The following is a 55,923-nucleotide window of genomic DNA, read 5'->3' as shown; positions in this document are numbered from 1 at the left end:
CTACGACCACCGGATCATCCAGGGCGCGCAGTCCGGCGAGTTCCTCAAGGTCATGCACGAGCTGCTGCTCGGCGAGCACGGGTTCTACGACCAGATCTTCACGGCGCTGCGGATCCCGTACGAGCCGGTCCGCTGGGTGCGCGACGTCGCCCGGACCAGCGAAGGACAGATCGACAAGGCGGCCCGGGTCGTCGAGCTCATCCACGCCTACCGGGTCCGCGGCCACCTGATGGCCGACACCGACCCGCTGGAGTTCCGCATCCGCCGCCACCCGGACCTCGACGTGCTCGAGCACGGGCTGACGCTGTGGGACCTGGACCGGGTCTTCCCCGTCGGCGGCTTCGCCGGCAAGCAGAAGATGAAGCTGCGGGCCGTCCTCGGCGTCCTGCGCGACTCCTACTGCCGCCGCGTCGGCGTCGAGTACATGCACATCATGGACCCGGAGGAGCGGCGCTGGGTCGCCGAGCGGGTCGAGAAGCCGTACGAGAAGCCCGACACCGCCGAGCAGAAGCACATCCTCAACCGCCTCAACGCCGCCGAGGCGTTCGAGACGTTCCTGCAGACGAAGTACGTCGGCCAGCGCCGCTTCTCCCTCGAGGGTGGCGAGTCGCTGATCCCGCTGCTCGACGAGATCCTGCAGAACTCGGCCGAGGGCGGCCTCGACGAGGTCGTCATCGGCATGGCGCACCGCGGCCGCCTCAACGTCCTGGCCAACATCGTCGGCAAGCCCTACGAGAAGATCTTCTCCGAGTTCGAGGGGCACCTGGACCTGAAGTCGGCGCACGGCTCCGGCGACGTCAAGTACCACCTGGGCATGACCGGCAAGTTCACCCACCCCGACGGCGAGCACGCCACGACCGTCTCCGTGGTGGCGAACCCGTCGCACCTGGAGGCCGTCAACCCGGTCCTCGAAGGCATCGTGCGAGCCAAGCAGGACTCGATCGACCTCAAGCTCGAGGGCTACACGGTCCTGCCGCTGCTGATCCACGGCGACGCCGCGTTCGCCGGCCAGGGCGTGGTCGCCGAGACGCTCAACCTGTCGCAGCTGCGCGGCTACCGCACCGGCGGCACCGTCCACGTCGTCGTCAACAACCAGGTCGGCTTCACCACCGCGCCGGAGTACTCGCGCTCCTCGCTGTACTCCACCGACGTCGCCCGCATGATCCAGGCGCCGATCTTCCACGTGAACGGCGACGACCCGGAGGCCGTGGTCCGCGTCGCGCGGCTCGCCTTCGAGTACCGCCAGGCGTTCAACAAGGACGTCGTCATCGACCTGGTCTGCTACCGGCGCCGCGGGCACAACGAGGGCGACGACCCGTCGATGACCAACCCGCTGATGTACGCGATCATCGACCAGAAGCGCTCGGTGCGGAAGATCTACACCGAGGAGCTCATCGGCCGCGGCGACATCCCGATCACCGAGGCCGAGGCCCTGCTCAAGGACTACCACGAGCAGCTGGAGACGGTGTTCAAGGCGACCCGCGACGCGTCCTCCAACCCGGCGTCGCGCCTCACCCGCCTGCGCGAGCCCGAGCCGGAGCCGGTGGTCGAGACCGCGATCGACGTCTCGGTCCTGCACGCGATCGGCGAGGCGCACGTCAAGCTCCCCGACGGCTTCACCCCGCACAAGCGTGTCCAGCAGCTGCTGGACCGCCGCGCGAAGATGGCCGCCGCCGGCGACATCGACTGGGGCTTCGGCGAGGTCATCGCGTTCGGCTCGCTGGTCAACCAGGGCGTCACCGTCCGGCTCTCCGGCCAGGACTCCCGCCGCGGCACCTTCGTGCAGCGGCACGCCGCGATCGTCGACGCGGAGACCGGCGCCGACTACATGCCGATGTCCGCCCTCATCAAGGACAGCGCGAAGCTCTTCGTCTACGACTCCCTGCTGTCGGAGTTCGCCGCGATGGGCTTCGAGTACGGCTACTCCGTCGAGAACCCCGACGCCCTCGTCATGTGGGAGGCGCAGTTCGGCGACTTCGTCAACGGCGCCCAGTCCATCGTGGACGAGTTCATCTCCTCCGGCGAGGTCAAGTGGGGCCAGCGCACCGCCGTGACGCTGCTCCTGCCGCACTCGCACGAGGGTCAGGGCCCCGACCACACGTCGGGCCGGCTGGAGCGGTACCTGCAGCTGTGCGCCGAGGACAACATGCGGGTCGCGGTGCCGACCACCCCGGCGAACCACTTCCACCTGCTGCGCCGCCAGGCGCTGTCGCCGAAGAAGAAGCCGCTCGTCGTCTTCACGCCCAAGTCGCTGCTGCGGCACCGGCTGTGCGTGTCGCCGGTCGAGGACTTCACCACCGGCACCTTCGCCACCGTCCTCGGCGACCCCGGCATCAAGGGCTCGGCCCTGAACGCGGCCGGCGTCAAGCGCGTCCTGCTCTGCTCCGGCAAGGTCTTCTACGACCTGCTGCAGGCCCGCACCGAGCGCGACATCACCGACACCGCCATCATCCGGGTCGAGCAGCTCTACCCGATGCCGGTGGAGGAGCTGCGCGCGGCGCTGGCGCAGTTCCCCAACGCGGAGGACTTCGCCTGGGTCCAGGAGGAGCCGGCCAACCAGGGCGCCTGGTCGTTCATCGCCCTCAACCTCCTGGAGCACCTCCAGGGCGTCGGCCTGCGCCGCATCTCCCGCCCCGCCGCCGCCGCTCCCGCGGTCGGCTCCACCAAGCTCCACGACGCCGAACAGCAGGCCCTCATCGAGGCCGCGCTGCCGAAGCGCTGACCTTCTGTCGTTTCGTCTCGTTCCGTCGTCTCGTCTCGTTCCGTTCCGGGGAGGGCTCGCGCCCTCCCCGGTTCCATTGGAGGTGCCCATGTACTTCACCGACCGCGGTATCGAGGAGCTCGCCCAGCGCCGGGGCGAGGAGGAGGTCACCCTCGAATGGCTCGCCGAACGCCTGCGTGACTTCGTCGACCAGAACCCCGAGTTCGAGACGCCGATCGAACGCCTCGCCGTCTACCTGGCCCGCCTGGACGACGACGAGGACTGACCGCCCCTCTCCACTTTCTCCGCCAGGCTCGGGCGGCTTCGTTCAGCGCATTTCGATGGACGAATCCGATTTATCCGGAATGTGACCCTCCGGTGCCGTCGCCGGCCGGGCGGGTGCGACTGCCGGCGATTCGCGATTTCGTTCCGACGAGCCGCATGGGCGCATCTCCCGTCGCCTGGCTGTCGTTGACCGTGCGGGCGCTGGTCGTACACCTGCCGCGGTGACCACAACGGTCGGCTGCGGCGGCCAGAGATGACGGACATTTCCGAATTGTCGGGGCAAGGGGTCGCTGCAATTCAGCGTGGCTGCGGGCCGCATCCGCCAATTGGGTCGATCGAGGACAACTTGGTGTAGTCCGGCAAGACAATCAGTTGTCCCCAGTCGGGTGATCCCCGCGTAGTGCATGGTCCACTTACATTCTGTACGTGCCCCGAAGTCGCAACCGATCCGCAACCGTGTCGCTCCTGGCCGCCGCCCTGCTCCTTCTGGGCGGCGCTTTTTCGGCCTCTGAGGCCGAGGAGCAGCCCTTGACCGCGGCCGCCGGTGCTCAGGCGGCGCGGATCAGCGGCTATGCGGTCGGCGTGCGGCACTTCAACTTCGCCCGGGGCAAGGACCGGCCGCTCCCCACGACCGTGTGGTACCCGACGCGGGGCTCGGCCCAGCGGACCAGGGGGCAGGTCCAGGGCGGCGCCGAGCCACTGTCCGGGAAGCTGCCGCTGATCCTCTGGAGCCACGGCTTCTACAGCAATCCGCAGATGCAGGAGGGCATGACCAAGTTCCTGGCGGAGGCCGGGTACGTGGTCGTCGCTCCGGCGTATCCATTCACGAAGAAGGACACGCCGAAGTTCAACAAGCTCGATGTGCCGAACCAGTCGCTGGACGCGTCGTTCGTCATCACGCAGATGCTGCAGCCGGACAACCCGATGGCCGACAGCATCGACCCCGAGCGGATGGCGGCGATCGGGCACTCCGGCGGCGGGACGACGACCGACGGGCTGTTCACGGTGCACCGCGACCCGCGCCTGAAGGCCGGGGTCATCTTCGCGGGCCGTCCTGCCGGGAAGTACCAGGGCAGCCCGGTGCCGCTGCTGTTCATACACGGCGACAAGGACCCCGTCGTGGCGTATGAGCAGGGGCGCACGTCGTACGGCGCGGACCCGTGGCCGAAGGCGTTCCTGACAATCATCGGCGGCGAGCACGGCGCCGGCACCAACGACCCCGAGCGCGGGCACCACCAGGCGATGGCGACGGTGCTGAACTTCCTCGCCTGGACCCTCGACGGCGACGACACCGCCCGGCTCACGCTGGACGACGACGCCAGGCTCGACGGAGTGACCCGGTTCGAATCGGTGGGAATCTACAGCAGCGCGAGCACCACGACGACGATCGCAACGACCGCGACGACAGCGCCGGCCACGACGAGGCCGACCTTGGAGCCGGTCGCGGCGGGCTGAGCCGTCTCGGTGTTGTCCACCCATGCCTGGAATGCCTGAGTGTTCTGACTTGGGTCAACGCGCTCATCGGGCATGGCCGCCAGAATACCGATGACCTGCCCCGCGGGCAGTAGCCGAACGTGTCGGATTGTGGCACTCTCCGTCGATGACCGAACAGCGGCAGCGATCGTTGACGCCCACCGACGGGCCGCTGCTACCGGGCGATCGTGGAGACGATGCTGAACACGGGAACCACCGACGGCCAGGCCCCGTTGCTGCTCGCCTTCAATGCCCCGACAGCACTCCCCCTGAACGACGCCCTCGCCCTCTGCACCGACCACAGCGGCGCCCCCACTGCTCACCCTGCCCACTCCGCTGACGGCTCTGGCAGCCCTACCCAAGACACCGACACTCCCGCCCACAACCTCCGGCGGCGCCGCCCACCCCGCCCACTCCACTGACGGCTCCGGCAGCCCTGCTCGATACTCTGGCGCTCCTGCCCACAACTCCAGCAGCCCTCTTCACAGGTCCGGCACCCGCGCCCACAACTCCGGCGGCCCTGCTCAGCACTCCGACGGCTCGGGTGGCTCCGTTCGGTGGCGCCGCCGACTCCGTCGGCGGTTTGGCCCCGGGTAGCTCCGATGACGGTTCCTCCAGCCCCGGCCGCTCCAGCCGCGGCTTCGCAGGCTCCACCCCTTCCAGCGGCGGCTTCATCGGCTCCGGCCCCGGCAGCGCCTCCTGCCGTTCCAGCGGCAGCTTTTGTCAGCTCCGGCCGTTCTCGCGGTGGCGTCGCCAGCTGCGGCTCGGGGCAAGGCGGCCATGTCGGCAACTGGCGATCGTCGTTTCTGCGCGCCGTACACCCGCGATGCCCTCATCAAAGACCGGCCTGATCGTCGAGACCGCCTGCACGTGAAGCCGCTTCGAGGCACTGCACACGGCCGAGATCACCACCACGCAAGCTCGCCTCGCCATCGGCCCGATCGTCGAAACCGCGTACACGTGAAGCCACTTCGAGGCACTGCACACAGCCGAGATCACCACCACGCAAGCTCGCCTCGCCATCGGCCCGACCGTCGAAACCGCGTACACGTGAAGCCGCTTCGAGGCACTGCACACAGCCGAGATCGCCGCCGCGCAAGCTCGCCTCGCCATCGGCCTGATCGTCGAAACCGCGTACACGTGAAGCCGCTTCGAGGCACTGCACACGGCCGAGATCGCCGCCGCGCCGGCTCGCGTCGCCGTGGTCACCTGCCGGATCACTCACGCGCACTCCGACGGCCCGGCGCCGCACTTCACCGTCATCACGCCGGCCCGGCGCGGCGCCGATGTCATGCTCTGGGACGAGGTCGAGGCCACCGTCAGCCCCGGCCATCACCCAGCGCCGGCGACACCATCACCCACCATCACGCGGTCGGCCGGGACCACCTGCCGTGGCTCGATCGGGTGCGCGAGCCGGCAGATGCCGACGGTGTCGCCCGACCCGCCCTTCACCGACGTGCTGCGGGCCACGAAGCGCACGCTAGACCCCCGCGGGATCCTCAACCCGGGCGCGCTGCTGCCCAGTTAATCGCCGGACTCCCTCGCCCAGTCCGATGAGCAGCAGCCCGAGCAGGAAGAACGCCACGGTGAAGCCGAGCGCCGAGATCGTCACGCCGCCGTAACCGAGCTCATTCGCGTCGACGAACGGGTATGGATACTTGTCGACGATCGCCCCGCGTACCAGCGCAAAACCCAGATACGCCAGGGGATAGCCGAGCCAGACGGCCGCATACCACCAGCGGACCGGCTCCCTGTCGACGAACAGCCAGGTGACCGCGGCGAGGATCGGCGTCACCGTGTGCAGCAGCAGGTTGTGCGGTGCGTGCGCCCCGGAATCCACCACGTGGAACGGGCTGGACGGATTCGCCAGCAACGAGTGATACACCGTGCCGGTGATGCAGCTGTACAGCGTCGCCGCCCCACGCACCCACCCCGGCACCGGGCGCAGCGCCGCCAGGGCCGACACCACCGCGATGATCACGCTGCTCTGCACGGTGAAGTAGACGAACACTCCCCCGTCGCCGTTTGTGTAGTCGAGCAGCAGGACGATCCCGGTCAATGCACTCACCGCGGTGAGCACCCGGAAGACGACGGACATGCGCCGCAACCTAGCCGGAAATCGCCCGCCGGGCCAGCCTTGATCCTGGGGTCCGCCTCGTACGGTGGATGCCATGCGCCGTCTCGTCGTGGCCCTGCTGACCGCTGGCCTCGCCGGCCTCGCTGCCCCCGGCCTCGCTGGCTGCACCGGCCAGCCGGCGCCGGCCAAGTGGGTCACGCCGTCGCCTTCCCCGGCCGCGACCGTCGCCCCACAACTCGCCCAGGTCACGCCGCTACCTCCCCTCCCCGTGCCCCAGAGCGCACTCGACGTGTCGCGCCAGGAGGTGACCTACCACCGCGAAGGCCGCGTCCTGCGCACCGTCATCTGGATGCCCTCGACCACTTCCCGCGTGCCGGCGGTCGTGTTCAGCCATGGCCTCAACGGCACCCCCGAGGCCTTCACTCCCCTGCTCACCGCGTGGGCGTCGGCCGGCTTCGCGGTGATCGCCCCCGCGTATCCCAACACGACCCGCAGCGCCCCCCGCCTGGACGTCTACGACGTGCTCAACCAGCCTGCCGACGCCAGCTTCGTGCTGAGCCAGGTCCTCGCCGGCCCACTCGGCAAACGCATCGACAGCACCCGCCTTGCCGCCGCCGGCCACTCCGCCGGCGCCATCACCACCGTCGGCCTCTTCACCGCGGGCCGCGACGCCCGCCTCCACGCCGGCATCATCCTGGCCGGCAGTGGCCTGGGCGTGGGCACCGCCTTCACCGGCACCCCGGCCTCTCTGCTCTTCGTCCACGGCGACGCCGACCCCTTGGTCTCCTACGCCTCGGGCAAGGCCACCTACGACGTGGTCCCCTGGTCGAAGGCCATGCTGACCGTCCCCGGCGGCAACCACAACGACCCCTACCTCCGCCCGGACGTCACCTCCTTCACCGAGGTCCGCTCGCTGACCCTGGCTTTCCTGCGCCTCGAGCTCTACGGAGACCCCACCGCCCGCCGCCAACTCCCGCAAGGTCCCTCCTTCGACGATCGCCTGTGATCGTGAGACGCTATGGGCATATGCTAGCATAGGAATAGAGGCGGCGACGTCGGCTCTTGCCGGGGGGAGGCAGGCAGTGCCACGACCATATTTCTCGCTGGAGGCCCCTGACGCCGGCCGCTGCACCACCGGCCAGATCGACTGGCGCGCACGTTTGGCGGCCCAGGCCGCGGAGCACGGCCGCCGTCGGGAGGAGCGGCAGCGAGCCAAGGCGGAGTTCGCCCAGGCCCGCAGACACGGCCTGGCCACCCGTCACGCGACAAAGCTGACCCGCCTGCACAACGCCCGCGTCCTGGCCGGCCTCCGCCCCACCCCGTCGGGTGCCGCGGCAGCCGAGTCGCCGCCGACAGGTCCTGCCGTCCCGCCACATGCACCGCCACCAGCGCGGCCCGCCGTCCCGACACCCCGTCCCGCGTTGGAGGCCGTACTGCCCGGGAGCGCGCGCAGGGCGTCACGCTCGGACGCCCCACCTCGTCCACGGCCAACCGCTCCGCCGCCACCACAGTCCGTCCACACGACAGCAACGCCACCACCGCCACCGACCGGAAGAAGGGCGGCGCCGCCGCCACCGTCGGTCCGCAGGAATGCGACGCCGCCGCCACAGTCCGCCCTCAGCGGAGCAACACCGCCACCGCTACCCACCCGAAGGAATGCGACGCCGCCACCGTCCGCACGCAGGGAAGCAACCCCGCCACCGCAACCCACCCGAAGGAATGCGGCGGCGCCGCCACCGTCCGCACGCAGGGAAGCAACGCCGCCACCGGTCGCGGTGTCAGTGTCCAGTGGCTCGACGATTCGCCCGGCATCGCCGACCGCCCCACCGTCCGGGCCACCGGTCGCCCTCCCGCCGCCGCGGCGCTCTGGTACGACGACCCGTCGAGAACCGCAAGCCACTCCAGCACCTCAAACGTCCGCATCGCCATCGCCGTCGCCCACCCGTCGGGGCGCCGCCCGGCCAGCAGCACGTCCGGCCGCACCACACCGACCACACCGACCACGCCGGCCACCTGCACCGGTGCCACCGAAGCGCAGCTGCCGTGTGGCCTGCCCGGGCCTGCCCTGCCCGGCCTGCCCGGGCCTGCCCTGCCCGGGCCTTGCCGGGCCGCCGCTCGGTCAATTCGCAAGGCCCGGCCCCATGTCGCCAGTCGGCAACGTCATCGCGGGGGGGGGGCGAGGCCGGCAACTGCGCACCCGCTTTGGCTCCGGTCCGCTATCGGGCACCGCCCGGGACGACCAATTCACGATCAACACCCGCGACTACAACGTGTCCCACGAGCACGGCTGCCGGCCCGCCGCCGTACGCCTTTCGCTGTGGTGCCACCGTCGACACCGCGGGCCAGGTTCAGCGCAGACCACGGTCCGGCACGCCACGGCCCGGCGCGGGCAACGTCCAGTGCGGGTCACGTCCAGCACCAGCCAGGTCCGACAGGGGCAGGTCGGCGCGGGTCAGGGGCTGCGTCGGACAGGTTCGGCGCGGGCTGGGGCTGGCGAGGGGGACGGGTCGAGCTTTGAGGGTGCCCAAGGTCGTGGCTGTCGAGAGACGGGGTGCTGGGAGATGGGGCACCGAGAGAGGCGTCGCGACAGAGCCCGTCGCGACAGAGCCGTCCCGAGAGAGCCCGTTGCGAGAGAGGCGTCGCGACAGAGCCGCCGCGAGAGAGCCCGTTGCGAGAGAGGCGTCGCGACAGAGCCGCCGCGAGAGAGCCCGTTGCGAGAAAGCCCGTCGCGAGAGGCGTCGCGAGAGAGCCCATTGCGAGAAAGCCCGTCGCGAGAAAGGCGTCGAGGTCTGGCTGTGGGCCCAGGGGGATGACGGGGTGGGGAGGTCCTCAGCAGCACCGGATGGCGGGTGGCTGGGTGGGAGGGGCCGGCCGCTCAGAGGGTGCTGGACGGGCGTGCCTGGTGTGGAGGCCGGGCACGCCCGAGCTGCGGCGGGTTGAAGGGGTCAGGTGGTGTGGTCGAGGACGATCTTGCCGAAGACGTTGCCAGAGTGGAGCTTCTCGAAGGCGGTGCGGGCTTCGGAGAAGGGGATGATCGAGTCGATCACGGGGCGGACGCCGGTCTTGGCGAGGAGGGTCATCAGCGCGGCGAGTTCTTCCGGGGTGCCCATGCTGGTGCCCAGGATCTCCAGCTGCAGGGCGAACATGCGGCGGAGGTTGACCTTCGGGAGGTGGCCGCTGGTGGCGCCGGAGACGACGATGCGGGCGCCGGGTTTGGCGCACTTCATCGAATGGTCGAAGGTGGCCTCGCCGACGGTTTCGATGATGACGTCCACGCGTTCGGGGAGGCGGGCTCCCGAGTCGAAGGCGGTGGCGCCCAGGGAAGTGGCTCGCTCGCGCTTCTCGGCGTCGCGGGAGGTGGCGTAGACGCGGGCGCCCAGGGCCTTGGCGAGCAGGATCGCCGCAGTGGCGACGCCGCCGCCGGCGCCCTGGACCAGGACGGCCTGGTCGGGCTCCACGCGGCCCTTGGTGGTGAGCATCCGGTACGCGGTCAGCCACGCCGTCGGCAGGCAGGCCGCCTCGGCGAAGGTGAGCTCCGCCGGCTTGGGCACGAGGTTGTACGCGGGGACGGTGACCTGCTCCGCGACGGTGCCCTGGTAGTACTCCGAGAGGATCGAGACCTCGCCCGACGGGGTGAAGACCACCGGGTACACGACGACCTCGGCACCGTCGGGGCCGATGCCGGCGGCGTCGCAGCCGAGGATCATCGGCAGCTGCTCGGCGCGGAGGCCGACGCCGCGCAGCGACCACAGGTCGTGGTGGTTGAGGGCGCTGGCGCGCACGTCCACCACGGCCCAGCCGTCGCCCGGGGCAGGCGCCGGGGCCTCGCCGACCGTGAGGCCGGCGAGGGGGTCGGCGTCGTTGAAACTGGACGCGAAAGCTGCACGCATGACGGCTATCTCAACACACCGTCGGCGCGGGCGGCGGCGGCGACCGCGGCGGCCACGGCCGGCGCGACACGCGGGTCCAGGGCGCTGGGCACGATCGCGTCCGTGGTCAGCTCCTCAACGGCCAGCACCGAGGCGATGGCGGAGGCCGCGGCGACCTTCATGCCGTCGGTGATCCTGGTCGCGCCGGCGTCCAGGGCACCGCGGAAGATGCCGGGGAACGCGAGGACGTTGTTGATCTGGTTGGGGAAGTCGCTGCGCCCGGTGGCGACGACCGCCGCGTAGCGCGCGGCGACCGACGGGTGCACCTCGGGCGTCGGGTTCGCGAGGGCGAAGATCGCTCCTCCGGGGGACATGCCGGCCAGCGCCGCCTCGCCGATGGTGCCACCGGAGACGCCGATGAGGACGTCGGCACCACGGAGCGCGTTGACGATGTCACCGGTGATCCCGCCGGCGTTGGTACGAGCGGCGAGCGCCGACTTCTCCGGGTTCAGATCGGTGCGCCCGGTGTGCAGGCAGCCCCGGGAGTCGAGCACGACGATCTCGCCGGCGTCGGCGCCGCCGCTGATGAGCATCTTGGTGACGGCGACGCCCGCCGCGCCGGCGCCGCTGACGACGATGCGCAGGTCGCGCAGGTCGCGGCCGAGGACGCGGGCGGCGTTGCGCAGCGCGGCGAGCACGACGATCGCGGTGCCGTGCTGGTCGTCGTGGAAGACGGGGATCGGCAGGGTCGCTTCCAGGCGGCGCTCGATCTCGAAGCACCGCGGCGCGGAGATGTCCTCGAGGTTGATGCCGCCGAACGACGGTGCGAGGGCGGTGACGATCGCGACGATCTCGTCGGGGTCCTGGGTGTCCAGGCAGATCGGCACCGCGTCCACCCCGCCGAACTGCTTGAAGAGGACGGCCTTGCCCTCCATGACCGGCATCGCGGCGCGCGGGCCGATGTTGCCCAGTCCGAGCACCGCCGAGCCGTCGGTGACCACGGCGACGGCCCGGCCGACCCAGGTCAGCTCGTGGACGAGCGCCTCGTCGGCGGCGATGGCCTCACAGACCTGGGCGACGCCCGGCGTGTACGCCAGGGCGAGATCTTCACGGGTCGCGAGCGGGACGCTGGACTGGACGGACATCTTGCCGCCCTGGTGCAGGTCGAAAACCGGCCCCTCGAGGGCCTGATTGGTCACGGGTGCAGACACGGGGGCTCCTTTGCCACGTCTGACAATGCTGGTGTTTCCGCGCAAGCGCATGGGTGGTGAAAGCGCTCAGGATGCGATTCAGCGGGGGTGACCCGGTATCCGCATCACCTTACGCTGCGACGCGCCGTAGCCGCACCGGTTGTGGCCACCAGCGAAATGTCACACGTCCGATGACGTCGGCCGGCCCGTACACCTCGGAATCATCGGATCCGAAGGGGTTGTCGCCGGTCAGCCACCATCCGCCGGCCTCCGCCCGGGCCACGCGCTTCACCACCAGGAGGCCTGGCCGGCTGCGGAAAGACCCGACGACGACGTCGCCGGGCCGCGCGGTGCCGACGCGGCGAACGAGAATCCGATCGCCTTGGCGCAGCGTCGGCGCCATCGACGGGCCGTGCACCAGAGCTGTGAACCACGGTAGCCGCATGAAATCCCCGAGTTTGGACAGGAGTAGGGTCACCAACTGAGGATCATCGCAAATCACCCTGGAGGGTTCGATGCGACTGTCGCGGCTATTCACCCCGCGCACCGTAGTGAGCGCCCACTGCGACCTGCCGTGTGGTGTCTACGACCCGGCGCAGGCCCGTATTGAGGCCGAGTCCGTCAAAGCAATCAGTGAGAAGTACCAGGCCAACAGCGACCCCGAGTTTCGGACCCGGGCGCTGCTGATCAAGGAGCAGCGTGCCGAGCTGGTCAAGCACCACCTGTGGGTGCTGTGGACCGACTACTTCAAGCCGCCGCACTTCGAGAAGTACCCGCAGCTGCACGGCCTCTTCAACGAGGCGACGAAGCTCGCGGGCGCGTCCGGCGCGAAGGGCTCGGTCGACCCGGCCGTCGCCGAGCAGCTGCTGGCGAAGATCGACGAGATCGCGAAGATCTTCTGGGAGACGAAGCAGGCCTGACCTGCGGTCAGACCGGAGGCCCCCCACACCGCCACGGCGGGGTGGGGGGCGTTCTTTATCGGAGGAGCATCGATGAGCGTGGAAATTCGTGCGGCGACGGACGAGGACGTGCCGGCGATCGTCGGGATGGTGTATGAGCTCGCGGAGTTCGAGAAGGCCCTCGAGGAGTGCCACCTGACGGAGGAGCAGCTGCGGGCGGCGCTCTTCGCTCCGGCACCGGCGGTGTTCTGCCACGTCGCCCAGGCCGGCGGCGAGACGGTGGGGATGGCGCTGTGGTTCCGGACGTACTCCACGTGGGAGGGCGTGCACGGCATCTACCTGGAGGATCTGTACGTGCGGCCGGGCGCACGCGGTACCGGAGCCGGGAAAGCCCTGGTGGCGAAGCTGGCGCAGATCTGTGTGGAGTCCGGGTACCCCCGGCTGGAGTGGGCGGTGCTCGACTGGAACCCGGCCCGCGGCTTCTACGACGCGCTCGGCGCGCGGCACAAGTCGGACTGGCTGCCCTACCGGCTCACCGGGGACGCACTCGCCGCGACGGCGCGAGCGGCGACGTCGTAGAGTCGCGGGCAAGGGGGTTCATCGCGTGACTCAGGTCGTTTCGAAGAGGTCAGGCTCCGACGCCGACGACGTCGTGCTGCTCGCCGTGCCGGCGTCGCCCGCCTACCTGGGGGTGTTGCGCACCGCGACGGCGGGTCTCGCGGCGCGCCTGCAGTTCACGCTCGACGAGATCGAAGACCTCCGGATCGCCGTCGATGAGGCGTGCGCGATGCTGCTGGCGGTGGCGAGCGAGACGCCGCAGCTCGGCGACACGGTCGAGCTGGCCTGCCGGTTCACGGTCACCGCGGACGCGCTGACGGTCGAGACGTCGGTGCCGCTCGGGTCGCCGACGGAGCGGCTGCCCGGGGGCGAGTCCTTCGCGTGGCAGGTGCTCAGCGCGCTCGCCGATGAGGTGTCGGCGGCGGTCGACGGCCTCCAGGCGAGAATCCGCCTGACCAAGCGCCGCCCGAAATAGGCGCCGCACAATAGGCCGAAACGCAATAAGCCGAAACAAGCGCCGACGCGGAAACCGCAGCACCGCGCCCACGGCGGCGACGTGCGCCTCGACATCCGCGACCGGCCGGCGATCTACACAGGGCGTTCCTTCAGAGCGGCGACGCCCGGGACCGGGGTGCGGGCGTGCTCCGGCGGGAGCTCCGACGGCCTGACGTGGTCGATGTGCCCGCGGGCGATCTCCATCGCGAGGTCGATGTCCTGCTCGCGGATCGCCGCCAGCAGCGCTCGATGATCCCGGTCGATGATCCGCCACATCGGCAACGGGGCGTTGTGGGCGGCGGCCTTGCGGTCGCTCACGGTGTACAGCGGACGCACCATCAGGCAGAGCAGGGTGTTGCCCGACGCGGCGGCGACGGCCAGGTGGAACGCACCGTGCATGGCGATGCGCTCGTCCAGCGTCGCGGTCTCGGGGTCGAACATCGCGGCCTCGAGGTCGCGCAGGTGGCACGGCTCGCGGCGGGCGGCGGCGAGGCCGGCGGCCGGGACCTCGAGCATCCGGCGGACCTCGAGGAAGTCGTCGCCCTTGACCGCGCCGCTGGCCAGCAGCAGCCCCACGCCGTCGGTGAGGGACTCGCCGAGCGTGCGGGCGTCGGGCTCGGCGACGAAGCTGCCGCCGTTGACACCGCGGGTGGTGACGATCAGGTGCTGGCTGCTCAGCAGGCGGAGCGCCTCGCGGACGGTGGACCGGCTCAGGCCGGACTGCTCACAGAGCTGCGGCTCCGTCGGCAGCCTGGCACCGGGCAGGAGCTGGCCGGACATGATCTCGAGGCGGAGCCGGTCGGCGAGGACCTGATAGGCGGGTGCGACCGTCACGACATCCGAGCGTAGGTCACCGCGGCCGTCGGCGGGACGAGCAACGCTCCAGGTCGTACGTTCAGCGGATGCCCAGCGCGATCCGCGTCGACGGGGCGAACAGCAGGATCGCCCCGGCGAGACCGAGGGCGAAGAGCGGCGCGCCGATGTAGGGCTGGCCGTGCGTGAGCATCGTCCAGCCGATCGGCATCTGCAGCATCTGCGTGACGATCCCCGGGCCGCGGGCCCACCGCTGACGGCGGTGCAGCGCGACGGCGATCCCCAGGAACAGCAGGGTCATGAGCGCCAGGTAGCCGGTGAAGGACAGCGCCGTGGCGAGGAACGTCGCGTTGCTGGTCACGTCCAGATACACGATCACCAGCGTGAGCAGGGCAAGCCCGATGCCCTCCGCGAACAGCAGCCGCACCGCCCACCGCAGGGTCGCCGGCTCCCGCTCCGACGCCACCGTGCCGCTTCGCTGGCCGCTCACGCTGCCGCCTCCGGCGTCAGCGCAAGCCAACCCTGCAATCCCCGCTCGCGACCCGAGCCGCTTCGCTGGCCGCTCACGCCGCCGCCTCCGGCGTCAGCGCAAGCCAACCCTGCAATCCCCGCTCGCGACCCGAGCCGCTTCGCTGGCCGCTCACCTGGCATTCCCCTCAGCCGACCCCGTCCCGTGCACCTCACCTTAGCGCGCGGGAGAGCGGGTACAGTGCCGCCCATGCGAGCCCTCCTGGTCGTCAACCCGAACGCGACGACCACCACCGAACGCGGCCGGGACATCCTGGTGCGTGCGCTGCGCAGCCAGGTCGACCTGGAGGTGGCATACACGCAGCGCAAAGGTCACGGCGTGGAGCTGGCGCGCGACGCCGCCCGGGAGCGCTTCGACCTCGTCGTGACGCTCGGCGGCGACGGCACGGTCAACGAGGCGGTCAACGGTTTGATGACGTTCGACGCCGGCCCGGCCGCCGGACGCGCGCAGGAGCGCCCGGCGCTCGCGGTCGTGCCGGGTGGCTCCACGAACGTCTTCGCGAGGGCGCTCGGCCTGCCGAGCGACTGGGCCGAGGGCACCGGCGCGATCCTGGAGGCGCTGCGGGACCGGCGGGAGCGGATCGTCGGCCTCGGCCGCGCCGACGACCGGTATTTCACGTTCTGCGCCGGCATGGGCCTTGACGCGGAGGTCGTGCGGCGCGTTGACCAGGCCAGACACCGGGGTTCGACGTCGACGCCGTGGCTGTATTTCCGGTCGATCGCGCAGCAGTACGCGACGACGAACCGCCGGGTGCCGCTCCTCACGCTCGAGCTCCCGGGCGAACCGGCCCGGTCCGGGCTAACGTGGATGTTGGTGCAGAACACTGCACCGTGGACATACATCGGCGAGCGGCCGGTGGATCCGAATCCGCGTGCCTCGTTCGACACGGGGCTCGACGTGTTGGGCCTGGTGCAGATGCAGGTCGGGAGCACGGTCCGGACGATGGCGCAGCTGGCTCGCGGCGCCGACCCGAAGGGCAAGCAGGTGCTGCGGATGCATGATCTCGCCGGGTTCACGCTCACCGCCGCCAAACCGATCGCTTTCCAGGTCGACGGGGAGTACCTCGGGGAGTGCGACAAGTTGGATTTCGCGTCCGTACCGGGAGCGTTACGCGTAGTGTGTTGAGTCACTCCCGGCGGTCGTCCACCGAAGGGGGAGAAAGTTGCAGAGAGTCGCGACAGGGACACCGCGGCCGCATCTCCGAAACCCCTCCGATCGTTGACCGAACCGTACTATATTGGTAACTGACTGTTGCGATTCAGGGTCACTAAACGCAATAAAATCGGACAAACAGTGCGTGAGCTTGCTCACCGACTTGGATTTTCTTGGTTTGGACCCCTTGACATCGCGGTAGTTCGTGAAAGCATTCACAAGCGAAACGAACACTGAGCGTTGCCCGCACACGCGTTACGGATCTTCAGGCTCCGCCTAGCCGAGACGTTACGCGAGATGCACATAGGGAATCACTAACAACGATCCGCGAAAACAACAAGGAGTGTTGCCGCCATGTCGGACTGGCGCCACCATGCCCTCTGCCGCGACGAGGACCCGGAGCTGTTCTTCCCCATCGGAACTTCGGGCCCGGCGTTGCTGCAGGTCGAGCAGGCGAAGGCGGTCTGCCAGCGCTGCTCCGTGACCAGCGACTGCCTGCAGTGGGCACTCGATTCCGGTCAGGACGCAGGCGTCTGGGGCGGAATGAGCGAAGACGAGCGTCGTTTGATGAAGCGTCGCGGCGGCCTGCGGGTCCGCGCTCACTCCGCATAGCCCAATGCCATAACCGCACCGAAGACGAAAACCGCCCCGGCCGCCCGGCCGGGGCGTTTCGCGTTCACTGAAGCTCAGTCGAACAGTTCCTCGAAGAAGCTGTCGCGGTGGTGCTTCTTCCGCTTCTTGTGATGGCCGTAATGACCGTGGTGGCCGTGCCCGTGCTGCTGCGGATAATGGCCGTACGCCGGCTGACCATGACCCGGCTGACCGTAGGGCTGCTGACCGTAAGGCTGCTGACCGTAGGGCTGCTGACCGTAGGCGGGCGGCGGCGGGTAGGCCTGCGTCGCCCCGGGCGGCGGATAGCCCGGCCCGCCGGGCGGGACACCGGGAACCCCAGGAACCCCGGGCATCCCGGGAGCACGCCCGCCGCGCCAGGCGTTCTCCGCATCGACGAGCTTCTCCAGCTCCCCGCGGTCGAGGAAGATACCCCGGCACTCCAGGCACTGGTCCACCGTGACACCGCTGCGCTCGTACTGCCGCATCTCACCGCGGCACTTCGGGCATGTCATCTGCATACGTCCAAGGTAGCCGTCCGCCACCGTGGGAGCTCTCAGGCGGCGAGATCCACCGTCTCCGGGGACACCCGGCCGATCCTGGCCACCACCAGGCGGGCCAGGTCCAGGGCCCGGCCGAGCGGCGGCGCGGCCGGCTCCAGCGCGCCCGCGGACACGGCGGAGGCGACGGCGGCCTCGTGCAGCTTGCCGGGGGCCAGGAAGTACGAGGAGATCGCGATCCGCGAGCAGCCCTGCGATCGCAGCGCCGACACCGCGACCGCGCCGGTGACAGGCGACCCGGAGGCGAACGCCGCACGGCACGGCAGCCCGAGCGACCGCCCGAGCTCGGCGGCGGCCAGGTCGACGGTGTGTCTGGCCAGGTCGTCGCGGGTACCGGCGGCGATCATGACAACCCCGTCGGCATCGACGGCGGGCAGTTGCCGACGCAGGGCGGCGATGAGGTGCGGCTCCAGAAGACCGCCCACAGGGCCGAGCACGTCGGTCACGCGCACCCGCATCGTCAGGCCGGCGGCGTACGCCCGCTCGATCACGCCCGGCAGGTCGACCCGGCCGTGAAACGCCGAGGTCAGCAGCAGCGGTACGACAGCCGCCGAACGATGACCGAGGCGCTGCATGTCGAACAGCACCGTGTCCGGACGGGGTCCCGCATGATCGAGGAACGACGTCCGCACGTCCAGCCCGGGGCGCTGGGCCGCGACCGCGCGGGCGAGGGCTCTCGTCGAGGCCGCCGCCCGCGGGTCGGAGGACCCGTGCGCCACCAGTAGAACAGCTGTTACCGGCTCCCCCGGCTTCGCCGGCGGTTCCGAGGGGGGCTGCGCCACTCCACACCCCCCATGCTTCGCACCACGAACCTTCACCCTGCGTGGAGACCGCACTCGGTCTTGTCGAACATCGGCCAGCGCCCGCCGCGCGGGTCGCCGCCGGGAGGGGTCCGCCGGGTGCACGGCCAGCAGCCGACGGAGGCGTACCCCTGCCGCATGAGGGCGTTCACCGGGACGTTGTAGCGGGAGATGTACGCGTCGACGTCGGCCTGCGTCCACTGCGCCAGCGGCGAGACCTTGAACTTGCCGCGGGCCTGCTCGAAGCTCACGATCGGCGTGTTGGCGCGGCTCGGCGACTCGTCGCGGCGCAGGCCGGCGGCCCACGCGTCGTAGTCCTCGAGGGCCCGCTCCAGCGGCTCGATCTTGCGCAGGAAGCAGCACTCGTCGGGGTCGCGGGCGTAGAGCCGCGGCCCGAACTCGGCGTCCTGCTCGGCGACGGTCTGCCGCGGGCGGATCGAGCGGACCGTCACCGGGAGGGTCCGCTGGACGACCTCGCGGACGCGGAGCGTCTCGGCGAAGTGCAGGCCGGTGTCGAGGAAGATGACCGGCACGCCGGGCACGACCTTCGAGACGACGTGGGCGAGCACGGCGTCGGCGAACGAGCTGGTCACACAGAAGCGGTCGCCGAACTCGGCGGCGGCCCACTCCACGATCTTGTCGGCGGTCTTGCCCTCGAGCTGGGCCGACGCCTCCTTGGCCAGGGCGATGGACTCTTCACGGGTACGTGCAACGGCTGTGCTCATCGCTTCGCCTCCAACATTCGTGCCGCCAGCCCCAGGAATTTCAGTGAGAAGACCCGCGCGCAGCTGCGGCACTCCCATGCGCCGTGCGTGTCCTCGTGTGGCCGTAGGTCCTCGTCCCCGCAGTACGGGCAGTACAGCGGAGCCATCCGCTCGCTCATGTCACCGGCTCGCTTCGCTCACCGGCGCCACGAGGCTCCGAGTCGCCCTGCAACACAATTCGCCCGCTCCGCTCGCTCATCGGAGTTCCTCCTCCGGAGCCCGCATGACCCAGTGGGCGAACGACTCGCCGGACTCGCGACCGGCGAGGTAGTGGCCGGCGACCCGCTCGACGTACGCGGGCAGGGCGGCGGCGGTGGTCTTCAGGCCGCGGAGCTTGCGCCCGAAGCCGGCGTTCTGCCCGGCCGCCATGCCCAGGCCACCGCCGAGGTGGACCTGGAAGCCCTCGACCATGTCGCCGGTGGCCTCGTCGCGCACGAGCATGCCCTTGAGGCCGATGTCGGCCACCTGCGTGCGGGCGCAGGCGTTGGGGCAGCCGTTGAGGTGGATGGAGATGTCGGCGTCGAGCTCGGCGACCTTGGCCTCCAGGTACTCCACCAGCTCGGCGGCGCGGGCCTTCGTCTCGACGATCGCCAGCTTGCAGAACTCGATGCCGGTGCACGCCATCGTGCTGCGCCGCCAGGTGGACGGGCGGGCCTCCAGCCCGGCCTCGCGCAGGCCCAGCACGACCGCCTCGGTGTCGGCCTCGGCGATGTCGAGGACGATGATCTTCTGGTACGGGGTGAGCCGCACCCGGTCGCTGCCGTGCCGCTCGGCGAGGTCGGCTACCTTGGCGAGCTGGGTGCCGGAGCTGCGGCCCGCGATGGGCGCGGCGCCGACGAAGTACTTGCCGTCCCACTGCTTGTGCACGCCGATGTGGTCGATCGGCTTCTCCGGCAGTTCCGGCGACGGACCGTCGATCAGCGGGCGCTTGAGGTACTCGGTCTCCAGCACCTCGCGGAACTTCGCCGCGCCCCAGTCGGCGACGAGGAACTTCAGCCGGGCGCGGCTGCGCAGGCGGCGGTAGCCGTAGTCGCGGAAGATCTGGATGACGCCGTGCCACACGTCGACGACCTCGTGCAGCGGCACCCACACGCCGAGGCGCACCGCCAGCATCGGGTTCGTCGACAGGCCGCCGCCGACCCACAGGTCGAAGCCGGGGCCGTGCTCGGGGTGGATCACGCCGACGAAGGAGACGTCGTTCGCCTCGTACGGGGTGTCCGCCAGCCACGAGATCGAGGTCTTGAACTTGCGCGGCAGGTTGGACAGCGTCGGGTCGCCGACGTACTTCTCGGTGATCTCCTTGATCGCCTCGGTCGGGTCGAGCACCTCGCTCTCTGCGACGCCGGCGATCGGGCTGCCGAGCACCACGCGCGGGGTGTCGCCGCAGGCCTCGGTCGTGGACAGGCCGACGGCCTCGAGCTCCCGCCAGATCTGCGGGACGTCCTCGACGCGGATCCAGTGCAGCTGGATGTTCTGCCGGTCGGTGATGTCGGCGGTGTCGCGGGCGAAGCGGGTGGCGATCGACGCGATGGTGCGCAGCTGGGCGAGGCTCAGCTGGCCGCCGTCGCTGCGGATGCGCAGCATGAAGTACTTGTCGTCGAGCTCCTCGGGCTCGAGGATCGCGGTCCGGCCGCCGTCGATGCCGGGCTTGCGCTGCGTGTACAGCCCGAACCAGCGGAACCGGCCGCGCAGGTCGGCCGGGTCGATCGAGTCGAAGCCGCGGTGCGCGTAGATGTTCTCGATACGGGCCCGGACGTTGAGCGGGTTGTCGTCCTTCTTGCTGCGCTCGTTGGGGTTGAGCGGCTCCCGGTGACCGAGCGCCCACTGCCCCTCGCCGCGAGGGCGCCCACCGGCTCCGGCCCGTCCGCGAGCGGGACGAGGAGCGGGTGCGGCGTTTTCTGCCGGGACGGTGTTCACCGTCATGTCGGCGTCCTCTCAGGGTTGAGAGCACGCGAGCCTGCGCCGGCCTATCGCGAAAGATGCGCGATGGATGACGTCGATGTCATGGAAAATCCGGCGCGAGTCGCGCGCCCGAAAGAAAGAATTAGCGGGCGGCGTTCAGCAAGCCGGACACATGGCGCTGCGCACGCGACCGTAGTCGACGTGTCGGCGGCTGACGAGCCGCAGAGAAGCAGCGTGCATAGGGTGCAGTCTTCCACGTCGACCGGTCCTTACGCCACGTCGGCGTGAGGGTTGTCTCAAACTCACGTAACCAGGAAGCAACAAAAATACGACTCAGCCGATAGGAATAGCAGCCCGGAAACACCTGAACCGTGACGTGCTCACGCGATGGGTCCCACAGTGCGGTAGGTTTCAGCGTTTCGCCAGCGGGACGACCATGACCGCCTCCGTGCCGCCGCCGGCCCGGGTGCGCAGCTCGATCGTGCCGCGCAGCTCCCCCGTCGCGAGCGTCCGCACGATCTGCAGCCCGAGCCGCTCGCTGCTGTCCAGGTCGAACCCGTCGGGCAGCCCCCGGCCGTTGTCGGCGACGGTGACGTGCAGCTGCTTGCGGAAGCGGTGCACGGAGACGACGACCTCCGGATCGTGCTCGCCGCCGTGGGCGGCTTCACCGGTCTGGCCGTCGCGCGGCTCGAACGCGTGCTCCACGGCGTTCTGCAGCAGCTCGTTGAGGACCATGACGAGCGGCGTGGCGATCTCCGCGGGCAGCACGCCGAAGTCGCCGTCCCGGCGCAGCGCCACGGTGAAGTCGGAGGCGGCCACCTCGACGGCCGCGGCCGCGACCCGGTCCACGATCCCGTCGAACTCGACCGCCTCGTCCGCGGTGTCCGACGCCGACATCGAAAGGGTCTCGTGCACCAGGGCGATGGAGGCGACCCTTCGCACCGACTCCTCCAGCGCGTGCCGGGCGGCCGGGACCCCCACCCGGCGGGCCTGCAGCCGCAGCAGCGCGGCGACGGTCTGCAGGTTGTTCTTGACCCGGTGGTGGATCTCCCGGATCGTCGCGTCCTTCGTCATGAGCTGCCGGTCGCGGCGGCGGACCTCGGTGATGTCGCGGACCAGGACGAGCGCCCCGATCGGCACGCCCGCCGGCATCAGCGGCAGCGCCCGCATGAGCACGGTCGCACCGCGCGCCTCCAGCTCCTTGCGGGCGGGCGCGTCGCCGCGCAGCGCCGAGTGGACCCGGTCCGTGGCGTCCTTGCCCTCGAGGGGGTCGTCGACGAGCCGGCCGGTGATCTCGGCGAGGCTCTCGCCGACGAGGTGCGCGGCGAGCCCGAGCCGCCGGTACGCCGACTGTGCGTTGGGGCTGGCATAGGTGACCTTGCCGGACGCGTCGAGCCGGACCAGGCCGTCGCCGATGCGCGGGGCGCTGGTGGTCTCGCCCGGGTGCCGCGGCGGCGGGAACGTGCCGTCGGCGATCATCTGCGCCAGGTCGTCTGCGGTGGTCAGGTAGTTGAGCTCCAGCTGCGCCGGGGTCCGGGCGGTGCTGAGGTTGGTGTCACGGCCGACGACGGCGATGACCTGCGTCTCGTCCCGGCGGCGGACGGGGATCGCCTCGTGGCGGGCGGGCATGTCGCCGTACCAGACGGGATCCCCCTCCCGCCAGATCCTGCCCTGCGACCGGACGATCGCGAGGTGCGCCACCTCGGGCCCGCCGGCGACCCGCCCGACCTGGTCGTCCTGATAGGCGGTCGGGGCGGTCGTCGGCCGCACCTGCGCGACGCACAGGAACTCGCCGCGGTCCGCGATCGGCACCCACATGAGCAGGTCGGCGAAGGACAGGTCGGACACGATCTGCCAGTCGCCGGCGAGGCGGTGCAGGTGCTCGATGTCCTCGGGCGCGAGAGAGGTGTGCTCCTCGACGAGGTCACGCAGGGTCGACACGACTACAGACTATGGTGGGCCGGTGCGTCGCCTGTTGCCTGCCCTCGGACTCGTGCTCACCCTCGGCGGCTGCGGATGGGTGGGCCGCGCCGACGAGACCAGCAAGCCCGACGGCTTCCAGCTGCACGGCTACGTGAGCGTGGCGGGCGCGGCGACCGGCATCCCGGGCACCCCGTGCCTGGCCCCGGCGCCGGACATCACCTCCGGCGCGACGGTGAAGGTGGCCGATCAGGACGGCAAAGTGGTGGCCGTGACGACGTTGGCGGCAGGTGTACTGGCAGCGACCGGCGGAGCGTACCGCTGCAACTTCTCCTTCGAGCTGCTGAACCTGTCCGGGAGCCGGCCGACCTACCAGATCCTGGTCGGTGACCGGCCCCCGGTGGCGTTCGAGACGCGGGCGCTGCGCGAAGGCCGCCCCGCCGTCGTCGATGTCGCCGTTACAGCGTCGCCGTCACCTTCTTGAGGCCGCGCGGCGCGTCGGGGTTCTCACCCCGGTGCAGGGCGAGAGACAGGGCGAGGCGCTGCAGCGGCAGGATGTCCAGCAGCGGCGCGTAGCGCTCGTCGACCTCGGGGGTCGGCACCCAGCCGGCCGCGCCGTCGACCTTCGACGGGCCGAACACGACCACGTCGGCGCGGCGCTCGCCGAGCCGGCCGACGACGTCCCGCATCGACGCGCCGGCGGGCCCACCGCCGACGACGGCGAGGACCGGCACGTCGGGGTCGGCCATCGCGAGGGGGCCGTGCAGCAGGTCGGCGCCGGAGAACGCGAGACCGGCCACGTAGGACGTCTCCATCAGCTTGAGCGCGGTCTCGCGCGCCGTCGGGTACGCGTAGCCGCGGCCCGTGGTCACGATCCGGTCCGCGAACCGGTAGCGGGCGGCGAGGTCGGCGGCGGTGTCGTCGGCGAGGACGCGCTCCGCGTGGCCGGGCAGCTCGCGCAGCGCGGCGAGCTCCTCGGCGGGCAGCGAGCCGCCGCCCTTGATGCTCTCGACCAGCATGAGCAGCGCGAGCAGCTCCGCGGTGTAGGTCTTGGTCGCGGCGACCGCGACCTCGTGCCCGGCGACGACGTCGACGTGCAGCTCGGCGACCTGGGCCAGGGGCGACTCGGCGTTGTTGGTGACGGCGAGGGTGTGCGCGCCCTGCTCGCCGGCGACCCGCAGCACCTCGCGCAGGTCGGGCGAGCCGCCGCTCTGGCTGACCCCGACGACGAGCGTGTCGCGCAGGTCGGGGCGGGCGCCGTAGAGCGTCATCGCCGACGGCGAGGCGAGGCCGACGGGGATGCCGAGGCGGATCTCGGTGAGGTACGCCGCGTACAGCGCGGCATGGTCCGACGTACCACGCGCCGTGAAGATCACGTTGCGCGGCTGCCACTGCGCGATCCGCTCGGCGACGGCGGCGATGGCGCCCGCCTGCTCGTCGACGAGCCTCGCGAACACGGCCGGCTGCTCGGCGATGTCCGCCTGCATCCCGGCACCGGGCTGCTCGGTCACGGCTACTCCTCTATGAACTGGCGTCTGATGCGCGTTACTGCTCAAAGTTTGGCAGCTTCGCGCACCAGACGCCAGTTTTTGGCGCAAGTTCGCGCATGGTGTGCGCGAAACTACCCCTCCCGCGCAACCAATGTGCTCTCCGCCTGCTCGCCGGCCGCTTCGGGGCCGCCGCGCAGCGCCACCTCGCGGATGAACACCGCGAGCAGCGGCACGAGCACCGTCGCGGCGATCGCCCAGAGGAACACGCTGGACGTCGCGCCGGCGATCGCGTCGACCACCGCGGTGCGCACCTCGGCCGAAAGCTTGCCGAGCGTCGCCGGCCCGATCGAGGCGCCGCCGCCACCGCCGCCGGCGAGCCGGTCCGCCGCCTGGTCGCCGACCTTCTCCGCGAGCAGGTCGTGCAGCCGGTGGTTGAAGATCGCGCCGAACGCCGCCACGCCGAACGCGCCGCCGATCGAGCGGGCGAACGTCGAGGTGCTGCTCGCGACGCCGATGTCCTTGAGCTCCACGCTGTTCTGCGCGATGAGCATCGAGGTCTGCATCAGGAAGCCCATACCCAGGCCGAGGACCGCCATGTAGATCGCCGACTCGGTCTTCGAGGTGTCCGCGGCCAGCCGCGACAGCAGCACCATCGCCACGATCATGACGAGCCCGCCGATCACGGGGAAGATCCGGTACCGGCCGGTCTTGGTGATCAACTGGCCGGCCACCAGCGAGGTCACCAGCAGGCCGCCCATCATGGGCAGCAGGAGCAGGCCGGAGTTGGTCGCCGACGCGCCCTGCACGATCTGCTGGTACAGCGGCAGGAACGTGATCGCGCCGAACATCGCGAACCCGACCAGGAAGCCGATGCCCGAGACCAGGCTGAAGTTGCGGTTGCGGAAGATGGCCAGGGGCAGGATCGGCTCCGGGTGGCGCCGCTCGACGACCACGAACGCGGCGAGCGACACCCCGGCCAGGGCGGCGAGCCCGGCGATCTGCGCGGAGCCCCACGCGTACTGGTTGCCGCCCCACGTGGTGATCAGGACCAGCGCGGTGACGCCGGCCGAGAGCAGCGCCGCGCCGAGCCAGTCGATGCGGTGCTCGGTGCGCTTCTTCGGCATGTCGAGCTTCAGGGCGAGCAGCACCAGGGCCGCGCCACCGAGCGGCAGGTTGACGAAGAACGCCCAGCGCCAGTCGGCGTGGTCGGTGATGAAGCCGCCGACGAGCGGCCCGCCGACCATCGCGATCGCCATGACCGCGGCGAACTGCCCCTGGTACTTGCCACGCTCCCGCGGTGACACGAGCTCACCGAGGACGGCCATCGCCCCGACCATGAGACCACCGGCGCCGAGGCCCTGGAACGCGCGGAAGCCGATCAGCTGCGCCATGTCCTGGGAGAAGCCGCACAGCACCGAGCCGAGCAGGAACAGCACGATCGAGGTCAGGAAGACCGTCTTCCGCCCGTACAGGTCGCCGAGCTTGCCCCAGATCGGCGTGGACACCGTCGAGCCGAGGACGTACGCGGTGACGACCCACGAGAGGTGGTCGACGCCGCCCAGGTCACCGACGATGCGGGGCATCGCGGTGCCGACGATCACGTTGTCGAGCATCGCCAGGAGCATCGCCATGAGCAGTCCCGGCAGGACGACCCTGAGGCGCTTGTCAGACATCGTGGCACACCTTACTTGTCGGCCGGCTAGTTGACTTACTAGCCGTACGGTAAGTTGGTACTAGCCGCTCGTCAAGTGAGTTCACGTAGGATGGTCCCGATGGAGCAGAACCAGCAGGCAGCAGCGCGGGTCGTGCGGGGGCGCAACCGGATCCGGACCGACGACGCCGAGACCGAGGACGTGCGCGCGCACATCCAGCGGGTGGCCCTGGAGATGTTCATCGAGGACGGCTACGACAAGACGTCGCTACGGGAGATCGCGGAGAAGCTCGGCGTCACCAAGGCCGCGCTCTACTACCACTTCCCGACCAAGGACGACATCGTCCGGAGCCTCATCGAGCAGCGCATCGCCGCCGTCGACGCGCTGATGGAGTGGGCGGAGGCGCAGCCGCGCACGGAGGAGACCCGGCTCGAGTTCGTCCGGCGCTACTCGGTGCTGCACGACGTCGCCAAGCACGAGCACGTGATCCGCTTCTTCGAGCGCAACCAGACGCTCATCAACACGCTGGCGGCCGGCAAGCTCATGAAGGACCAGATGGAGCGGGTCTTCGGCTTCCTGATGGAGCCCGGCGAGTCCACCGTCCAGCAGCTGCGCCGCGCGATGGCGATCTTCACCATCCACGCGGGCCACTTCGTGCTCCGCAGGCGCGATGACCTCAGCCCCCAGGACCGCCGCGACGCGACCCTGGTGGTCGCCGAGGACCTGATGCGCCTGGCGGCCGCCGGCGAGTGACCCGCCCCGCGGGGCTCAGGTCGCGGTGGTCGGCAGCTTCAGGCGCAGGCCGAGCAGGGTGACGCCCTCGACCGGCGTCCAGTCCAGCGCCGGCTCCCGGACGAAGCCGAAAGTGTCGTAGAGCGCCAGCGCGGCGCTGTTGCGGTCCCGCGTGCAGATCACCATCGACCCGCAGCCGAGGACGGTCGCGCGGTCGACGCAGGCGCGGACCAGCGCCCGCGCCACCCCGCGCCGCTGCGCCGCCGGGTCGACGGCCAGCATCCTGAACTCGGCCTCGCCCGGCCGCGACAGCTCCGCATACCGGGTGCCGGGCAGCACGAACGCGACCGCGCCCAGCAGTACGTCACCATCGACGGCGACCAGGACCTCGCAGTGCGCCGCCCGGGTCGCCACGTCCGCGAGCACATCCGCGTAGCCGTGCTCGTCGTCCAGCTGGCCGTCGGCGCGGTACGCCTCCACCGTCAGCCGCGCGACGCCGGCGTAGTCCTCCGGGTCCGCCCGCCGGACCACGGGCGTCCGCTGTGTCACCCGATCACGGCGATGAGATCGCCCTCCTGCACCACGTCGCCCTCGTTGACGGCGATCTGGCTGACCGTGCCCTCAGACTCGGCGACGACGGGGATCTCCATCTTCATCGACTCCAGGATCACGAGGGTGTCGCCCTCATTGACCTCGGCACCGACCTCGGTGGTGATCTTCCAGACGTTGGCCACCATCTCGGCGCGGATCTCGTCGGACATCCCGGTCTCCTTTGACGTCGGATTGCGAACCGCAGCATATCCGCGCGAAACCCGGTCGCGCTCGGCTGTACGGCGAACGCATCATGGCCCCGTGGAATCGACCATCACGGTGACCCCGGCGGAACTGCCCGGCGTGCTGCTGCACGTCGCGGTGGTGCGGCCCGTCTTCGTGTGGGGGCAGCCCGGCATCGGCAAGAGCTCCCTGGTGAAGGAGTTCGCGGCAGCCCTCGGGCTGGACTGCGTCACCCTCATCGGCACGCAGCTGGCGCCCGAGGACCTCATCGGGGTGCCCGAGCTGCGCGACGGCCGCAGCCGCTTCGCGCCGCCGGAGTCGATCGCCCGCGACGAGCCCTACTGCCTCTTCCTCGACGAGCTCAACTCCGCCTCGCCCGAGGTGCAGAAGGCCTTCTACTCCCTCATCCTCGACCGGCGGATCGGCTCGTACGAGCTGCCCGCCGGATCGATCGTGATCGGTGCCGGCAACCGGGCCTCCGACAACGCACTCGCCCGTCCGATGGCGTCCGCGCTGCTCAACCGGCTCATCCACGTACACCTGCGGGCAAGCGCCGACGACTGGCTGCTGTGGGCGGTCGGCGCCGGCCTGCACAGCTGGGTGACCGACTACCTCACCCAGCGGCCCGACCACCTCTGGTCCAAGCCACCGAAGACCGAGGAGCCGTTCTCGACCCCGCGCTCCTGGCACATGCTCTCCGACGCGCTGCTCTCCTTCGGTTCGCTGGAGGATGACGATCTGCTGCGGGTCCTCACCGCCGGCACGCTGACGCCCTCGCACGCGTCGGCGTTCTGCGCGTACGTCAAGACCGTCCGCCATCGCTACGGCCTGGACGCCATCGTCCGCGGCGACGCGTCCTGGCCCCGCGACCCGACCGACCGTGACCTGCTGTACTTCTTCGCCGAGGCGTTCCGGGCCCGGCTCGTGAAGGACCTGCCGGCCAGCCGCGAGCACGCCTCGCCGTCGGTGCGCCGCTTCTCGGTGCGGGCCAAGGGCCTGCTGGTCGAGCTGGCCGAGATCTCCCTGGAGTGCGCGCAGCTCGTCATCGCCGCCGACGAGTCCGGAATGCCGGCGCTGCCCGCCTGGTTCCTGGTCGAGGTGACCCGCGACCTGCCGCGGCTCGTCGCCGCCCGGGCATGAGCGCCGCACGCGGCGCCTCCAGGAAGGTCGACCGGCGGCTGGAGGCGGCCCAGAACGCCTGGTCCGCGGTGTCCGGCAACGCCATGTTCCGCGCGCTCGCCAGCGACCCGACCGGCACCGACCCGCGGGCGCTGCGGATGCGCTGGGCGGAGGACGCGCAGCTGATCCGCGACCGCGGCCACGCCCGCGTGTACGCCGACGGCACGGTGATCGCCAACAAGCACTCGCCGCTGGAGCCCGACGAGTGGATCTGGGTGTTCGCGCACTGCGCGCTGCACCTCGGCTTCGGCCACCTCTCCCCCACCGTCACTTCGGTTCCCGGCACCGCCTCGGTTACCGGCGCCGCTTCGGTTCCCGGCACCGCCTCGCTTTCCGGCACCGCCTCGGTTACCGGCGCCGCTTCGGTTTTCGACGCCGCTTCGGTCTTCGGCGGCGCTTCGCCTGCCGATGCTGCGCTTGCCGTCGCGCGGTGCGTGGTCGTGGCCCGGTTCCAGGCGGAGCTGCGGCTCGGCCGCCCGCCTGTGCTGCTGCCGCCGCTGCCGACCGCCTTCGAGGAGCAGCTCGCCGAGCGCTGGCGGATCTCCGGTATCCCCGACGGCCTGTCCGGCTGCTCCGCCGGCGGCGCCGGCCCCGACCTCGTGCCGTCCGCGCCCGTCACGACCGCCGCCATGTCGTGGCCGGACCGCTTCGCCCTGGGCCTCGGCCAGGCTGCGGCCGAGGCCGTCGACGAGGCGGGGGCACTGCGATCGGACTCCGGCCGCAAGACCGACGAGGCGTGGGAGGTCGCCCGCCGCTGGTTCGTGTCGTCGTACCCGCTGCTGGCCGGACTCGCTGCGGGCTTCACCATCGTCAGCGACGTCGCCGTGGCCCGCGACCTGTCGATCAGCGTCGCCGCCGTCGACCCGTCCGCCGCCGAGATCTACGTCAACCCGCTCGCGCCGCTCACCGCGGAGGAGCGCCGCTTCGTCATCGCGCACGAGATGCTGCACGCCGCCCTGCGCCACGGCGACCGGATCGCGCACCGCGACCCGTACCTGTGGAACGTCGCCACCGACTACGTCATCAACGGCTGGCTCGTCGAGATGGCCGTCGGCGACCTGCCCGAAGGCGCCCTGTACGACCCGCGCTTCAAGGACGCCGGCGCCGAGGAGGTGTACGACCTCATCGCCACCGACCTGCGCCGCCTGCGCCGCCTCGGCACGTTGCGGGGCCGCGGCCTGGGCGACATCCTCTGCGACGCCCGCCGCCCCCACCGCGGCACCGAGCTCGACGAGTACTACCGCCGCGCCCTCGCGACCGGCCTGGCCTTCCACGAGTCCAACGGCCGCGGCTTCCTGCCGTCCGGCCTGGTCGAGGAGATCCGCGCCCTGGACCACCCGCCGCTGCCGTGGGACGCGCAGCTCGCCCGCTGGTTCGCCGAGCACGTCCGCTCCCCCGCCCCGCGCCGCTCCTACGCCCGCGCCTCCCGCCGCCAGAGCTCCACGCCGCACATCCCGCGGCCCGGCTGGCTCTGGCCCGAGGAGGAGACCTTCCGCGCCACGTTCGGCGTCGTGCTGGACACCTCCGGTTCGATGGACCGCACCCTGCTCGGCAAGGCCCTCGGCGCGATCGCCTCCTACGCCACCGCCCGCAACGTGCCGGCCGCCCGGGTCGTGTTCTGCGACGCGGCCGCGTACGACGCCGGCTACCTCCCCGTCGCCGACATCGCCGGCCGCGTCAAGGTGAAGGGCCGCGGCGGCACCATCCTGCAGCCGGGCATCAGGCTCCTGGAACGCGCCCCCGACTTCCCCGCCGACGCCCCGATCCTGGTCATCACCGACGGCTGCTGCGACCCGGTCCGCGTACGCCGCGAGCACGCCTTCCTCATCCCAGAAACCGCCCGCCTCCCCTTCACCCCCAGAGCCCCCGTCTTCCGCCTCCGCTGACCCCACCCCCGACACTGACCTGCAGGGAACCGCGACGCGAGGGCGACGCGCACGGCCAGGCTGCGTCGCACTGACTGCCAATCCACAACGGCGAGCGCGACGCCGCCGGTCAGCGACGTGCGCATACGGACGCCGTCACCACGCGCACCACGGCACCCCCGGATATGTCCGCTGCGCGAACATATCCGAAATTTCGGTTATGTCGGGAGTGCTGCGAGTCGACATAACCGATTCACGGCTTCGCGCACACGGACGTCGTCATCGCGCGTGCCCCGGCCCCAAGTCCGTACGGAAGACGCACTCCCTCCGCACAGGACATCACCACGGGGACAGCGAACACGGATCCCTCAGCCGAGCACCCCGCCATCACCGTGATCGAAGGACAACCCCGGCCGCCCGCACGACCACCAGACGACTTCGATCACCGAAAGCCACGACCACGATCACTCCCAGAGGCAACCACGACAGCAGGAACGCCGCTGCGACGAAAGCACGTCGCGCCGGTTCGCGAAGCCAACGACAGCGGGTACGGCATCGGCGGTCAGCAGCCGAACACCCGCGCCATCACCATGATCGAAGGACAGCCCCGGCCGCCCGCACGACCACCAGACGACTTCGATCACCGAAAGCCACGACCACGATCACTCCGAGCGGCAACTACGACAGCAGGAACACTGCTGCGACGAAAGCACGTCGCGCCGGTTCATGAAGCCAACGACGCCGAGTACGGCATCGGCGGTCAGCAGCCGAACACCCCCGCCATCACCATGATCGAAGGACAACCCCGGCCGCCCGCACGACCACCAGACGACTTCGATCACCGAAAGCCACGACCACTATCACTCCGAGCGGCAACTACGACAGCAGGAACACTGCTGCGACGAAAGCGCGCCGCGCCGGTTCATGAAGCCAACGACGCCGAGTACGGCATCGGCGGTCAGCAGCCGAACACCCCCGCCATCACCATGATCGAAGGACAACCCCGGCCGCCCGCACGACCACCAGACGACTTCGATCACCGAAAGCCACGACCACGATCACTCCGAGCGGCAACTACGACAGCAGGAACACTGCTGCGACGAAAGCACGTCGCGCCGGTTCATGAAGCCAACGACGGCGGGTACGGCATCGGCGGTCAGCAGCCGAACACCCCCGCCATCACCATGATCGAAGGACAACCCCGGCCGCCCGCACGACCACCAGACGACTTCGATCACCGAAAGCCACGACCACGATCACTCCGAGCGGAACTACGACGGCAGGGACGGTGCTGCGACGAGACTGCGTTGCGCCGGTTTGTGAAGTCAACGACGGCGAGCGCGCGCCGGCGGTCAGCGGGAAATGCACTGGTCGTGAAGCCAACGACGGCGGGTACGGCGCCGACGGTCGGAGCGACAGGCACTGGTTGTGACAAGCCAGCGACGGTGGGGGAAGCACCGTATGACGCCCTCGACGGCGCCGGACCATGTGAGGCCGAAGGCCGGGGAACATCACCGCGACGACGGCAACCACGCCACCTGGCGCCCGACCCCAGGCCGGACGGAAAGAACCCCATCCACCATGCTGGCTTGCTGCTGCGACATCCCACATGGATCGGCGGACCCGCACGCGGACCGCGGACGGCGCAGCCAAAAAACGTGGCAGTCCCGGTAGCCGGGGCTACCGGGACCGGGAGCAAGGCGTCAGTCGGTGCGGAGCTCGCGGGCTTCGGCGTTGACGACCAGCTCGGAGAGCTTGGAGCGGAGGCGGTCCTTGAGCTCGGCGGGGGCGAGCTCGGAGCCGCAGCAGCGGGCGACGAGCGCCTTCACCTCCTGCTCGATGCCGAACTCGCGCAGGCAGGGCGAGCACTCGTCGAGGTGGTCGCGGATGAGCGAACGGCGGTCGTCGGCGCACTCCAGGTCGAGGTAGAGATACACCTCGGCGAGGACGGCGCCGCAGTCTGTCTCGTGCGGGTCTCCACAGCTCATCGGTCTCAGACCTCGCTCGGCTCAGCGGACGGGGTGCGGGTGAACCCCCGGTCGGCAGCATAGGTCTCGAGCGAACGGCGGAGGTTGCGCCGGCCGCGGTGCAGGCGGGACATCACAGTGCCGATGGGCGTGTTCATGATGTCGGCGATCTCCTTGTAGGAGAAGCCCTCGACGTCGGCGAGGTAGACGGCGAGCCGGAACTCCTCCGGCAGCGACTGCAGCGCCTCCTTGACGTCGGAGTCGGGCAGCCGGTCGAGGGCCTCGGTCTCGGCGGAGCGCAGGCCGCTGGACGTGTGCGACTCGGCCTCGGCGAGCTGCCAGTCGGTGATCTCCTCCGTGGGCGCCTGGACGGGCTGGCGCTGACGGCGGCGATAGGAGTTGATGTAGGTGTTGGTCAGGATGCGGTAGAGCCAGGCCTTGAGGTTGGTGCCCGTCTCGAACTGGTGGAACGCCGCATACGCCTTGAGGAACGTCTCCTGGACGAGGTCCTCCGCGTCGGCCGGGTTGCGCGTCATGCGCAGGGCCGCCGCGTACAACTGATCGATGAAGGGCAACGCGTCGTGCTCGAACCGGATGCGCTGCTGCACCGCGCTCTCGCTGCTGACCACTCGTGCGACTCCAACCCTCGACCGTCCTGCCGAGGATACGCCGAGTTGCTGAGCGACTTCTGAGTTTGTGGCGCCCGTCAACCGCTCACGGGCGATCGGTTGCCAGGACGGATCGGGCTCCGCGTCCGTCGCCGCCGGCCACGACGGGCTGAACAGCAGCTCGCGGATGCGTTGATCCTCGCGCTCAAGAGTTGCCACGAGTTGACTTCCCTCCACAGGCAACGCCTCGGCAGCGTCGCACGATCCGTGTAACAACCGCGCCGCCCCGGCAATTCCTACCCGCCTGCCCCGGCGGCCGGCCTTTGATTTGGGACCGGTCGGCCGCCGGGAACAGGAAGGGCCTGGGAGTTTGCGGACCGGCATCGGTCCGCGGTGTGGAGAGTTGTGTCCCGGTTTACACCGGTCACATCGTGTTCAACGAACGATGCCGGGCATGGTGACGAACGCCACGGCGAGATCGGCGATCAGCTGCGGCGCCTTCGAGAGGGCATGGGTCTCACCGGGCAGGATTTCCACATGTACGGCCTGCAGCGGCTCGGGCACGCCGAAGGGGTCACGGTCGCCGTTGAGCACCAGGGTCGGCACGCCCGTGCGTAGTTCATCCGCGCGGGTGACGTCCGGCTTGCCGGGCGGGTGCAGCGGGAAGGCGAGCGCCAGGATGCGGTCGGCGCCGGCCTCGGCCGCGGTGCGGCAGGCGACCCGTGCGCCGCTGGACCTGCCGCCGACGACGAGGGTGTCGATCGCCACCTTGCGGCGCAGCTCCGCGACCACGGCGAGCCAGGCGGCGTCGAGCTGCCTGGCCGGCGCGGGTGGCCGGCGTGCTCCGGCGACCCGGTACGGCTGCGTCACCATGGCGACGGCCGCCCCGGCGGCGAGCACGGCGGCACGGACCGCCACGAGGTCCACGGCGTCGACGTCACCACCGGCGCCATGGCCCAGGACGAGCAGCGTCCCCGTGTACCCCGCCGGGACGTCGAGCGAGAAGCGCGCGACCCCGTGCGGGGTCTCCACCTCCTGCCCGGCGAGCGACCGCTTGGCCCGGGACCGGCTCCGCCGGCCCACCGGCGCGACGGAAGAGCCCACCGACGCCCGACCAGAAGAGCCGACCGGCACACGAGCAGAAGAGCCCGCAGAAACACGACCGGAAGAGTCCGCCGATACGAGACCGGAAGAGCCTGCCGGTACGAGAGTGGAAGGGCCGGCCGAGGAGCCAGGAAGCGCGCCGGCCGGCCCGTCGGTCAGCCGCTGACGGCGCCGACCGGATCGCGCCGGTCGGTCGACTTCCGGCCCACTCGCTGGATCGGCAGCAGCGGAAGGCACGCCATTGGGCCCATCCGGTGCTCGGCTGCCTGTGGCGGGCCCGTCAGCGCGGGTTGTGGAGCGTCGCTGCGCCATGCGACGAGCATCGCACGCCGCTCACGCGGTGTGGTCGCTCCCCACACACCGTGGCAGTCGCCCACCTCCAGCGCCCAGGCCAGGCAGGCGCCCTGGACGTCGCAGGTGCGGCACAACGCGACGGCAGCGTCGGCGGGCTCGCTCGGTGCCGGAAAGAACGTCTCCGGATCAACTGTCTGGCATGCGCCGCGGGTCCGCCAGGCATCATCGCCCTGTTGCTCGCGCACCGCGCGCAACAGACGCGGATCACGCTTGGCGGCAGCGACCTCATGCGGGCGTGGCATCCTCGCCCGGGTCATACACCCACCTCCCCCGTGGGTCAAACGAACACAAGGCAGGAAAACGTCGGGATGCCCCCATCCGACATTGACCTACCGGCGCTGTGTTCTATCGCACAAACACCTGCAATTACAAGAGTTTTCACGCGGTTAGGCAAAACCTGCCGGGGAGGAAATGGACGTACAGCCTAAAAGAGGGTCAGATCGATCGGCTCGACGTCACTCGATCGCAGGGCCGGCGCCGGCACGCGGTCGAGCAAATCACGGCCGTCGTTACGTACGTCACCCACCCGCGCGCCGACCGGTCGAAGCTCCAGCCGCGCGACGTGCTCGGACGGTGTCGGGGCCAGCAGCCGCTCATCGACGGGGGCCTCCAGCCACTCCTCCCACCGTGACGGCGGCAGCACCAGCGGCATGCGGTCGTGAATGAGCGTCAGATCGTCCACGGCGGGCGCGGTGATGATGCTGCAGGTGAGCACCCGGTCGTCGCCTTTCCCCCACACCGTCCAGATTCCGGCGAACACGCACGGCTCGTCGTCACCGAGTGTCATGAAATACGCCTGCTTGTCCTTGCCGTCCCCGCGCTTCCATTCGAACCAGCCGTCGGCGGGCACGAGACAGCGCCGCTTCGCGAACGACTGTGCGAACGCCTTCGACTCCGCGACCGTCTCGGATCGCGCGTTGATCATCCGGGCGCCCACCTTGAGGTCGGCGGCCCACGGGGGCACCAGACCCCAGCGGGCGCTGCTCAGGACGCGGCCGCCGGCGGACTGGGAGACGCGCACCACCGGCACCTGGTCCGTCGGGGCGACGTTGTAGTCCGGCTCGAGCCCGTCCGTCTCGTCGGCGGCCTCGAAGAGCGCGCTCAGGTCAACGTTGCTGCGGGATGTCGCATACCGACCACACATGCTCATTACGGTACCCGTGACGAACGAAGCATCGTCAGTGGTCGCTACCCAGCGGAACGGGCCGCACACTGAACGCGTGCCTCGCCTGACCGCCCCCGTGTCCCTGCCGTGGATCGCGCCGACCGCCTCGGCGCCGGTCACCGCCACGGTCCGGCTCCCCGGCTCGAAGTCGATGACGGCCCGGGCGCTGGTCCTCGGCGCGCTGTCCCTGGGCGCCAGCACCCTGCGCGCTCCGCTGCGGGCCCGCGACACCGAGCTGATGGCGGCGGGCCTGCGCGCCATGGGCTGCCACGTGTCCACCTCCGACGACAACCTGTGGCTGGTGCGGCCCCGCCCGCTGGGCGGCCCGGCCCGGGTCGACGTGGGCACCGCCGGCACGGTGCTGCGCTTCCTCCCGCCGGTCGCCGGGCTGGCCGACGGTGCCGTCACCTTCGACGGCGACGAGCGCAGCCGCACGCGGCCGATGGCGCCCCTGATCGGCGCGCTGCGCACCCTCGGCGCGCGGGTGGACTACGGGGCCGGGCTGCCGCTGACGGTGCACGGCATCGGCCGGGTCACCGGCGGCACGGCGACGATCGACGCGTCGGCCTCCAGCCAGATGCTGTCGGGGCTGCTGCTGGCCGCGCCGGAGTTCGACCGCGGCCTCACCGTGCGCCACGCCGGCCCGGCGCTGCCCCGCGCACCCCACCTGCGCACGACGGTGCAGATGCTGCGCGCCGCCGGGGCCGCCATCGACGACAGCCGGCCGGACGTGTGGGTGGTCGAGCCCGGCCCGCTCCACGGCCGCGCCTGGGACATCGAGCCGGACCTGCTGGGCGCCGCGCCGTTCCTCGGCGCGGCGCTGGTCACCGGCGGCGCCGTGACCCTCGCCGGCTGGCCGCGCTCCGGCATCCAGGCCGGCCACCGGCTGCTGGACCTGCTGCGCCAGATGGGCGGCTCACCCGCGGTCACCCGGCAGGGGCTGGTCGTGCGCGGCACCGGCGCGGTCCACGGCCTCACCGCCGACCTGGCCGACGTCGCGGAGCTGGCCCCGGTGCTCGCTGCCCTCGCCGCCGTCGCGGACTCCCCGTCGCACCTGCACGGCCTGGCGCACCTGAGCGCCCACGAGACCGACCGGATCGCCGCGCTCGTCGAGGGCCTGGCGGGCCTCGGCGCCGACATCGCCCAGGACCACGACGGCCTGCGGATCCGGCCCCGCCCGCTGCGCGGCGGCACGTTCGTCACGCGGGACGACCACCGCCTCGCGCACGCCGCCGCCGTCGTCGGGCTCGCCGTGCCCGGGGTGCGGCTGGACGATGTGGCATGCACCGCGAAGACACTGCCGGACTTCCCCCGGCTATGGTCAACCATGGTGCATGGTCCGGGCTCGGTTGGAGGACAAGACTGACGCGCAAGCGCGAATACGACGAGGATGACGTCCGGGTCCGCCCGAGCCGGTCCTCGCGACCCCGCACGCGCACCCGGCCGAAGCACAGCGACGCGGTCGAGGGGTTCGTCGTGGCGGTCGACCGCGGGCGGTACACCTGCCACATCGCCGACACCGACGCGGTCGTGACCGCCATGCGCGCCCGCGAGCTGGGCCGCCGTGGCGTCGTCGTCGGCGACAACGTCCAGATCGTCGGGGACGTGACCGGGCGGCCGGACACCCTGGCGAGGATCGTGCGCATCGACGACCGGCGGTCGGTGCTGATGCGCACCGCCGACGACGAGGAGGGCTCGACCGAGGGGCGCTTCGAGCGCGTCGTGGTCGCCAACGCCGAGCAGCTCGTGATCGTCAACTCGCTGCACGACCCGCCGCCGCGGACGGGCTTCATCGACCGGTGCCTGGTCGCCGCGTACGACGCCGAGATCGAGCCGCTGCTGTGCCTCACCAAGGGTGACCTGGCGGGCCCGGAGGCGGTGCTGGACTACTACTCCGAGCTGGACCTGCCGTATGTGCTGTGCCGGCCGGGCGAGCCCATCGACGACCTCGTCGAGGCGCTGAGCGGCCGGGTGTCGGTGATGATCGGCCATTCCGGGGTCGGCAAGTCGACGCTGGTCAACCGGCTCGTCCCGGGCACCGACCGGGCGGTCGGCGTGGTCAGCGCCGTCGGCAAGGGCCGGCACACGTCCACCAGCGCGGTGGCGCTGCGCCTGCCGGACGACGGCGGCTGGATCATCGACACGCCGGGCGTCCGGTCGTTCGGCCTGGCGCACGTGTCGGCGGACAGCCTGCTGCACGGGTTCCCCGACCTGGTCGAGGCGTCGACCAGGTGCGCGCCCAACTGCGACCACACCGGCGCCGGCGGCGAGTGCGGCCTGGACATGCTGGTCGCCGAGGGCGGCGCCGATCCGAGGCGGCTCGCCTCGTTCCGCCGCCTGCTCGCGTCCAAGGAGGGCACCGGAGATCCGAAGGACCCCCAGGACCCCCAGGACTTCCAGGACGAGGCCTAGACGGCCACCGGCCCGCCGGTGCGCCAGTAGACGCCGTCGGCGCGGGAGAGCAGCTGGTTGTCGACGAGGTAGCGCCGCAGCGCCGCGTGGTCGTCGAACCATGCCCGCAGCACCGCGTTGACCTCCCGCTCCGGATAGCGCACGCCCGGCTCGAACGACGACGCGATGTGCTCCAGCACCACCAGGCGCTTGCCGTGGGCGGCGGGCATCTGGGTCAGCCGGCCGTCGACGACGAACGTGCGCAGGACCTGGTCGCGCTGGCGGTCGGGGTCCATGGGCTCGACGGCGGCCGGGGTCGCGGCGTGCGCGCGGACGGATTCCTTGAAGACCTCGACGTCAGCGCGCAGGGCACCGTCGCCGCCGGTCAGCAGCCCGCCCTGCCGCAACCGGCCGACGGCGGCGACGACGGCGCGGGCCGGCAGGCCGGTCGCGGCCGAGATCGCGGCGATGCCCGGTGCCCCGAGCACCACGGCGGCGTAAACCCGGAGCCGGTCCTCTTCCGCAAGGAGGCCACACAGGGCGGCCGGCGAGGTGGTCACAAACGGCGACAGTACTGCCAGAAGGTGGCGATCGTCGGCTAAGTTTCCGCGCATGGCGCGCTACGCGGACGACCTGGCCCTCGCTCACCTGCTTGCCGACACCGCGGACGCGATCGCCGTTCCCCGGTTCCGGGCCCAGGATCTGCACGTGTCGACGAAGCCCGACCTGACGCCGGTGACGGAGGCGGACACGGCGGTCGAGAAGGCGCTGCGGGCGACGCTGCAGCGGGCCCGGCCGCGCGACGGGGTCCTCGGCGAGGAGTACGGGGCGACCGAGGCCGCCGCCGGTCCCGGGACGCGCCAGTGGGTGATCGACCCGATCGACGGCACGAAGAACTACGTCCGCGGAGTACCCATCTGGGCGACGCTGATCGCATTGATGGAGGGCGCCCAGCCGGTGGTCGGGCTGGTGTCCGCGCCGGCGCTCGGGCGGCGCTGGTGGGGCGCGCTCGGTCACGGTGCGTATGCGGGGCGCCATACGGCCGCGGCGACGCCGATCCGGGTGAGTGGTGTCGACCGGCTCGCCGACGCCAGCTTCTGCTACTCCTCGCTGCGCGGCTGGGAGGAGGCGGGGCGGCTCAACGCCATCCTCGACCTGACCCGCCGGACGTGGCGCCAGCGGGCGTTCGGCGACTTCTACGGGTACATGCTGCTCGCCGAGGGCGCCGTGGACATCATGGTCGAGCCGGAGCTGTCGCTGTGGGACCTCGCGGCGCTGGTGCCGATCGTCACCGAGGCGGGTGGCACTTTCACCGACCTGCAGGGCGAGCCGGGTCCGGGCGGCGGAAGCGCGATCGCTACGAACGGTCACCTTCACGAGGACGTTCTCACCCGTTTGGGAAACCCCAGATTGTCTGGTTTGTCCGGCTAAACCGAATGGTCCGCATGCCACTGCCCCGAACCGGGTCTATCCTCTCCGGGTGGCATCTTGGAGTTGGCTGTTCCTCGGCGCGATGATCGCTGCCTACGGAGTGGCCAACCTGCTGCAATCGGTAGCCGCCGCACGCACCGACCTGCACCACGGGTTCCACCCGATGTTGCTGCTGCGGCTGGGGCGGCACAAGTCGTACCTCGTCGGCGTCGCGTGCCAGTTCGGCGGTTTCGCGCTCGCGTTCTTCGCCCGGCGGGACCTGCCGCTGTTCCTGGTGCAGTCCGCGATGGCGGCCGGGCTCGGGGTCACCGCGCTGCTCGGCGTCCTCATCCTCAAGTGGCGGCTGCCGCGGACCGAGCTCGCGTTGCTGGTGCTGCTCGCGTTCGGTCTCGCCGCGTTGGTACTGGCGGCGAAGCCCGCCCCGTCACGGCAGCTCGGCACGGCCGGCGTGGCCGGGCTCGTCGTCGCGCTTGGCGTGATCGCGGTCATCGGCTTCTTCGCCGGCCGGTTGCACGGCGCGCCCGGCTCGGTGGCGCTCGGCGCGCTGTCCGGAGTGGCGTTCGGGGCCGCGGCCGTCGCGTCCCGCCCGCTCGCCTCCGCCGACAACGTGGGCCAGTTCTTCACCGACCCGCTGTCGTACCTGTTGATCGCCCATTCGCTCGTCGGCCAGCTGCTGCTCGGCCTGGCGATGCAGCGCGGCTCGACCACCGCCGCGGTCGCCGCCATGGACGCCGCCGGCGCGGTGCCCGCCGCTCTGATCGGCCTGCTCTTCCTCGGCGACGGCGTGTGGCCGGGCAAGGAGTGGCTGGTGGCGGCCGGCTTCGTGATCACCCTGGGCAGCGTGATCGGGCTCAGCTTCTACGCCGAGCCGCAGCACCACCACCAGATCACCCGGGAGACGAAGGCCCTCGTGCTCAGTGGTTCGCGTGGAAGTGCGAGGCGATCTGCTGGTCGCTCAGTTGTGCCGCAAACACCGCCGGCTCGTCGATGACCCCGGTGAAGTCGATGACCCCGGTGAAGTAGTCGTTCGCCGGGCGGTTCGGCCAGCCGGCGAGGCTGATCCCGCCGGTAGCCCGTCGAGTCCTCCGCCGTGGCCTGCGCGGCGTTCGAGGCGACCACAATCGGCCGTTGAACTCGACGTGGAGCAACCGGTCGCGGACCCCGCTGTAGCCGGTCGCGCCGGCGCTGGAGCCGATGACCGCGCCGCCCGCCCAGGTGCGGATCCATGCCTCGGCCGTGAACGGCCCCGGGTTGCTGACGGTCGGGTTCGAGGACACGTTCGTGACGCCACGGTAGCCGGTCGCGGTGCTCGCCGACTGCCCCTGCTGGGCGCCCTGCAGCGCGCCGGGCAGCCCGACGGTGATCGGGTTCGGCACCACCCCCGGGCCCGGCTCGACGGCGGCGTTCGCGAACAGGTTCGCCACGTCGGAGGCGTTGAGCGCCCGGGCGTAGAGCCGCACGTCGTCGACCGCGCCGCCGAACGCCCCGCCGTAGCCGGCCGCCGTGGTGCGCAGCCGGCCGACCCGCAACGCGCCGCCGGCGTTCCAGCGGACGGTGTGAGTGCCGGTGCGGTGACTGGCGGCCGATGAGCCAGATGTTGTGTTCGAGCTGTTCAGAATCCCCGTGCGGGGCGCCCCGCCGCGACGCTGGCCTGCGTCGGCGCGACGCTCGTGCCGGTGGCGTTCGGATGGGACAGCCAGGTCGTGCTGACCGGCTCGATGCGGCCCGGGATCGCGCCCGGCGACCCGGTGGTGCCGGCGCCGGTGGCACCCGAGCTGGTCCGGCCGGGGCAGGTCGTCGTGGTCGAGAACCCGGCCCGGCCCGGCACGCTGCTGGTGCACCAGGTCGTGCGGCGCAACGCCGACGGCGCCTTCACCACGGAGGGCGACGCCAACGCGTCGGAACCCGGCGGCCCGCGTGCGCGGCCTCGCCCGGCTCCGGGTGCCGAAGGTGGGCCTGCCGGCGCTGTGGCTGCGCGAGGGGCGGGCGCTGCCGGTGCTCGGCGCGTTCGCGGCGCTGATCGCTCTCGGCCGGCTGGCGCGGACGACCGGCACACGGCGCGGCACCGGCGTCAGGCGTTCGGCCGACCCGGCCGGCAACTCAGTGGACCAGACCCGCACCCCGGTAATTGTTCAGACCTTCATCGCGTGACCGATCTGGTCAATCGCGGAGAACTTCCCGACGGCGAGCGGAACGGAGGCGGACTTGCTGACACGCACGCTCAGCACCTGGTTCGCGGCCTGGATGGCGCTGCTCACCGTGGCGTTCTACCTGTGGCCCGGCCAGCACATGCTCTGGTGGGGCGCGATCGGCCTGTCCAGCACCGCCGGGGTCGTCGTCGGAGTGGCCGTGCACCGCCCGTCGCGCCGCTGGCCGTGGTACCTGCTCGCCGCCGCGCTGTTCGCGTTCGGCTCCGGCGACTTCGTGTACAACCTGCTCACCGACGTGTTCGGGATGACCAACCCGTTCCCTTCGGTCAACGATGTGCTGTACCTGGCGATGTACCCCCTCGTCGCCGGCGGCCTGCTCGGCTTCATCCGCTCCAGGACCGGCCGCAACGACCGCGACAGCCTGCTCGACGCGACCACGCTCACCATCGGCATCGCCCTGCTCGCGTGGATCTTCCTGATCGACCCGTACGTGCGCAGCACCGAGCTGACGCTCGTGCAGAAGCTGGTCTCCGTCGCGTACCCCCTCGGTGACGTGCTCACCCTCGCGGTGTTCGCCCGCCTGATCACCAGCAGCGGGCGCCGCAGCCCGTCGATCGTGATCCTCGGCCTCGGCACCACCGGACTGCTCGTCGCCGACGTCGTGTACGGCCTGATCCAGCTCAACGGCGACTGGCACGTCGGCGGCCCCACGGACCTCGGCTGGGTGCTCTGCTACTCGGCGTGGGCCGCGGCGGCGCTGCACCCGTCGATGGTGGAGCTCACCGAGCCCGTCAGGTCGCGGTCGGGCGAGGTCGGCGTGCGCCGCATCGCGCTGCTCGGCGCGGCGTCGCTGATCGCGCCCGGGGTGCTGCTGGTCGAGGCGAGCCTCGGCACGGTCCGCGACGCGGCCGTCATCGCGGTCATGTCCGGCGTCATGTTCGTGCTGGTGCTCACCCGCCTCGCCGGCGTCATGGGCAACCACCGCCAGTCGATGGCCCGCGAGCGGGAGCTCCGCGAGGCGACGACCACGCTGGTGTCGGCCGCCGACGCCGCGGAGACCCTCGCCGCCGTGCGGCACACCGTGGACCGGCTGCTGCCGGAGGGTATGGCCCACACGGTCGTGCTGGTGCGCGCCGATCGGGTCGACGAGCCGGGGCTGGTCCGCGTGTCGGGGCTGGACCCGGACGTCCGGGAGCAGCTGCGCGGCTACAGCTCGGCGCTGCGCCACCCGATGGGCATCGAGGGCATGCTGTTCGTGGGCGCGCCGACGGAGGCGCTGCAGGCGCTGCAGACCACGTTCGAGGTGCTCGCGTCGCAGGCCGCCATGGCCCTGGAGCGCATGACGCTGACCGCGGAGGTCAACCGGCGCAGCAGCGAGGCCTACTTCCGGACCCTGATCCACAACACGTCCGACGTGATCCTCATCGTCGACGAGCACGACCTGATCCAGTACTGCAGCCCGGCCGCCGGCACCGTGTTCGGCGACGAGCGGCTCGCCGGCTACGAGCTGTGGGAGTTCGTCGCCGCCGACGAGCGGGCCCGCCTCGCCGAGCTGCTCGCCCAGGTCCGCGGCGGGGTGCACGCGCACAACCAGATCGACCTGCGCGCCGAGCGCGTCGACGGCGCCGGCCTCCTGGTCGAGGTCGACTGCCGGGACCTTCGCGACGACCAGACCGTCGGCGGCCTGGTGCTCACCGTGCGGGACGTGACCGAGCGCCGGCAGCTGGAGGAGCAGCTGATCCGACAGGCGTTCCACGACTCGCTGACGGGCCTGGCCAACCGGGTGCTCTTCCAGGACCGGGTGGAGCAGGCCGTGGCCCGGTCCAAGCGCGACGGGAGCCTGGTCGGCGTCCTGTTCATCGACCTGGACGACTTCAAGATCGTCAACGACACGCTGGGGCACGCCGTCGGCGACGCGCTGCTGATCGCGGTCGGCGAGCGGATCATCGGGGCGCTGCGCGACACCGACACGGTCGCCCGGCTCGGCGGCGACGAGTTCGCCGCGCTGATCGAGACCGGCTCGATGGCCGAGCTGGAGCTCGCGGCGGAGCGGATCGTGCTCGCGCTCGCCGAGCCGTTCGAGATCGCCGGTCAGGACGTCAACGGCATCTCCAGCGTCGGGCTATCCACCACCGTCGACGCGAACTCCGCCGAGGAGCTCATGCGCCAGGCCGACCTCGCCCTGTACGTGGCGAAGGGCGCCGGCAAGGGCCAGTGGCGGCGCTACCAGTCGGACCTGCACACGGCGGTGCTCGAACGGCTGGAGCTGCGCGCCGCGCTCGACCAGGCGGTCAAGGAGCAGCAGTTCGTGCTGCAGTACCAGCCGATCGTGGACCTGGAGACCGGCTCGCCGCTGGGCTTCGAGGCGCTCGTGCGGTGGAACCACCCGACCAGGGGCATGATCGCGCCCGGCCACTTCATCGAGGTGGCCGAGGAGAGCGGCCTGATCGTGCCGATGGGGCGGATGGTGCTGCAGCAGGCGCTCAACACCGTCGGCCGGTGGCAACGCTCCACGGCGCCGGGCGCGCTGCGGTACATCAGCGTCAACGTCTCCGTCCGGCAGTTCCGCACCCCCGGCTTCGTCGAGGAGGTCCGGCAGCTGCTGAAGGCCTCGGGCGTGGAGCCCGGCACGCTGCTGCTGGAGATCACCGAGAGCCTGCTGCTGCGCAACGACGAGCAGGTCAGGGCCGACTTCGACGCGCTGCGGGCGATGGGCGTCCGGCTCGCGATCGACGACTTCGGCACCGGTTATTCGTCGCTGTCGTACCTGCAGCACATGCCGATCGACGTGCTCAAGATCGACAAGTCGTTCATCGACGACATGCTGGAGTCCAAACAGCAGCGGGCGGTCGTCACCGCCATCGTCACCCTCGCCCAGACGCTCGACCTCGCGGTCGTGGCCGAGGGCGTCGAGGAGTCCGCGCAGGCGTTGGCCCTGCGTGACATGGGGTGCCCGTACGGCCAGGGCTACCTCTTCGCGAAGCCGCTCTCCGAGCGGGACGCCTTCGCCCTGATCCCCAAAGCGGCGCCGTTCGCCGCGATGGCCTGAACCACCGACGGCCCGCGTCATCCAACCGGACAGCAACCGCGCCGGACCAGGTGACGCACCAATTGCCCGTTGCAATGGATTGCGACACCCCTTCTACGAAAGGCAGGACGAATGACCGTCAGCCCGATGCACAGCACCAAGGCCAGCTACATCCGCCGTGACGGGCGGTGGGCCGACCTCGAGCGCCTGCGCACGAGCAGCCCGATGTACGACGCCACGATCGAGGAGATCGACGGCCGTCGCATCCGGGTCGGCCAGCACTGGCTGTCGGACTTCGCCTCCTGCAACTACCTCGGCTTCGACCTGGAGCCGGAGATCATGGACGCGGTCGACCCGTACATCCGCACCTGGGGCACCCACCCCAGCTGGTCGCGGCTGCTCGGCAACCCGAAGCCCTACCTCGAGATCGAGGAGCGCCTCACCGAGCTGCTCGGCGCCCCCGACACGCTGCTGCTGCCGACGATCACCCACATCCACATGTCGGTGATCCCGATCCTCGCCGGCCAGGGCATGATCTTCCTGGACTCGCAGTCGCACAAGACGATCTACGACGGCTGCATGTACGCCAAGGGCCTCGGCGCGACCGTCACCCGCTTCCGCGCCAACGACCCGGAGCACCTCGAGGAGCTGCTGAAGGCGGCGCCGGCCGGCGTCACCCGCCTGGTCGCGATGGACGGCGTCAACTCGATGACCGGCCTCGCCCCCGACCTGGCCCGCTTCGCGCAGGTCTGCCGCGAGAACGACGCGCTGCTCTACGTCGACGAGGCGCACGGCTTCGGCGTCATCGGCGAGCGCACCCCGGACGAGACCTCGCCCTACGGCTCCCGCGGCAACGCGATCGTCAGGTACGCCGGCGAGACCTACGACAACATCGTGCTGGTCGGCGGCTTCTCCAAGTCGTACTCGTCGCTGATGGCGTTCCTGGCGCTGCCGACGTGGCTGAAGAACCACCTCAAGGTCGCCGCCCCGCCGTACCTGTACTCCGGCCCGTCGCCGACGGCGTCGCTCGCCACCGTCATGGCCGGCCTCGACGTCAACGAGAAGCGCGGCGACGAGATCCGCGCCGACCTGTACCGCAAGACGATGAAGGTGCTCGACCACGTGCGCGGCCTCGGCCTGTACACGCCGAACACCGGCACCACGCCCATCATCGAGCTGCCCCTGGCCGAGGGCCAGGACATCCAGGAGATCGGGCAGTTCCTGTGGGACCGGGGCATCTACGTCACCCTGGCCGCCTACCCGCTGGTCCCCCGCGACCAGGTCGGCTTCCGCGTGCAGGTGACCGCGGCGAACACCGACGAGGAGCTGGACCAGCTCAACGTGGTGCTCTCCGAGCTCGCCGACCGCCAGCAGCTGCGCGACGCGGCCTGATGGCGAAGCACCGCGCCCCGCGGCAGCTCCCCGGGCTGCTCGTGCCGCTCCGGCAGCGGGACTTCCGCCTGCTCTGGACGGGGATGAGCACCTCACTGATCGGTGACGGCATCCTGCTCGTCGCCCTGGCCTGGCAGGTGTACGCGCTGTCCGGCGCGCCCGCGGCGATGTCCGTCGTCGGGTTCGCCCTCTCGCTGCCCCAGGTCGCCACGCTGCTGTTCGGCGGGGTGATCAGCGACCGGTTCGACCGGCGGAAGATCATGCTGTGCACCGACCTGGTGCGGGGCGCGGTGCTCACCGTCCTGACCGTGCTCAGCCTGACCGGCGTGGTCCAGGTGTGGCACATCGTCGCGCTCGTGGCGGTCTACGGGGCCGCCTCGGGCTTCTTCGGCCCGGCCTTCGACTCGATCGTGCCGCAGCTGGTGCCGGCGGACGACCTGGTCCAGGCGAACGCCCTCGACCAGTTCGTCCGGCCGGCGGCGCTGCAGATGGCCGGCCCCTCGATCGGCGGCATCCTGATCGCGATCGGGGGTAGCGGGTTGGCGTTCGCGCTGGACGCGGCCACGTTCGCGATCTCCGCCACCTGCCTGTGGCTGATGCGGCCGGTCGCCTCCTCGCAGGCTTCGGCTTCAGAGGGGGAAACGGGCTCGGTGTGGGAGGAGTTCAAGGAGGGCATGAACTATGTCCGCGGCAACGCGTGGCTGTGGGGCACCTTCCTCGCCGCGACCTTCGCCTACCTGCTCTTCATCGGCCCGACCGAGGTCCTGCTGCCGTTCGTGGTGAAGAACGAGCTGCACGGCACCGCCGGCGACCTCGGCCTGGTGCTCGCCAGCGGCGGCCTCGGGGCGATCGCGGCGGCCCTCATCGTCGGCCAGCGCGGCGTGCCGAACCGGTACATGCCCTTCATCTACATCACCTGGACGCTCGCCACCCTCGCTGTCGCCGGCTACGGCATGGCGACCGCCTCGTGGCACCTCGCCATCGCGTGCGCCCTGGTCAACGGCCTGGAGGCGGCCGGCACCATCGCCTGGGCGACGGCGAAGCAGAAGCTCGTGCCGGAGGAGCTGCTCGGCCGGGTCTCCAGCGTCGACTGGTTCATCTCCATCGCCCTGGTGCCGCTGTCCTACGCGATGGCCGCCCCCGTGGCGTCGGCGATCGGCGTGCAGAACACCCTCGTGGGCGCCGGCGTCCTCGGCGCGATCGTCACGTTCGCGTTCCTCTTCCTGCCGGGCATGCGCTCGCCCAGACAACTGGTGGTGAGCCCGTCATGAGCGACCCCATCGAGATGGTGGACAGGCTGGGGATGGCGTTCCTGTCGCAGGATGCCGCCGCGGTACTGGCGTGCTTCGTCCCCGACGACGACATCACGTACGTGGGTAGCGAGGCCGGCGAGTCGGCGACCGGCCGCACCTCGGTCGAGAAGCTCCTCGAGACGCTGTTCGCCCGGCCGGAGTCCTACAGCTGGCAGGCCACCGCGGCGACGGTGCACGCGGTGCCCAGCGGCGCGTTCGTCCTCGCCGAGGCCGACGGCAGTGAGCACCACCCGGACGGGTCGGTCACCCCGTTCCCCTACCGGGTGACGGGCCTGCTGTCCCGGCGCGCGTCAGGGGTCTGGCTGTGGCGCGCTGTACAGGGTGCGGAGCCTACCTGACGCAGACTAACAGTGTTAGTTTATTGGGCATGCGTGCCGTCTACTTCGCCGCCGCGCGGCGGACCCCCATCGGGAAGCTGCGCGGCGGCCTCAGCCATGTCCGCCCCGACGACCTCGCGGCCACCGTGATCCGGACCCTCGTCGAGGGGATCGACCCCGCCCGCGTCGACGAGGTCTACTGGGGCGCCGCCAACCAGGCCGGTGAGGACAACCGCAACGTCGCCCGCATGGCCGTGCTGCTCGCCGGGCTGCCCGAGTCGGTGCCCGGCGCGACCGTCAACCGGCTGTGCGCGTCCGGCATGGAGGCGGTGACCGTCGCGGCCCGCACCATCGCCGCGGGGGAAGCCGACGTGGTCGTCGCCGGCGGGTCCGAGTCGATGAGCAGGGCGCCGTTCGTGCTCCCCCGACCCGACGACGCACTGCCGCAGACGATGCCCCTCGCCGACACCCGCCTCGGCTGGCGCCTGACCAACCCGCTCATGAAGGACCTGCACGGCGTGCTGAGCATGGGTGAGACGGCCGAGGAGGTCGCCGCCCGCTACGACGTGTCCCGCGACCGGCAGGACGCGTTCGCGCTGCGCAGCCACCAGCTCGCCGCGCGCGCCCGGGACGCCGGCGACTTCGCCGACGAGATCATCCCGGTCGGCGGTGTCTTCTCCGACGAGGGCATCCGCGCCGACACGAGCCTGGCGAAGCTCTCGGGCCTCAAGCCGGTCTTCAAGGCGGGCGGCACGGTGACCGCCGGCAACTCCTCCCCGCTCAACGACGGCGCCGCCGGCCTGCTCCTGGTCAGCGAGGAGGCGCTGCGCGAGCTCGACCTGGAGCCGCTCGGCCGGTACGTCGCCGGCGCCTCCGCCGGCGTGCACCCCGACGTGATGGGCATCGGCCCCGTCCCCGCCACCGGCCGGGTCCTCGCCCGCAGCGGCTGGAAGCTCGGCGACGTGCAGTCCGCCGAGCTCAACGAGGCCTTCGCCGCGCAGGCGCTCGCCGTCACCGACCAGCTGGGGATCGACCCCGACCTGGTCAACCCGTCCGGCGGCGCGATCGCCCTCGGCCACCCGCTGGGTTGCTCCGGCGCCCGCATCCTGACCACCCTGCTGCACCGCATGCGCCGCACCGGCGCCACCCGCGGCCTCGCCACCATGTGCGTCGGCGTCGGGCAGGGCTCCGCCGTCCTCGTGGAAAGGTGATCATGTCCAGATTCGCCGGGAAGACCGCCGTCGTGACCGGGGCCGCCCAGGGGATCGGCCTGGCGACGGCCCGCCTGCTCGCCGCCCAGGGCGCCCGCGTCGCGCTGCTCGACCTGGACGCGTCCCGCGTCCCCGATGGTGTCGGCACCGCGTACTCCTGCGACGTCACCGACCAGGGCGCGGTCGACCGCACGTTCGACCAGGTCGTCGAGGACTTCGGCGCGCTCGACATCCTCGTCAACAACGCCGGCATCACCCGCGACAACCTGCTCTTCAAGATGCCGTTCGAGGAGTGGGAGGCGGTCCTCACCACCAACCTGACCAGCATGTTCCTGTGCTGCCACGCCGCACAGCGACACATGGTGCCGGCGCGCTCCGGCCGCATCGTCAACCTCAGCAGCCGCTCCGCGCTCGGCAACCGCGGCCAGGCCAACTACGCCGCGGCCAAGGCCGGCGTCCAGGGCCTCACCGCGACCCTGGCGATCGAGCTCGGCCCGTACAACATCACCGTCAACGCCGTCGCGCCCGGCTACATCGCCACGCCGATGACCGCCGCCACCGCCTCCCGCGTCGGCAGCACCCCGGAGGACCACCAGAAGGAGGTCGCCGCCCGCACCCCGCTGCGCCGGGTCGGCCAGCCCGAGGAGGTCGCCGCCGTGATCGCCTTCCTGGCCAGCGACGAGGCCTCCTACGTCTCCGGCCAGACCCTCTACGTCAACGGCGGCGCCCGCTAGCCCGCCACCGCCAGCCGAGCGGCGGGCGTAACGTAACAGAACCTTAAAGCGCGCAACGCTACGACCTGGGCACATAGAGGTACTTCTTTTGTGAAAGAAACTTAACTGATACAGTCCCTGCCCATCGATCCCATCGATGTGGAGGGCTCGCTATGAGAGCGCAACGTCGAACATTTGCCCTGATTGCCGGCGCGGCGGTGACGCTAGTGGCGGGCATGGTCATGGCCACCGTCACCCAGGCCGAGGCCGCCAGCAACGCCGCCGCCGCAGTCGCGTGCTCGGCGCCCGCGTGGGCGGAGGGCAACACCTACACCGCCGGCACGCAGGTCACCTACGGCGGGAAGCTGTACCAGGCGCTGGTCACGCACACCGCGTACGTGGGCGCGGGCTGGAACCCGGCCTCGACCCCGTCGCTGTGGAAGGACCTCGGCGCGTGCACCGGCGGCACGCCCACCAGCAGCCCGAGCGCGAGCCGGAGCCCCAGCACCAGCCCGAGCGCCAGCAGGAGCCCGAGCACCAGCCCGAGCGCGAGCAAGAGCCCGAGCACCAGCCCGTCCACGTCGACGCCGCCGGGTGGCAACACCTGCGCGGTGAAGTCGCGGCCCGCCGGGAAGGTCCTGCAGGGCTACTGGGAGAACTGGGACGGCGCCTCGAACGGCGTGCACCCGGGCATGGGCTGGGTCCCGATCACCGACTCGCGGATCAAGCAGCACGGGTACAACGTCATCAACGCCGCGTTCCCCGTGATCCGGTCCGACGGGACCGTGCTGTGGGAGGACGGCATGGACGCCGGCGTCAAGGTGTCCACGCCCGCCGAGATGTGCGCGGCGAAGGCGGCCGGCGCGACGATCCTCATGTCGATCGGTGGTGCGGCGGCCGGCATCGACCTGAGCTCCAGCACCGTCGCCGATCGGTTCGTCGCGACGATCGTGCCGATCCTCAAGACGTACAACTTCGACGGCATCGACATCGACATCGAGACCGGCCTCAGCGGCAGCGGCAACATCAACACGCTGTCGACGTCGCAGGCGAACCTGATCCGGATCATCGACGGCGTGCTCGCGCAGATGCCGTCGAACTTCGGCCTGACGATGGCGCCGGAGACGGCGTACGTGACCGGCGGCAGCGTCACCTACGGCTCGATCTGGGGCTCGTACCTGCCGATCATCAAGAAGTACGTCGACAACGGCCGGCTGTGGTGGCTGAACATGCAGTACTACAACGGCAGCATGTACGGCTGCTCCGGTGACTCCTACTCGGCCGGCACCGTGCAGGGCTTCCAGGTGCAGACGAACTGCCTCAACAGCGGCCTCACCATCCAGGGTGTGACGATCCGGGTGCCGTACGACAAGCAGGTCCCCGGCCTGCCCGCCCAGCCCGGCGCGGGTGGCGGCTACATGGCCCCGTCGCTGGTGTCGCAGGCGTACAACACCCAGCTGAAGGGCCTGATGACCTGGTCGATCAACTGGGACGGCTCGAAGGGCTGGTCCTTCGGCGACAACGTGAAGTCGCTGCAGGGCCGTTAGCCGGCGGCCGCGGCGGCCACCATGGCCGCCGCGACCAACGACAGGTCCGATGCGGTCGTCACGTACGGCGGCATCGTGTAGATCAGATCGCGGAACGGCCGCAGCCACACCCCGTGCGCTGCGGCCGCCCGTGTCGCCGCCGCCATGTCCACCTCGTGGTCGAGCTGGACGACACCGATCCCGCCGAGGACCCGTACATCGGCGACACCCGGCAGCTCGCGGGCCTCCTCCAGACCGGAGGAGAGCACCGTCTCGATCCGCTTCACGTCGCCCTGCCAGTCGCCGCTGAGGAGCAGGTCCACCGACGCCCCGGCGACCGCGCAGGCCAGCGGGTTGGCCATGAACGTGGGGCCGTGCGCCAGGACCGGCACGCCGCCCCGCGAGATGCCGTCGGCGACCTCGGCCGTGCACAGGGTCGCGGCGAGCGACAGGTACCCGCCGGTGAGCGCCTTGCCGACGCACATCACGTCGGGCGAGACCCCGGCGTGGTCGGCGGCGAACAGCGCGCCGGTGCGGCCGAAGCCGGTCGCGATCTCGTCGAAGATCAGCAGGACGTCCGCGTCGCGGGTCGCGTCCCGCAGCACCCGCAGGTACTCCGGCGCGTGGAAGCGCATCCCGCCGGCGCCCTGCACGACCGGCTCGACGATGACCGCCGCCAGCTCGTGCGCGTGCTCGTGGATGAGCGCGGTCAGCGCCGCCGCGTAGGCCGGGTCGAATGCCGCCGGCGGCTCCGGTGCGAACACCTGCGCCGGCAGCACCCCCGTCCACAGGCTGTGCATCCCGCCGTCGGGGTCGCAGACCGACATCGGGTGGAAGGTGTCGCCGTGGTACCCGCCGCGCCAGGTCAGCAGCCTGCGCTTCGCGGGGCGGCCGAGCGAACGCTGGTACTGCAGGCACATCTTCACCGCGACCTCGACCGACACCGACCCCGAGTCGCTGAAGAACACGTGCCGCAGCGGCTCCGGCGTCAGCTCGACGAGGCGCGCCGCGAGCGAGACCGCCGGCTCGTGCGTGAACCCGCCGAACATCACGTGGCTCATCCGGCCGAGCTGCCCCAGCGCGGCCGCGTCGAGGGCCGGGTGCCGGTAGCCGTGGATCGCCGACCACCACGACGCCATCCCGTCGACCAGCTCGTCGTGGCCCTCGAACGGCTCCGCCAGGCGGATCCGCACCCCTTCCGCGGAGGCCGCGACGAGCGGGGCGCTCCGCCCGGGCATCGGCCCGTACGGGTGCCAGACGTGCGCCCGGTCCAACGCCAGCAGCTCCTCGACACGCATGCAGCGACCCTATCGACGCCGGCCGGAGGGCTGGTGCCGGGTTGGTATCCTGCCGCTCCATCATGGACAGCGACAGCGCGGCGGTCCTGGCGACCGCGTCGAGGGTCGAGAGCGTCGACGCGCTCGCCGAGCTCCTGCGGCACCTGCGCCGGCGGCAGGCCCGGCGACGGGGCGAGCCACCGCTGACCTACCGGGAGCTGGCGGGCCGCACCGGCTGGTCCCACGGCAGCATCGGCGGCTACCTGACCGGCAAGATCGTCCCACCGGCGGACCGCTTCGACGAGCTCGTCCAGCTGCTCGACGCGGCGCCGGACGAGCTCGGGGCGCTCGCCGACGCCCGTGACCGTGTCGAGGAGCACGCCCGGGCCGACGAGCCGGGCCCGGCGCCGGCCGCCGACCGGTGGCCGCGTCAGCTGCCGGCCGCGCCGGAAGGCTTCACCGGACGGGCCGCGGCGATCGCGCGGCTCGACGCGGCCGTCAACGGTGGCACCGTGGTCGTCATCGGCACCGCGGGGGTCGGCAAGACCGCGCTCGCGGTGCACTGGGCGCACCGGGTCATCGACCGGTTCCCGGACGGCCAGCTGTACGTGAACCTGCGGGGGTTCGGCGCGGCCGCGGAGGTGACCGCGGACGAGGCGCTCCGGGCGTTCCTCACCGCCCTCGGTGTCGCGCCCGACCAGGTCCCGGCGGAGCTGGACGCGAGAATCGGGCTCTTCCGCAGCCTCCTGACCGGCCGCCGGGTCCTCGTCGTGCTCGACAACGCCGCCGACGCCGAGCAGGTCCGGCCGCTGCTGCCGGGCGGCTCAGGCAGCCTCGCCCTGGTCACCAGCCGCAACCAGCTCGCCGGGCTGGTCGCCACCGACAGCGCCGTGCCCGTCACGCTCGACCTGCTCACCGCCGCGGAGACCCGCCGGCTGTTCGCCACCCGGATCGGTGCCGCCCGCGTCGAGGCCGAGCCCGCCGCCGTCGACGCGATCGCCGGCACGTGCGCCCGGCTGCCCCTCGCGCTGGTGATCGTGGCCGCCCGCGCCGCCGCGAACCCGGACCTGCCGCTCGGCGTCCTCGCGCACGAGCTGCGGACCGAGCGGGTGCTGCACGACACCGGCGTGCGGTCGGTGTTCGACTGGTCGTACCAGCGGCTGAGCGCCCCCGCCGCCACGCTCTTCCGGCTGCTCTCCCTCGCCCCCGGCCCCGACGTGAGCAGGGACGCCGCGGCCGCGCTGCTCGGCGAGGTCCACGGGGAGCCGGCCGACGCGTGGCGGGCCCTCGCCGAGCTCACCCACGCGAGCCTGCTCGCCGAGCACGCGCCCGGCCGGTTCGTCGCGCACGACCTGCTCCGCGCGTACGCCGCCGAGCTGTCCGGCGCCCTCGACGACCCGGCCGACCGCGACGCCGCCACGGTGCGGCTCCTGGAGCACTCCCTGCACACCGCGCACACCGCGGCGCTGCTGCTCGACCCGCACCGCACGCCGCTGCCGGGCCTCCCCGGCACCGCCGCGCCCGGCACGGAGGCGCAGGCGCTCGCCTGGTTCGCCGTGGAGCACCACACGCTCCTCGCCGCGGTCCGTGAGGCCGCCGCCACCGGCCACGACGGCCACGCGTGGCGGCTCGCGTGGACGCTCGTGGACCACCTCGACCGGCGCGGTCACTGGCCGGACCTGCTCGACGCGCAGCGGATCGCCCTGGCATCCGCGCGGCGGGCCGGCGACGCCGCGGGCGAGGCGGTCAGCGCCCACCAGCTCGGGCGGGCCTGCATCCGGATGGGCGACCACGACGCCGCCACCACCCACCTGGAGCTGGCGCTGGAGCGGTACGGGCACATCGGCGACGACGCCGGACGGGCCCGCGTCCACGGCAACCTCGGCTTCATCGCCGACCGGCAGGCCCGCCCCCGCGACGCGATCGGACACCTGCTGCGCTCCCTCGACCTCCTGCGCGCCACCGGCGACCAGGCAGGGCAGGGCGCGGCGCTGGCGAACCTCGGCTGGTCCTACGCCGCGTCAGGCGAGCACCGGAAGGCCCTCGACCACTGCCACCAGGCCCTCGAACTGCAGCAGCGGATCGGGGACCGGACCGGCGAGGCCTACAGCTGGGACAGCATCGGCTTCATCCACCACCAGCTCGGCGAGCACGAGCCGGCCGTCGAGTGCTACCGGCAGGCCCTGGAGCTGTGGCGGGAGATCGGCGACCGCTACGGCGAGTCGGAGACCCAGACCCACCTGGGCGACCTCTACCGGGCGGCGGGCGCCGACGCGGAGGCCCGCACCTGCTGGCTCGCCGCCCTCACCATCCTCGAAGACCTCGGCCACCCCGACGCGGAACAGGTCCGCGCCCGGGTGGCCTAGCGGCCGCGGGCTCAGCGGTGAGTCAGGTCCGCGCAGCTTGACTCGCCCGGCAGCAGCGGGCGGAAGGTCACCTGCCAGGTCGAGCCGGCCGACGACCACGGGGTGCGGGTGTTGGCCTTCGCGGCGGCGGCCAGGATCTGGGCGCCCTGCCCGCCGGTGGCGCTCACGCAGTGCACCCCCGGCCGGTCCGCGACCGGCTCACCGGGCAGCGCCGGACCCGGCCACGCCACCGGCGCCTGCGGCTGCAGCCCCTCGTCGCCGCCCGCCTCGGTCCACTGGGCGGCGACGGCCGCGACGCCCGCCGCCGGATATGCCGCCGACTCCGACACCGCGCCCTTGCCCAGCGTCGACGGCAGGTCCGTGAGCGCCTTCACGAGGCGGTCGATGCGCTCCCGGGCGGCGCGCTGCGGGCCGGGCAGCTCGTCCTCGCCGATGCCGAGCGCCGGCACGTCGGTGACCTGCTCGCCGGCGGCGGTGCGGACCATGATGTGCGTGGTGGGCGCGTCGGCGACATTGGGCATGCCGAAGTCGGCCTGCTTGCCCACGCCCGCGTCGACCGCCCGGTCGACCAGCTTCGCCACGTCGGCGGTGCTGATCCGCTGCAGCTGCACGTTGGGCAGGGCGGGGCCCGGATAGATCTCGATCATGGGCCCATTGGTGACGACCCGGCCGTCGCCATACACGCTCAGCGTCGGCACTGCCGTGACGGTCATCGCGACCGGGACCAGCCCGCCGGAGACGTCGACGCGCAGGACGAGCTCGTCGGCGCCGTACGAGACCGCCGAGGTGCCGCCGGCCGGTTCCTCGCCGCAACCGGCGGTGGCCATGAGCAAAGGAAGCGCCAGGGTGGCGGCGAGCACGCGCAGCTGTGTCATACCGGCTCTGACGCGCCGGGCCACCCTCCGGTTCCGCCCCCGGGTGAGGTTGCCGTCGGCGGCGGTGGGCAGAGCGCCGCCATGCCACCAGCGAAGACCAGCACGCCAGCCGCAGCGAAAAGCAGCACGCCGGCGGCGACGAAGAAGAAAGGCAGCCAGCCCTGGCTGCACCAGCAGAGCACCGAGATCCAGCGGTTCGGCACCGTCCGCCAGTTTCCGGTCGCGCTGTCCGCGGAGACCCGGATGTACTCCTGCGAGCGGCTCAACCAGATCCTCGCCGACACCCAGATCCTGTTCTCGCTCTACAAGAAGCACCACTGGCTGATGCGCGGCCCGACCTTCTACCAGCTGCACCTGCTGCTCGACAAGCACGCCGGCGAGCAGCTGGAGCTCGTCGACGCGGTCGCCGAGCGGGTGCAGACCCTGGGCGGCATCGCGGTCGGCGAC

General features: G+C 71.3%; 54 protein-coding genes and 1 pseudogene (2 of these 55 running past the window's edge). 28 read left to right on the top strand and 27 right to left on the bottom strand.

Going from position 1 to position 55,923, the window contains the following annotated elements; translation table 11 throughout:
- The 3 genes from ACFY3L_RS06735 to ACFY3L_RS06725 form a co-directional block, all read left to right on the top strand.
- Positions 1–2,722: the 3' portion of a multifunctional oxoglutarate decarboxylase/oxoglutarate dehydrogenase thiamine pyrophosphate-binding subunit/dihydrolipoyllysine-residue succinyltransferase subunit gene (locus tag ACFY3L_RS06735; protein WP_389319442.1), read on the top strand. The gene continues 1,025 nt to the left of window position 1, outside the view; the window shows 2,722 of its 3,747 coding nt (coding positions 1,026–3,747); its start codon lies off the left edge, out of view; the stop codon is at positions 2,720–2,722.
- A gap of 88 nt (positions 2,723–2,810) precedes the next feature.
- Entirely contained in the window at positions 2,811–2,987 is a 177-nt protein-coding gene (locus tag ACFY3L_RS06730; RefSeq protein WP_344503667.1) for a DUF6104 family protein, read from the top strand.
- Positions 2,988–3,514: 527 nt separating this feature from the next.
- The gene (locus ACFY3L_RS06725; protein ID WP_389319439.1) at positions 3,515–4,441 is read left to right on the top strand and encodes an alpha/beta hydrolase family protein; all 927 of its coding nucleotides are present in this window, start codon (positions 3,515–3,517) and stop codon (positions 4,439–4,441) included.
- A gap of 853 nt (positions 4,442–5,294) precedes the next feature.
- Here the strand turns inward: ACFY3L_RS06725 and ACFY3L_RS06720 are convergent.
- Positions 5,295–5,792 carry a hypothetical protein gene (locus ACFY3L_RS06720; protein ID WP_389321186.1) on the bottom strand — a complete coding sequence of 166 codons (498 nt, stop codon included), beginning with the start codon at positions 5,790–5,792 and terminating at the stop codon, positions 5,295–5,297.
- Here ACFY3L_RS06720 and ACFY3L_RS06715 point away from each other — a divergent pair.
- Positions 5,676–5,987 (top strand): FAD-linked oxidase C-terminal domain-containing protein, encoded by a 312-nt coding sequence (locus ACFY3L_RS06715; protein WP_389321088.1) that lies wholly within the window; start codon positions 5,676–5,678, stop codon positions 5,985–5,987. The genes ACFY3L_RS06720 and ACFY3L_RS06715 overlap by 117 nt on opposite strands.
- Here ACFY3L_RS06715 and ACFY3L_RS06710 read toward each other — a convergent pair.
- The gene (locus tag ACFY3L_RS06710) at positions 5,940–6,557 is read right to left on the bottom strand and encodes a Pr6Pr family membrane protein (RefSeq protein ID WP_389319437.1); all 618 of its coding nucleotides are present in this window, start codon (positions 6,555–6,557) and stop codon (positions 5,940–5,942) included. The two genes, ACFY3L_RS06715 and ACFY3L_RS06710, sit on opposite strands and share 48 nt — an antisense overlap.
- A 73-nt stretch (positions 6,558–6,630) precedes the next feature.
- Between ACFY3L_RS06710 and ACFY3L_RS06705 the strand changes: the two genes are divergently transcribed.
- Complete coding sequence (locus ACFY3L_RS06705) at positions 6,631–7,542, top strand: alpha/beta hydrolase family protein (protein WP_389319436.1); 912 nt, start codon at positions 6,631–6,633, stop codon at positions 7,540–7,542.
- 611 nt (positions 7,543–8,153) lie between these two features.
- Here ACFY3L_RS06705 and ACFY3L_RS06700 read toward each other — a convergent pair.
- From ACFY3L_RS06700 to ACFY3L_RS06685, 4 genes are all read right to left on the bottom strand, one after another.
- Complete coding sequence (locus tag ACFY3L_RS06700; RefSeq protein ID WP_389319434.1) at positions 8,154–8,564, bottom strand: hypothetical protein; 411 nt, start codon at positions 8,562–8,564, stop codon at positions 8,154–8,156.
- Between the two features lie 917 nt (positions 8,565–9,481).
- On the bottom strand, positions 9,482–10,435 hold the full coding sequence (locus tag ACFY3L_RS06695; RefSeq protein ID WP_389321085.1) for a zinc-binding dehydrogenase: 954 nt from the start codon (positions 10,433–10,435) through the stop codon (positions 9,482–9,484).
- Entirely contained in the window at positions 10,432–11,550 is a 1,119-nt protein-coding gene (locus tag ACFY3L_RS06690) for an NADP-dependent malic enzyme (RefSeq protein ID WP_389321082.1), read from the bottom strand. The genes ACFY3L_RS06695 and ACFY3L_RS06690 overlap by 4 nt, the downstream gene beginning before the upstream one ends.
- A gap of 175 nt (positions 11,551–11,725) precedes the next feature.
- Entirely contained in the window at positions 11,726–12,040 is a 315-nt protein-coding gene (locus ACFY3L_RS06685) for a S24/S26 family peptidase (protein ID WP_389321079.1), read from the bottom strand.
- Positions 12,041–12,110: 70 nt separating this feature from the next.
- Here ACFY3L_RS06685 and sodN point away from each other — a divergent pair, with 70 nt between their 5' ends.
- The 3 genes from sodN to ACFY3L_RS06670 all read left to right on the top strand — a co-directional run bounded on the left by sodN (position 12,111) and on the right by ACFY3L_RS06670 (position 13,527).
- Positions 12,111–12,515, top strand: coding sequence for a superoxide dismutase, Ni (gene sodN, locus ACFY3L_RS06680; RefSeq protein WP_389319432.1), 405 nt, complete (start codon positions 12,111–12,113; stop codon positions 12,513–12,515).
- A 72-nt stretch (positions 12,516–12,587) separates the two neighbouring features.
- Positions 12,588–13,073: a GNAT family N-acetyltransferase gene (locus tag ACFY3L_RS06675; protein ID WP_389319430.1), complete on the top strand. Its 486-nt coding sequence runs from the start codon at positions 12,588–12,590 to the stop codon at positions 13,071–13,073.
- Between the two features lie 25 nt (positions 13,074–13,098).
- A complete protein-coding gene (locus ACFY3L_RS06670; RefSeq protein ID WP_389319428.1) occupies positions 13,099–13,527 on the top strand; it encodes an ATP-binding protein in 429 nt (142 codons plus the stop codon).
- A 113-nt stretch (positions 13,528–13,640) separates the two neighbouring features.
- Here ACFY3L_RS06670 and ACFY3L_RS06665 read toward each other — a convergent pair whose 3' ends face one another.
- Complete coding sequence (locus ACFY3L_RS06665) at positions 13,641–14,381, bottom strand: FadR/GntR family transcriptional regulator (RefSeq protein WP_389319427.1); 741 nt, start codon at positions 14,379–14,381, stop codon at positions 13,641–13,643.
- A 61-nt stretch (positions 14,382–14,442) separates the two neighbouring features.
- Complete coding sequence (locus tag ACFY3L_RS06660) at positions 14,443–14,850, bottom strand: hypothetical protein (RefSeq protein ID WP_389319426.1); 408 nt, start codon at positions 14,848–14,850, stop codon at positions 14,443–14,445.
- A gap of 228 nt (positions 14,851–15,078) precedes the next feature.
- On the opposite strand from ACFY3L_RS06660, the gene ACFY3L_RS06655 reads away from it, so the two are divergent.
- Both ACFY3L_RS06655 and ACFY3L_RS06650 read left to right on the top strand, forming a co-directional pair.
- Positions 15,079–16,014 (top strand): diacylglycerol/lipid kinase family protein, encoded by a 936-nt coding sequence (locus tag ACFY3L_RS06655; protein WP_389319424.1) that lies wholly within the window; start codon positions 15,079–15,081, stop codon positions 16,012–16,014.
- 381 nt (positions 16,015–16,395) lie between these two features.
- Positions 16,396–16,653, top strand: a complete 258-nt coding sequence (locus ACFY3L_RS06650) for a WhiB family transcriptional regulator (RefSeq protein WP_033358446.1) — start codon at positions 16,396–16,398, stop codon at positions 16,651–16,653.
- A gap of 74 nt (positions 16,654–16,727) precedes the next feature.
- Here ACFY3L_RS06650 and ACFY3L_RS06645 read toward each other — a convergent pair whose 3' ends face one another.
- The 5 genes from ACFY3L_RS06645 to ACFY3L_RS06625 all read right to left on the bottom strand — a co-directional run bounded on the left by ACFY3L_RS06645 (position 16,728) and on the right by ACFY3L_RS06625 (position 22,617).
- Positions 16,728–17,171 (bottom strand): zf-TFIIB domain-containing protein, encoded by a 444-nt coding sequence (locus ACFY3L_RS06645; RefSeq protein ID WP_389321076.1) that lies wholly within the window; start codon positions 17,169–17,171, stop codon positions 16,728–16,730.
- 35 nt (positions 17,172–17,206) lie between these two features.
- Positions 17,207–17,929, bottom strand: a complete 723-nt coding sequence (locus ACFY3L_RS06640) for a sirohydrochlorin chelatase (RefSeq protein WP_389319422.1) — start codon at positions 17,927–17,929, stop codon at positions 17,207–17,209.
- Between the two features lie 95 nt (positions 17,930–18,024).
- Positions 18,025–18,735, bottom strand: coding sequence for a phosphoadenylyl-sulfate reductase (locus ACFY3L_RS06635; RefSeq protein ID WP_363405093.1), 711 nt, complete (start codon positions 18,733–18,735; stop codon positions 18,025–18,027).
- A gap of 234 nt (positions 18,736–18,969) precedes the next feature.
- Complete coding sequence (locus ACFY3L_RS06630; protein WP_389319420.1) at positions 18,970–20,697, bottom strand: nitrite/sulfite reductase; 1,728 nt, start codon at positions 20,695–20,697, stop codon at positions 18,970–18,972.
- A gap of 390 nt (positions 20,698–21,087) precedes the next feature.
- Complete coding sequence (locus ACFY3L_RS06625) at positions 21,088–22,617, bottom strand: sensor histidine kinase (protein WP_389319418.1); 1,530 nt, start codon at positions 22,615–22,617, stop codon at positions 21,088–21,090.
- Between the two features lie 22 nt (positions 22,618–22,639).
- Between ACFY3L_RS06625 and ACFY3L_RS06620 the strand changes: the two genes are divergently transcribed.
- On the top strand, positions 22,640–23,080 hold the full coding sequence (locus ACFY3L_RS06620; protein ID WP_389319416.1) for a hypothetical protein: 441 nt from the start codon (positions 22,640–22,642) through the stop codon (positions 23,078–23,080).
- Here the strand turns inward: ACFY3L_RS06620 and ACFY3L_RS06615 are convergent.
- Complete coding sequence (locus ACFY3L_RS06615; RefSeq protein WP_389321074.1) at positions 23,055–24,083, bottom strand: SIS domain-containing protein; 1,029 nt, start codon at positions 24,081–24,083, stop codon at positions 23,055–23,057. The two genes, ACFY3L_RS06620 and ACFY3L_RS06615, sit on opposite strands and share 26 nt — an antisense overlap.
- 134 nt (positions 24,084–24,217) lie before the next feature.
- Positions 24,218–25,759 carry an MDR family MFS transporter gene (locus ACFY3L_RS06610; protein ID WP_389319414.1) on the bottom strand — a complete coding sequence of 514 codons (1,542 nt, stop codon included), beginning with the start codon at positions 25,757–25,759 and terminating at the stop codon, positions 24,218–24,220.
- A 99-nt stretch (positions 25,760–25,858) separates the two neighbouring features.
- On the opposite strand from ACFY3L_RS06610, the gene ACFY3L_RS06605 reads away from it, so the two are divergent.
- Entirely contained in the window at positions 25,859–26,491 is a 633-nt protein-coding gene (locus ACFY3L_RS06605; RefSeq protein WP_389319412.1) for a TetR/AcrR family transcriptional regulator, read from the top strand.
- A gap of 15 nt (positions 26,492–26,506) precedes the next feature.
- Here ACFY3L_RS06605 and ACFY3L_RS06600 read toward each other — a convergent pair whose 3' ends face one another.
- Together ACFY3L_RS06600 and ACFY3L_RS06595 are read right to left on the bottom strand one after the other, a co-directional pair.
- Entirely contained in the window at positions 26,507–27,019 is a 513-nt protein-coding gene (locus tag ACFY3L_RS06600; protein ID WP_389319410.1) for a GNAT family N-acetyltransferase, read from the bottom strand.
- Positions 27,016–27,231, bottom strand: a complete 216-nt coding sequence (locus ACFY3L_RS06595) for a biotin/lipoyl-binding carrier protein (RefSeq protein WP_363405107.1) — start codon at positions 27,229–27,231, stop codon at positions 27,016–27,018. The genes ACFY3L_RS06600 and ACFY3L_RS06595 overlap by 4 nt, the downstream gene beginning before the upstream one ends.
- A gap of 109 nt (positions 27,232–27,340) precedes the next feature.
- Here ACFY3L_RS06595 and ACFY3L_RS06590 point away from each other — a divergent pair, with 109 nt between their 5' ends.
- Together ACFY3L_RS06590 and ACFY3L_RS06585 are read left to right on the top strand one after the other, a co-directional pair.
- Positions 27,341–28,384 (top strand): AAA family ATPase, encoded by a 1,044-nt coding sequence (locus ACFY3L_RS06590; RefSeq protein WP_389321071.1) that lies wholly within the window; start codon positions 27,341–27,343, stop codon positions 28,382–28,384.
- On the top strand, positions 28,381–30,309 hold the full coding sequence (locus tag ACFY3L_RS06585; protein ID WP_389319408.1) for a hypothetical protein: 1,929 nt from the start codon (positions 28,381–28,383) through the stop codon (positions 30,307–30,309). The genes ACFY3L_RS06590 and ACFY3L_RS06585 overlap by 4 nt, the downstream gene beginning before the upstream one ends.
- A 1,682-nt stretch (positions 30,310–31,991) precedes the next feature.
- On the opposite strand, the gene rsrA is transcribed toward ACFY3L_RS06585, so the two are convergent.
- From rsrA to ACFY3L_RS06560, 5 genes and pseudogenes are all read right to left on the bottom strand, one after another.
- Positions 31,992–32,276 (bottom strand): mycothiol system anti-sigma-R factor, encoded by a 285-nt coding sequence (rsrA, locus tag ACFY3L_RS06580; RefSeq protein WP_389319406.1) that lies wholly within the window; start codon positions 32,274–32,276, stop codon positions 31,992–31,994.
- A 5-nt stretch (positions 32,277–32,281) separates the two neighbouring features.
- Positions 32,282–33,106: a sigma-70 family RNA polymerase sigma factor gene (locus tag ACFY3L_RS06575; protein ID WP_363405265.1), complete on the bottom strand. Its 825-nt coding sequence runs from the start codon at positions 33,104–33,106 to the stop codon at positions 32,282–32,284.
- 192 nt (positions 33,107–33,298) lie between these two features.
- Positions 33,299–33,946, bottom strand: a complete 648-nt coding sequence (locus ACFY3L_RS06570) for an alpha/beta family hydrolase (RefSeq protein WP_389319405.1) — start codon at positions 33,944–33,946, stop codon at positions 33,299–33,301.
- 293 nt (positions 33,947–34,239) lie between these two features.
- Positions 34,240–34,578 (bottom strand): annotated as a pseudogene (locus ACFY3L_RS06565) (WhiB family transcriptional regulator); the annotation flags it as partial.
- A gap of 167 nt (positions 34,579–34,745) precedes the next feature.
- Positions 34,746–35,465, bottom strand: coding sequence for an SOS response-associated peptidase (locus ACFY3L_RS06560; RefSeq protein WP_389321068.1), 720 nt, complete (start codon positions 35,463–35,465; stop codon positions 34,746–34,748).
- Positions 35,466–35,541: 76 nt separating this feature from the next.
- Between ACFY3L_RS06560 and aroA the strand changes: the two genes are divergently transcribed.
- The gene (aroA, locus tag ACFY3L_RS06555) at positions 35,542–36,852 is read left to right on the top strand and encodes a 3-phosphoshikimate 1-carboxyvinyltransferase (protein WP_389319403.1); all 1,311 of its coding nucleotides are present in this window, start codon (positions 35,542–35,544) and stop codon (positions 36,850–36,852) included.
- The gene (rsgA, locus tag ACFY3L_RS06550; RefSeq protein WP_389319401.1) at positions 36,804–37,898 is read left to right on the top strand and encodes a ribosome small subunit-dependent GTPase A; all 1,095 of its coding nucleotides are present in this window, start codon (positions 36,804–36,806) and stop codon (positions 37,896–37,898) included. The genes aroA and rsgA overlap by 49 nt, the downstream gene beginning before the upstream one ends.
- On the opposite strand, the gene ACFY3L_RS06545 is transcribed toward rsgA, so the two are convergent.
- Positions 37,895–38,437: a DUF2087 domain-containing protein gene (locus tag ACFY3L_RS06545; protein ID WP_389319399.1), complete on the bottom strand. Its 543-nt coding sequence runs from the start codon at positions 38,435–38,437 to the stop codon at positions 37,895–37,897. The two genes, rsgA and ACFY3L_RS06545, sit on opposite strands and share 4 nt — an antisense overlap.
- Before the next feature lie 52 nt (positions 38,438–38,489).
- Between ACFY3L_RS06545 and hisN the strand changes: the two genes are divergently transcribed.
- Positions 38,490–39,308, top strand: coding sequence for a histidinol-phosphatase (gene hisN / locus ACFY3L_RS06540; protein WP_389319397.1), 819 nt, complete (start codon positions 38,490–38,492; stop codon positions 39,306–39,308).
- A gap of 82 nt (positions 39,309–39,390) precedes the next feature.
- On the top strand, positions 39,391–40,299 hold the full coding sequence (locus ACFY3L_RS06535) for a hypothetical protein (RefSeq protein WP_389321065.1): 909 nt from the start codon (positions 39,391–39,393) through the stop codon (positions 40,297–40,299).
- Here the strand turns inward: ACFY3L_RS06535 and ACFY3L_RS06530 are convergent.
- Both ACFY3L_RS06530 and ACFY3L_RS06525 read right to left on the bottom strand, forming a co-directional pair.
- The gene (locus ACFY3L_RS06530) at positions 40,223–40,837 is read right to left on the bottom strand and encodes a hypothetical protein (protein WP_389319396.1); all 615 of its coding nucleotides are present in this window, start codon (positions 40,835–40,837) and stop codon (positions 40,223–40,225) included. The genes ACFY3L_RS06535 and ACFY3L_RS06530 overlap by 77 nt on opposite strands.
- An 83-nt stretch (positions 40,838–40,920) precedes the next feature.
- Positions 40,921–41,202 carry a hypothetical protein gene (locus ACFY3L_RS06525; protein ID WP_389319395.1) on the bottom strand — a complete coding sequence of 94 codons (282 nt, stop codon included), beginning with the start codon at positions 41,200–41,202 and terminating at the stop codon, positions 40,921–40,923.
- Between the two features lie 23 nt (positions 41,203–41,225).
- Between ACFY3L_RS06525 and ACFY3L_RS06520 the strand changes: the two genes are divergently transcribed.
- The 8 genes from ACFY3L_RS06520 to ACFY3L_RS06485 all read left to right on the top strand — a co-directional run bounded on the left by ACFY3L_RS06520 (position 41,226) and on the right by ACFY3L_RS06485 (position 50,979).
- Positions 41,226–41,459 carry a hypothetical protein gene (locus tag ACFY3L_RS06520; RefSeq protein WP_389319394.1) on the top strand — a complete coding sequence of 78 codons (234 nt, stop codon included), beginning with the start codon at positions 41,226–41,228 and terminating at the stop codon, positions 41,457–41,459.
- A 54-nt stretch (positions 41,460–41,513) separates the two neighbouring features.
- The gene (locus tag ACFY3L_RS06515) at positions 41,514–44,507 is read left to right on the top strand and encodes a putative bifunctional diguanylate cyclase/phosphodiesterase (RefSeq protein WP_389319393.1); all 2,994 of its coding nucleotides are present in this window, start codon (positions 41,514–41,516) and stop codon (positions 44,505–44,507) included.
- A gap of 126 nt (positions 44,508–44,633) precedes the next feature.
- Positions 44,634–45,878 (top strand): aminotransferase class I/II-fold pyridoxal phosphate-dependent enzyme, encoded by a 1,245-nt coding sequence (locus tag ACFY3L_RS06510; protein ID WP_389319391.1) that lies wholly within the window; start codon positions 44,634–44,636, stop codon positions 45,876–45,878.
- Positions 45,878–47,149 (top strand): MFS transporter, encoded by a 1,272-nt coding sequence (locus ACFY3L_RS06505; protein WP_389319389.1) that lies wholly within the window; start codon positions 45,878–45,880, stop codon positions 47,147–47,149. Before ACFY3L_RS06510 ends, ACFY3L_RS06505 begins: the two co-directional genes overlap by 1 nt.
- Positions 47,146–47,529 (top strand): YybH family protein, encoded by a 384-nt coding sequence (locus tag ACFY3L_RS06500; RefSeq protein ID WP_389319387.1) that lies wholly within the window; start codon positions 47,146–47,148, stop codon positions 47,527–47,529. Before ACFY3L_RS06505 ends, ACFY3L_RS06500 begins: the two co-directional genes overlap by 4 nt.
- A 29-nt stretch (positions 47,530–47,558) precedes the next feature.
- Complete coding sequence (locus ACFY3L_RS06495; RefSeq protein ID WP_389319385.1) at positions 47,559–48,719, top strand: thiolase family protein; 1,161 nt, start codon at positions 47,559–47,561, stop codon at positions 48,717–48,719.
- Between the two features lie 2 nt (positions 48,720–48,721).
- Entirely contained in the window at positions 48,722–49,453 is a 732-nt protein-coding gene (fabG, locus tag ACFY3L_RS06490) for a 3-oxoacyl-ACP reductase FabG (protein WP_389319383.1), read from the top strand.
- Positions 49,454–49,605: 152 nt separating this feature from the next.
- Positions 49,606–50,979 carry a carbohydrate-binding protein gene (locus tag ACFY3L_RS06485; RefSeq protein ID WP_389319381.1) on the top strand — a complete coding sequence of 458 codons (1,374 nt, stop codon included), beginning with the start codon at positions 49,606–49,608 and terminating at the stop codon, positions 50,977–50,979.
- Here the strand turns inward: ACFY3L_RS06485 and ACFY3L_RS06480 are convergent.
- Positions 50,976–52,256 (bottom strand): adenosylmethionine--8-amino-7-oxononanoate transaminase, encoded by a 1,281-nt coding sequence (locus ACFY3L_RS06480; protein ID WP_389319379.1) that lies wholly within the window; start codon positions 52,254–52,256, stop codon positions 50,976–50,978. The two genes, ACFY3L_RS06485 and ACFY3L_RS06480, sit on opposite strands and share 4 nt — an antisense overlap.
- A gap of 62 nt (positions 52,257–52,318) precedes the next feature.
- Between ACFY3L_RS06480 and ACFY3L_RS06475 the strand changes: the two genes are divergently transcribed.
- The gene (locus tag ACFY3L_RS06475) at positions 52,319–54,601 is read left to right on the top strand and encodes an ATP-binding protein (RefSeq protein ID WP_389319378.1); all 2,283 of its coding nucleotides are present in this window, start codon (positions 52,319–52,321) and stop codon (positions 54,599–54,601) included.
- Positions 54,602–54,612: 11 nt separating this feature from the next.
- Here the strand turns inward: ACFY3L_RS06475 and ACFY3L_RS06470 are convergent, their stop codons facing one another.
- Complete coding sequence (locus tag ACFY3L_RS06470) at positions 54,613–55,476, bottom strand: hypothetical protein (protein WP_389319376.1); 864 nt, start codon at positions 55,474–55,476, stop codon at positions 54,613–54,615.
- An 81-nt stretch (positions 55,477–55,557) separates the two neighbouring features.
- Here ACFY3L_RS06470 and ACFY3L_RS06465 point away from each other — a divergent pair, with 81 nt between their 5' ends.
- A protein-coding gene (locus tag ACFY3L_RS06465; RefSeq protein WP_389319375.1) for a Dps family protein crosses the window boundary here: on the top strand, positions 55,558–55,923 show its 5' portion. The gene runs 279 nt beyond the window's last position; 366 of the gene's 645 nt are visible here — the first part of the coding sequence; its start codon is at positions 55,558–55,560; its stop codon lies beyond the right edge, outside the window.

This window comes from Dactylosporangium sp. NPDC000521 (genome assembly GCF_042898305.1).
Lineage (GTDB): Bacteria > Actinomycetota > Actinomycetes > Mycobacteriales > Micromonosporaceae > Dactylosporangium.
Note: the sequence above shows the minus strand (reverse complement) of the source record. Positions and strands in the feature narration are given on the sequence as shown.

Bases quoted from the DNA above. Each gene is read 5' to 3' on its own strand.
- ACFY3L_RS06730 (WP_344503667.1), top strand. From the start codon at position 2,811: ATGTACTTCACCGACCGCGGTATCGAGGAGCTCGCCCAGCGCCGGGGC.
- ACFY3L_RS06720 (WP_389321186.1), bottom strand. From the start codon at position 5,792: ATGGCCGGGGCTGACGGTGGCCTCGACCTCGTCCCAGAGCATGACATC.
- ACFY3L_RS06710 (WP_389319437.1), bottom strand. From the start codon at position 6,557: ATGTCCGTCGTCTTCCGGGTGCTCACCGCGGTGAGTGCATTGACCGGG.
- ACFY3L_RS06705 (WP_389319436.1), top strand. From the start codon at position 6,631: ATGCGCCGTCTCGTCGTGGCCCTGCTGACCGCTGGCCTCGCCGGCCTC.
- ACFY3L_RS06690 (WP_389321082.1), bottom strand. From the start codon at position 11,550: ATGTCCGTCCAGTCCAGCGTCCCGCTCGCGACCCGTGAAGATCTCGCC.
- ACFY3L_RS06685 (WP_389321079.1), bottom strand. From the start codon at position 12,040: ATGCGGCTACCGTGGTTCACAGCTCTGGTGCACGGCCCGTCGATGGCG.
- sodN (WP_389319432.1), top strand. From the start codon at position 12,111: ATGCGACTGTCGCGGCTATTCACCCCGCGCACCGTAGTGAGCGCCCAC.
- ACFY3L_RS06675 (WP_389319430.1), top strand. From the start codon at position 12,588: ATGAGCGTGGAAATTCGTGCGGCGACGGACGAGGACGTGCCGGCGATC.
- ACFY3L_RS06655 (WP_389319424.1), top strand. From the start codon at position 15,079: ATGCGAGCCCTCCTGGTCGTCAACCCGAACGCGACGACCACCACCGAA.
- ACFY3L_RS06650 (WP_033358446.1), top strand. From the start codon at position 16,396: ATGTCGGACTGGCGCCACCATGCCCTCTGCCGCGACGAGGACCCGGAG.
- ACFY3L_RS06645 (WP_389321076.1), bottom strand. From the start codon at position 17,171: ATGCAGATGACATGCCCGAAGTGCCGCGGTGAGATGCGGCAGTACGAG.
- ACFY3L_RS06635 (WP_363405093.1), bottom strand. From the start codon at position 18,735: ATGAGCACAGCCGTTGCACGTACCCGTGAAGAGTCCATCGCCCTGGCC.
- ACFY3L_RS06630 (WP_389319420.1), bottom strand. From the start codon at position 20,697: ATGACGGTGAACACCGTCCCGGCAGAAAACGCCGCACCCGCTCCTCGT.
- ACFY3L_RS06615 (WP_389321074.1), bottom strand. From the start codon at position 24,083: ATGCAGGCGGACATCGCCGAGCAGCCGGCCGTGTTCGCGAGGCTCGTC.
- ACFY3L_RS06610 (WP_389319414.1), bottom strand. From the start codon at position 25,759: ATGTCTGACAAGCGCCTCAGGGTCGTCCTGCCGGGACTGCTCATGGCG.
- ACFY3L_RS06605 (WP_389319412.1), top strand. From the start codon at position 25,859: ATGGAGCAGAACCAGCAGGCAGCAGCGCGGGTCGTGCGGGGGCGCAAC.
- ACFY3L_RS06595 (WP_363405107.1), bottom strand. From the start codon at position 27,231: ATGTCCGACGAGATCCGCGCCGAGATGGTGGCCAACGTCTGGAAGATC.
- ACFY3L_RS06585 (WP_389319408.1), top strand. From the start codon at position 28,381: ATGAGCGCCGCACGCGGCGCCTCCAGGAAGGTCGACCGGCGGCTGGAG.
- rsrA (WP_389319406.1), bottom strand. From the start codon at position 32,276: ATGAGCTGTGGAGACCCGCACGAGACAGACTGCGGCGCCGTCCTCGCC.
- ACFY3L_RS06560 (WP_389321068.1), bottom strand. From the start codon at position 35,465: ATGTGTGGTCGGTATGCGACATCCCGCAGCAACGTTGACCTGAGCGCG.
- rsgA (WP_389319401.1), top strand. From the start codon at position 36,804: ATGGTCAACCATGGTGCATGGTCCGGGCTCGGTTGGAGGACAAGACTG.
- hisN (WP_389319397.1), top strand. From the start codon at position 38,490: ATGGCGCGCTACGCGGACGACCTGGCCCTCGCTCACCTGCTTGCCGAC.
- ACFY3L_RS06535 (WP_389321065.1), top strand. From the start codon at position 39,391: ATGATCGCTGCCTACGGAGTGGCCAACCTGCTGCAATCGGTAGCCGCC.
- ACFY3L_RS06510 (WP_389319391.1), top strand. From the start codon at position 44,634: ATGCACAGCACCAAGGCCAGCTACATCCGCCGTGACGGGCGGTGGGCC.
- ACFY3L_RS06505 (WP_389319389.1), top strand. From the start codon at position 45,878: ATGGCGAAGCACCGCGCCCCGCGGCAGCTCCCCGGGCTGCTCGTGCCG.
- ACFY3L_RS06500 (WP_389319387.1), top strand. From the start codon at position 47,146: ATGAGCGACCCCATCGAGATGGTGGACAGGCTGGGGATGGCGTTCCTG.
- ACFY3L_RS06495 (WP_389319385.1), top strand. From the start codon at position 47,559: ATGCGTGCCGTCTACTTCGCCGCCGCGCGGCGGACCCCCATCGGGAAG.
- fabG (WP_389319383.1), top strand. From the start codon at position 48,722: ATGTCCAGATTCGCCGGGAAGACCGCCGTCGTGACCGGGGCCGCCCAG.
- ACFY3L_RS06485 (WP_389319381.1), top strand. From the start codon at position 49,606: ATGAGAGCGCAACGTCGAACATTTGCCCTGATTGCCGGCGCGGCGGTG.
- ACFY3L_RS06480 (WP_389319379.1), bottom strand. From the start codon at position 52,256: ATGCGTGTCGAGGAGCTGCTGGCGTTGGACCGGGCGCACGTCTGGCAC.
- ACFY3L_RS06475 (WP_389319378.1), top strand. From the start codon at position 52,319: ATGGACAGCGACAGCGCGGCGGTCCTGGCGACCGCGTCGAGGGTCGAG.
- ACFY3L_RS06470 (WP_389319376.1), bottom strand. From the start codon at position 55,476: ATGACACAGCTGCGCGTGCTCGCCGCCACCCTGGCGCTTCCTTTGCTC.